Raw genomic sequence first — 57671 nt, forward strand, 5'->3', positions numbered from 1 at the left:
TCATAACAAGTAACACATGGGTAAGCCGTATGCCTTAGTAGGGCACGTACGGTTTGATGAGGGAGTAACCTCGAAAGAGGTTACTCTACTCTATGATGATGTTGCTGTGATGACAATCTTATCTGCTTCTACATCCGCTGTTAAGTGTTTTCTGTCAACTTGATCTAGAATGAAATCAGCAATTTGGTCTTCAAGTTGTTCTTGAATGGCCCGGCGCAATGGACGAGCTCCAAATGATGGATGATATCCTAACTCCGCTAGCTTTTCCTTTGCTGCTTTTGTTACTTTAAGTGTCAACCCTTGTTCTTTTAATGTTGCCTGCAAGTCATTCAACATTAATTCTACGATTTCGAGCAGATGAGCTTTTTCTAATGCTTTAAATTCAATAATGCTATCAAAACGATTAAGAAATTCTGGTTTGAAGAAGCTGCCTAATGAATCGAGAAGGCTAGATTCTTTGAGTGCTTCACTTTTCCCAAAACCGACTTGAATTTGCTTCATTCCTGTACCAGCATTGCTTGTCATGATGATAACTGAATCCTTGAAGCTCACTGTTCGTCCTTGACTATCAGTTAGACGACCATCCTCTAATATTTGTAAAAACATATGCTGAACATCTGGATGTGCCTTTTCAATTTCATCTAGCAATATAATGCTATAAGGTTGACGGCGAATTTTTTCCGTTAATTGTCCTGCCTCTTCATGACCAACGTAGCCAGGAGGAGAGCCGATTAGTTTTGCTACACTATGCTTTTCCATATATTCGCTCATGTCTAGGCGAATCATAGCGTCTTTTGTGCCAAATAAAGTTTCGGCTAATGTTTTTGTTAATTCTGTTTTACCAACTCCAGTGGGACCAACAAAGAGGAAAGAACCAATTGGACGCTGCTTAGATTTTAAGCCAGCCCTAGAGCGTCTAATTGCTTTTGCAACCTTTTGCACTGCTTCTGTTTGTCCAATTACTTTACTTGCTAGCATCGTTTGCAAGTTTTTCATTTTCACTTGCTCGTCTGCTTCAAGCTTGCCAACTGGAATCCCTGTTTGTTTTTCAATAATCGCTTGGATATGAGCAATTTCCACAATTGGACGAGCAGCTGGCATTTCATTGTTAAGCATTTTCTCTAATGACTCTTCTTCATCACGAAGTGCTGCTGCTGTTTCGTAATCTTCTTTTTCTAAAGCAGCTTGTTTTTCTTTCTCTAAGACTGCCAAGCGTTTCTGAATACTTTCCTTATCCTCAACTTTTATCGTTAAATTTAATTTTGATCCAGCTTCGTCCATAAGATCAATTGCTTTATCAGGAAGAAAGCGGTCTTGGATATAGCGTTGTGATAAGGCAACGCATGCCTCCAGCGCTTCATCTGTATAAGTTACTTGATGATATTGCTCATATTTTTCTTTTAATCCATTTAAGATTTGGATTGCTTCTTGTTTATTCGGTTCCCCTACTTGAACTGGCTGAAAACGTCTTTCTAATGCAGCATCTTTTTCAATTTGTCGATATTCCTTTAAAGTAGTAGCTCCGATGAGCTGAAGCTCTCCCCGTGCGAGGGCCGGTTTTAGAATATTGCCTGCATCCATAGAGCCTTCAGCTGAACCTGCTCCAACAATTAGATGGACTTCATCGACAAATAAGAGGATGTTTTTCCGCTGTTGAAGCTCTTGAATCAGCTTTTTCATTCTTTCTTCAAATTGGCCGCGAATGCCTGTATTTGCAACAAGTGAAGCAACATCGAGCAAATATACGATTTTATTTTTTAATTTTGCGGGAACTGCTCCTTCAACAATTTTTGCAGCTAAACCTTCCGCAATGGCTGTTTTTCCGACGCCAGGTTCTCCGATTAAGACAGGATTGTTTTTATTCCTTCTGTTTAAAATTTCAATCACTCGTTCAATTTCTTTTTGTCTGCCGATTACGGGATCTATTAATCCAGCTTTAGCAAGATCATTTAAATTTTTTCCATATTGATCAAGAAAGCCGCCGCGACCTCCTTTTGAAGGGGCTGTTGACTGGACGCCTTGTTGATCATTTATTGCACCAGTAGGCTGTGAAGCGCTAAAATGCTTCAATAAATCATCAATACTGCTAAAGCCGTTGTTAAATGGGAAATCTCCTCCAAAGGAGGCGTTTAATTTGCTTCGTTCTTTTTGATAACAAGAAGTACAAAGCGGCAACGTTTGGCTATTGCCGTTGATATTAAAGTGAAATTGAACGGTTGCTTGATTTTGTTGACATGATGAACAAATCATTGAACATTACCTCCTCAATATATATAAAGTGATTAACTTTGACTAACTTTGACTATTTAATGATAAAAAAACAAATGCATTGCTCTAGTTAGCAAATCATTTGTTCTTCTTGATGTTGCTTATTGGAATGAGATAAATTTCATTCGCTTTTTCTAATAAATAGCGATACTTTCTATTAGCATAGGTTTTCTCTAAATTCCTATAAGCTAAAAAAACGATTTTCCCGAAAAAGAAGAGCACTGTTCTTTTTGCGCTGCTGATGCAAACAGCTTCCTTAATGTGAATCCGAACCAGCTCGATATTCAACTTTCTGTTATTCACTGCCTAATACTGCTGAGTTCTCATACTCTATTTGTTGCAGCTTCATGTACGGTCCTTTTAAACTTTCAAGATAGAATCAACATAGCCTTTTGTTTGACTTTGACTATTGTTGACCTATTAAAAGTATACACTGACTAACTTTGACTTTCAACTATTTTGTTTAAAAAAATATAAAAACTGTTTTTCTATTTAACTGAAAAGGCAACATATCTAACGAATGTGAAGTAAGATGGTTTTTTCTTTCCTTTCCTCTTATCAGCAATCTGAATTAGAAGGTTTCCTATGTTATTAATTTGATTTCAATAAAACGAACATGGAGGGAGTTTCGTGTTTCCCTATTTTAACAATCATTGCCTTGTCCGTTTTATTTTTGAGTGCTTGGACATATAGATGAAAATAGACGAGTTTTGTGAAAGGAGAAGAGGGGTGCAGAAATGGCATGGTGCTTTCCAAATTGCGTTTGTATATACAGGCACAGTGGTAGGGGCGGGATTTGCAACAGGCAAGGAAATTGTTGCTTTTTTTTCACGTTACGGCCTGTTCGGTTTTTTTGGTATTTTATTAGCTGGATACGCGCTTATTGTGTTAGGAGCTAAAATGATGGAGACAGCTATTGAAGTAAAGGCGGCATCCTATGAGGACTTAACAGTATTTTTGTTTGGAAAAAAAGCTGCCATATTGATGAATGTTATTATTTTAATCATGTTAATCGGGGTTTCTGGGGTAATGATTTCCGGAACAGGTGCTTTGTTTGAAGAACACCTTAACATAAACAGGGAGGCAGGTATGATTTTGACGCTTTTTTTGACTTTCCTTGTCATGTTGATTGGAACTAGAGGCATTGTGGCTGTCAATGTCATAGTGGTTCCAATGATGATTTGCTTCAACTTGTTGCTGGCTGTAAAAGCAATAAGCAAACCAGATTTTCTTTCTTTTTTTATAGCGATACCAGACAATTCATTTACACACTGGTGGAAATCTTTCCTCTCACCTTTTTCCTACGCCGCTTTTAACTTGACACTAGCACAAGCAGTTTTAGTCCCATTAGCGGCAGAAGTAAATGATAAGAAAATTGTTCGTCTTGGAGGAATAATTGGCGGTTTTTTTTTAACTGTTATTTTATTGGCTAGTCATGTCGCCATTGTTTCTCTCCCTGATTTTAGTTTATATGATATTCCGATGGCCGTAGTTGTGAAAAGTGGGATGGCAGGACTTTATTTCATTTACCTATTCATGATATACGGAGAAATTTTTACTTCTATTATCGGAAATATCTATGGATTAGAGAAGCAAATAAGCCATTATCTCTCTTTAAGAAAGATATGGCTAGTAAGTGTCATATTAATCGTTATATACATGATTGGCAATGTAGAATACGGGCCACTGCTTTCCTGGTTATATCCTTTTTTTGGATATATCAGTATGTTTTTTTTAATGTTGCTCTGGTGGAAAAAACCTACATGACATTGGTTAAGGATGAAGAGGAGATTAATTATCCCACATCTAGCTGGCAGTAAGATCCCCCAGAGTAAGAGAAATCGAAAGAAGCTAGGTGCGGGATAACTGAAAGTCAAATGTCCGATTGGTTCAGGCTGACAGGATAAGGAAAGCTTCTTGAATCAGTATCGCACAAAGAAAAAGTGCTCTTCTTTTTCGAGGACGCCTGAGATCTTAGCCTTTGTTCTATTTTTTATCAGTGGAGGATGAGAGAAAATCCCCACTGATGGAAGTTTCACTTTATCACCTGATCTCCCTTATGTAGAGCGGAGGCGGAGTCCGCTTTTCTTACGTTCAAAATGTTCTTTTAAAATCGTATTCGTTGCTTGCTGCTTATTTTTTACTTGGTAGCTGAATGACAATTCCTTGTACAACCCGAGTGTTCTCTTCTTTCGCTTCTTTATCTTTTTGCGACCATTGCGACATAAGAAGGAATAATGCAATCCCATAGGCAGTGAGCTGAATCCCTTTTAAAAAACCTCCTCCTAATTGCTGATCAGCTAATGGAGTCAAGGCATTGTTCCAATGTGGATTACCATGGAAGATGTACTGTGGTTCACTGCTAATTAATAAGAAGATGCCAACGGGCATTAAGAGCAAAGAAGTGAGAAATACGTAAGCAACACGAGCAAACTCGGATAGTTTACTAATTTCGGCCAATGGTGAAATGATTGTCCACCACATCAGACATCCAATAATAAACAATACTAGTTCAGTTATTAAAGATAAAAAGCTGCTTTTATTCACAGTATTAAAGATCATTGGGACAAGATAAACGGATAATCCAGCATTAAAAAGAATTGCTGTTACCCAAGGGTGTGTAAAAAGTCTCATTGTATGTCTTTTCCGGTAGGACCAAAAAAATGAACGTAATGACGCTACTGGAATTCCCAATATTAATAATGGGGGGATAGTGAATAACATTATCATCAATCCAAATATATGTGCACTAAAGAAGTTAGCGGCAAGAACAGCAAAGGGTGTTCCTTTCATAAGAAAAAGCAAGGCGATGGCAGTAAAAAAATACCTTATTTGATTACGGTTGATGTCTTTACTAGGAATCACAATTTTTTTCAAATATAAATAAACGATGATCGCTATAGCAATCAAATAACCTGGACTCCATAGTTCATACCATGCATAATCAGAAAAAAGTTTTCCGATCACAATCGTTTTTCCCTCCTCAATCTTTTGTTCTCATTAACATGCGCCATCAGGAAAAAATAATTCACTGTCATTGGAACATGCTGCTAAAACTTATATGAGCAAATATTGCTACAATTTATTATACGCATATCATGTGTTAAAAGATAGGGAAGAGATTGTAGAGGAAGATGAGAAGTAAAAATGAAGAAAAAGCTCCTGCTATTAGTTCCATGTAAAAAGCATCCCAAAAATGTTGGGATGCTTTATCAAAATATTATTTAGCTTCAATTGTCTCAGCCATTTTTATAAATGGATCTGAGTAATCATTATCTTTCTTTGTAAAGATTGTGAGCTTTAGTACGTGATCTCCTTGAGGAATAATGTAGGAAAGCACTTTTTCGTTATCTTTTTCGACACCATGAATTAATGCGTTTGCCAACCAAGATTCACTTGCAGCAGGTTCGATTTTTTCGATATTATCGCGAACTGCTTTTAATTGTTCAATGGCAATTTCTTCTTGACTTGCTTTATCTGTGTTTGTTAAATACTCAATTCTCATAAAGTTGGCATCGTCTTCATTAAGATATAAAACATCTTTTCCTGGTTCTTCCCCAGTAAGCTCATATCCTTCAAGGACGTATAGTGAATAGTCTTGTGTATCACTTTCTTTTAAAGATGCTGTTTCTTGTTTTTCTTCGTTATTTAATGTAAACGTTAGACTTTTTTCGGCTGAACGAACGTTAGACTCGTCCTTTTTTTCTGAGGAAGATTGAGAATCTGTTGTTTTCTTCTCCTCTTCTTTGGCCGTATCTTTTTCTTCTTCATCTTCTTGCTCTATTGTTTTTTCCTTGTCTTGTTCTTTTTCTTTCTCATCTTCTTTTATTTTTTGCTCTTGTTTATTACTGTCAGTTGCATCAGTGCTAGTTTTGTTGCTTTCTGGTGTGCCGCAAGCTGCTAATAAGAAAATACCGATGATAATGGTTACCAACAATTTCGTTGATTTTAACATGTTTTTCCCTCCATTGTTGTCTTCTTGTTTTTTTGAAGTCATTTCATGAGATAGGTACTACAGAATTCTTTACCCATTAATGAAGCGGTAAAATCATAAAAAGCAAAAAATCAAATACAAGATGTGAAATAATTAAAAGCGGAATGCTTTTTTTCCAGGCATAGAGTAATCCCCAGACAACGGATCCAACAAAAGCTGCAAGCATAATTGCTGTATTGTTAGCATAAATGAAAACAGAAGCGCTTAAAAGTGATGTGGCAATAATCGCAATCCATGTATGTGTATACCGCATCAATCTTTTTTGAATGAAGCCGCGCCAAAAAATTTCTTCTCCTGGCACTATTATAAAAATTAACACAAGATAGTGCCAAATAATCGAAGGTGAAAAAAGTTTATATGCTTTCGCAACCTTCGCCTCAAAGGAACCAGGAAGAACAGATAATAGCCAATCCCCTGTCCAAAAGAGAAGGTAAAGCCCTAATCCAGAAACGATGCCATAGGTAAGATATCTCTTCGTCGATGCTTCATCATCAATTTTTTCCATAACAATTGAATAACTGATAAGAAAAAGCATTGAAGCTGTATAGAGGTACCAAAAAACTGCTACTTTGTTTGCGAATGTGATAAACAATAAGATATGCACTAGCAAGATACCTATGAGAAGCGAGAAATCAATTGCGCCTCTTTTCATTGCTTTTTTTTTACCTCCTCTCCATCATTCAAGGTAAATAACGGTAAACTCAAATGTATACTTTAAGGGAAACAAGTAAAGTTGTAAAGGGGGTAATTGGATCATTTCATATAAAAGAAGCAAGCGTAATGCCTGCTCCTTTATCATTTACTTGTTAAATCGATACATCTAGAAAGGGAAAATAACAATGATTTTCTTTTGAAAAAGAACTAAATGATAGAATGGGAAGAAAGTCCTCTTCTATCATGTATCGGAATAAAGCTGTTGTCCTTTAGGCCTCGAGTGCTTTCTTGATAATCGTGTAGTTTTTATGATTGACGACTGTTTTTTCTTCTAGCTCAAGATCACGATAATTTTTCATATATGTTAAATCAACAATAACGGAGTTTTCATTTACCTTTTCCACAATCCCTTGTAAACCATTCTTGAATTCGATTATATTACCAACTTCTGCAATTTTCATAATCTCTCTCCCTTTGGCTTTTTTGTGCTTTGAATAGTAAAGAGCTTCCGTATTTCTATTCATTCTGCACTATTTTAATCATTTGTGCAAGGTATTATAGACACTACCTCATCTTATAAATAGAGCCATAGGAAATTCACTTGTTCGCTGATTTTGTCTAAATTGCATAGAACACAAAAAAACAGGAATTTTTTATAGACAAAAAAACAATGTATCGATTATGATATTTAGTGACACGAAATACTTTGGGGAATCATTAGTGGGCAAAATATAGATGGTTGTACATCTTTTCGCTAGGAAGTTAAATAAGTCTTGCGGGATGGCTCACTGCTCACTATTGCAAGATGAAAAATAAGGAATGACGCTCATGTGGAAAAATCGAAATATTTGGATTTTAATGTTAGGAGAGGGAATTGCAGGACTAGGAATGTGGGTTGGTATTATTGGAAACTTAGAGTTTCTTCAACAGCATGTTCCATCTGATTTTATGAAATCTTTAATATTATTGTCAGGGCTATTTGTTGGAGTTTTATTTGGTCCAATGGCAGGCAAGGTGATTGATAAGTATTCAAAAAAAACAGTGATGATTTATGCTGGCATATTAAGAGCACTTGCTGTTTTTTTTATGTTTGCAGCGATTCAGCAGCAAAGCATCGCTTGGATGATTGTGTACATGCTTGGGATCGGCGTGTCAGCTGCATTTTACTTTCCGGCTTTGCAATCTTCATTGCCCTTAATTGCAAAGGATAACGAACTGCTTGCATTAAATGGCTTACATATGAATGTCGGTACAATTGCAAGGATTGCTGGAACAGCAGTTGGAGGAATGATGCTTGTGTCGTTCAGTTTGTTTTCTGTTTATATGTGGACATTCGTTTCCTATGTCTTGATTCTCGGTTGTACTTTTCTTTTGCGAATAGATGAAAGCAAGGATACTTCTAATGTGAAACCTTTTAAAAAGGGCGGAAGTTTTACAGAGGTTTGGCCAATTATACGACATACACCCGCTGTTTTGCTTGGCCTTGTTTTAATGCTAGTACCAATAGGATTTTTAGGCAGTTTTAATTTAATGGTCTTAAAAATAAGTGAACTGCAGCATAATGTAGCGATTAAAGGTTGGTTGTATACGGCAGAAGGGGTTGCATTTATGTGTGGCGCTTTTATGATTAAAAAAATTTCCGGTAAAACCAATATTGGTCTCAGTCTTCTCATTAGTGCGTTTGGAATCTCTTTATCTCATTTGTCTTTATTTTTTGCTGATCATCCTGTTCCATCGATTATTTCTTTTGCCATTTTTGGTTTTGCAGCTGGAACGTTTTTCCCTTTAATGGCAACGTTATTTCAGCGCCAAGTACCGAAAGAATATCATGGCAGGTTTTTTTCTTTTCGCAACATGATGGATCGTCTTTTATTTCAAGCTGTCCTCGTTAGTACAGGTTTTTTCTTAGATACGATAGGTTTTCATTATATGGTACTCGTTTTTGGCAGCTTTTCTTTGCTCTTAACATTATTGATGTCCATTCATCAGATACGAAGACCTACATCATTTGAACAGAAAAAGGCAGTAGGATAATATAGAGAAGAGAATTGTAAAATGATGAGATTTAATGTGAGGTGGAAAAAAACGATGAAAGAAGAAGAGATAATACAGTTCCTTGATCAATTAAGAAGGGGAGAAAGAAAAGAATTATTAGTTGAAAAAGAAGACTTTCTTTTCTTCCGGAAAATTTTAGTTGAACAGGATGACTTTAAAAATTTTTACGGTACGGCAAAGCGTGGGGGAGATACGCTTTATCGCTACATAGAAAACAATTAGCGCTTTATCCAACCCTGAACTTCATCCGTTTAAGAGTACTCTTTTTTACCAGTCAGTCATTGAAACAAAAATATGGTTCTATATTTTCTAGTCGTCATGATGATGGTAAACAGGAAATCTACATACATGTATCTTTTTGAAATTTACCATTTTATGTGTTAATGTGGATGGAAAGGAGGGGATTGGGTGAAATCTACATTCGAAACATTTAAAACGATGATTTCAAATGTGATTGTAGGAAAAGAAGCAGAGATAGAATTAATGATGATTGCACTACTTCATGGAGGTCATGTGCTGTTGGAGAGTGTCCCTGGGACTGGGAAAACGATGCTGGCAAAAACGTTTGCGAAATGTTTGCATGCTGATTTTCAACGAATTCAGTTCACTCCTGATGTTTTGCCTACAGATGTAACGGGAATGCAATTTTTTAATGCAAAAACACAAGAATTCGAATTGCGTCCAGGACCAATTATGACAAATATTTTGCTTGCAGATGAAATCAATCGAGCGACTCCAAGGACACAATCAAGTTTACTCGAAGTAATGGAAGAACGGCAAGTAACAATTGACCGCGAAACGCATCTCTTGAAAGAGCCTTTCATGGTTATTGCGACACAAAATCCATTAGAATCCCAACAAGGGACATTTCCGCTTCCGGCTGCACAATTAGATCGCTTCTTTATGAAAATCACGATGTCGTACCCGTCTTATGAGGAAGAGCAGGAAATAATTCGACGCTTTCGTATAAAACAACCTTTAGAAGACATTTCCGCTGTGCTGTCGCCAGCAGAAATCATTGAAATGAAAATGCGCGTAAGAGAAGTGTACGTGAGCGAAGACATTGAAAAATATCTTTTATTAATCGTTCGTGAAACAAGAGAGAATCCAGTAATAGAAATCGGTGCAAGTCCAAGGGCAACATTAGCATTACTTAGAGCGAGCCAGGGCCATGCTTTTATTAAAGGGAGAAATTATGTGATACCGGATGATGTTAAAAAGGTGGCGCCATATGTGTTAATCCATCGTCTCTCATTAACAACGGAAGCATCGTTAACGAAAACGATGGAGCAAGTTTTTGAAGCCATTTTTACAGCGATACCAGCTCCGGTGGAGGAAGGCGTTTCTTCATGAAATGGAGCCGAGAAGTGATGAGAGATCGTCACATGCTAAGAACGATGGAAACACTTCTGTTATTTGGATTGCTTGCCTTTCTATTTGATCAGAAATGGCTCTTATTTACATTTATTTCCACATTCCTTTTATTAACTGCTCATCGCCTTTATTTGCAGAATATTGGCAATCGTATCACCCTCGAAAATATAAAAGAAAAAACACATTTATTTACTGGCGAGGAAACAGCTATTGAGCTAACACTTTTAAACAAAGGTTTGCCGGTAATCAACGCGACGATGACAATCATTTTTGATCATTGCTTGGAACCACTGCATCATCCTTTTTCGCGAGACAAAGCAATCATTAAAACGAAGGTGCCATGCACTATTTGGTCGCAGGAAATGTTTCAGCTATCGTTGCCGGTTATCGCTAAAAAAAGAGGATCATGTCGTATTCGAAAAATAACACTTTCGATTCCACAGTTGTTTGGATCAGGAAGTGTATTATTAACGTATGAACCTTCTGTGAGAAAGGAATTTTTGGTTTTTCCGGAAAAAACGCTGGTTCACATTCCAAGACAGCAAAAGCAGCTTTTCCTTGGATCAATGCCTGTTTATACGTCTTTATTTCATGATCCACTACAGCCAATTGGGACGAGAGAATATAGGAATGAAGATCCGCTGCAGTATATTCATTGGAAAGCAAGCGCTCGAACAATGAGCTTGCAAACGAAGATTTTCACTGAGACGACTGCCCATTCCTGGCTATTGACTTTCAACATTGCTCACAATCAGTATTCGCTTTCCCAAAAAATTGAGACATATATTCGTTATGCTGCCTACTTGATAAATGTCGCAGAAAAAAATCATATTCCATATGCATTGGCAATTAATGTACGTACTTTCCGAGCTGATACCAGTTATTATTATTTGCCTGAAGGAGAAGGAGGAAAACACCAACAGCAGGCTTTAGAGCTTTTATCTTATTTATCTTGGAACATGTTAACCGTTCCTTATGAGCAAATGCTCGCTTCTCTAGAAACAGTTCATGTCGCTCCAATCCTTATTCATATTGGTGAAAAAACGGAAAATGCTAATCATATTTTCCGAAGATTCAAACAGCGTGGAAGCAATCTATTTTTTGTTGAAACGGTTGATGAAAAAGGAGTGTTAGAACCATGGAGAACGAAACAAACTTCGTTAGAACAAAATGTATAGGCTGGCGGTCATTAGCCAATATGATAACAAGCATTTGGAGAGAAGCACTTGTAGCAGCTATACCGCTTTTATGTTTGCAGCTTATGGATTTTCCAAAAACAATTATATGGTACTTTTTGTTCATTGTTGCTGTTGGATCGATCCTGCCTATTATAGCAGTGCAGTTATTTCATCTTCATCCTTTGTTAAGCTTTTTTTTATTAGCTGTTCCAAGTACACTATTTATCGGACAAATAAGCGGTATACCTTGGCTACTGCTTACGGTTTTTCTGCTTTTTATTTTTTGGCGTTGGAAATGGCATGTAAGTACAGTGCACATAGAGGGAGAAGATCATACAGAAAGTAAATTATTATTCATGACCATATTACTTTCCGCGGTTGTATATTTTATCTTTGTCTTATATCAATACCCACATAAAGAGATGATTTTTATCATCGTTTTTCTTCAATTTGCATCTTATACGATTGGAACATGGTTCAAACAATATTTTATGGTGAAAGAAAAGAAGAATAAATCTTTTTACTTCTTTAATAGTCTTTTTATCATGACTTTTCTGCCAATTGGCTGTGCATTTTTATTATTGATTATCAGTGAAAAGGTAAAAAAGATACTCTTATTTATTATTAGCGAGCTATTACTACAAGCAGGGATGTTGCTCGGAAGGCCTGTGGAGTGGCTGACAGAAAAGTTTATGCATGCTTTTAATGAACAGAACCTGTTGGAGTTGCCTTCTCCAGATCGCCATTCTCCTATTAATGATGAAGTCAATCCGAATGAAATTTTTGGAGAACCGATGATTATCCAGCTGCTAATGATTATTTTTCTCCTATTGATTGTTTATTTGTTCTTTAAAATCGCAAAAAAGCATTGGGCTAACATTCCTAAAAAAATACAACCAGTCTTTTTTTTCACACAAACCCAACCTATAGAAAAAATGGATCCATATTTTAAGCAAACGTATTATTCTTATTCAAAAGCAGATGACAAGGTGCGTAAACTAGTGGAAAAATTGGAAAGAAATGCAGCCCGCTTATCTTTGCAGCGATTGCAGCATGAATCAATACGGTCATGGTGTAAACGGATTGGTCTTGCACCATCTGAAGAATGGATAGAGATCTACGAATCAGTACGTTATCGCAACGAAAATGTTCATAAAAAAGACATGCTTTTCTTTTTAAAAGAAACAACATCATTAAAACATGACTTAAAATCACTCGCTAAAGAAAAAAAAACGACCACTTTTAAAAAATAAGTCGAATTTTGTCTTCACTTAGTGATTTTATAGTTGCTAAATTTCATAGAGTTGGTTAATTTAATTATATACAGGTTGTTTAAAAAGTTATTTTCACCCTTGCATTTTTTTTACAAACTTGCTTCATCGTGTTTTGAGCTTTCATATAAAGCTTTTTAAACAACTTTAGAGCATGTTCAAAAAGTATGCCAAAATGACAGTGCATCTCTTCAACTGGGCGGTAAGAACATGCGCTCTGTTCAACAACAAAAAACTGCCTTAATAGTTATTTCCAGTTTGAGTTTTGCATAACTGATTCCATGGCTTTTTGAACACTCATTATAAGAAAAAGGAGAAGATAGACATGCAAGAAAAATCATTTAAAGTAGTTGCCGATACAGGAATCCATGCTCGGCCAGCAACATTATTGGTACAACAAGCTAGTAAGTATAGCTCTGATATTCAGATTGAATATAAAGAAAAAAGTGTAAATTTGAAATCCATTATGGGTGTTATGTCGTTAGGAATCGGGAAAGGCGCTGACATCAAAATTACTGCAGAGGGCAGTGATGAGGCAGATGCAATGAAAGGATTAGAAGAATTAATGGTTAAAGAGGGTTTAGTATAATAATGTCAACCATTTTAAAAGGAATCGCTGCTTCCAAAGGTTATGCAATTGCGAAAGCTTATCGTCTCGTTGAGCCAGATCTATCATTCCAAAAAACGTCCATTGCGAATGTTGAGGAAGAGGTAGCACGTTTTCATGAAGCGGTACATATTGCAAAATCCGAACTGGAAAATATCCGCAATCGTGCTGAAGTAGATCTTGGTGCGGAAAAAGCAGCTATCTTTGATGCCCATTTACTAGTCTTAAGCGACCCCGAGCTCCTAACACCGATAGAAGATAAGATGAAAATGGAACAGGTTAATGCTGAATTTGCTTTAAAAGAAACGACGGACATGTTTATTACGATGTTCGAGGAAATGGACAATGAATATATGAGAGAACGGGCAGCCGATATTCGCGATGTTACGAAGCGTGTGCTGTCTCACCTTCTTGGTGTTCAAATTCCAAATCCGAGTACAATTGCTGAAGAAGTAATTATTGTAGCGAATGATTTAACACCGTCAGATACTGCACAATTAAATCGAAAATTTGTTAAAGGATTTACAACAGATATTGGAGGACGAACTTCTCATTCAGCTATTATGGCAAGATCAATGGAGATTCCTGCAGTAGTTGGTACACAACACATTACAAAGGAAGTCGCAAACGGCGATTTGCTGATCATTGATGGTACGAATGGCGATGTCCATGTAAATCCTACACCTGAATTAGTGAAAGAATATGAAGCAGCTCAAGAGAAATATGCTCGTCAAAAAGCAGAATGGGCTAAGCTTTTAAATGAAAAAACTGTCTCTGCTGACGGACATCAAGTAGAGCTTGCCGGTAATATAGGTACTCCTAATGATTTAGAAGGTGTTCATGCAAATGGTGGAGAAGCAGTAGGGCTCTATCGTACTGAGTTCCTTTATATGGATAAAGAGCAATTTCCGACAGAGATGGAGCAATATGAGGCGTATAAAGCAGTGCTTGAAGGAATGAAAGGAAAGCCAGTTGTCGTAAGAACGCTTGATATTGGCGGCGACAAACACCTTCCTTATCTTGATCTGCCAGAAGAAATGAATCCATTTCTAGGACTGCGTGCAATTCGTCTTTGCTTTAAGGAAAAAGAGATGTTTAGAACACAGCTTCGCGCTTTACTTCGTGCTAGTGTACATGGAAATCTAAGAATCATGTTTCCAATGATTGCTACACTGGATGAATTTCGAAAAGCGAAAGCAATTCTTTTGGAAGAAAAAGAAGCATTGCTTTCAGAAGGTGTTAACGTTTCATCTGACATCGAAATTGGCATTATGATTGAGATTCCTGCTGCAGCAATCATGGCGGGGCAATTAGCTAAAGAAGTCGATTTCTTTAGTATCGGCACGAACGATCTCATTCAATATACAATGGCTGCTGACCGTATGAATGAAACTATCTCCTATTTATACCAGCCTTATCACCCTGCGATTTTGAGGCTTGTAAAAATGGTGATTGATGCAGCGCATAAAGAAGGAAAATGGGCTGGGATGTGCGGAGAGATGGCAGGCGAAGAGCTTGCAATTCCAATCCTTCTTGGTCTTGGATTAGATGAATTTTCAATGAGTGCATCTTCCATTTTGCCTGCTCGTTCACTTATTAAAAAATTGAACAAAGCAGAAATGGAAAAACTTGCAGCTGAAGTGATCGAACTGCAATCGATGGAAGAAGTAGCGGAGGCTGTTAAAAAGGTAGTTGCATTTGACGCTTAACGCTAACACTTAACACATGTTTATTTTTAATACTCAGCAAGAATACACACTATTGTATAAGGGCTAATGACACGCCCTTATCTTGGATAACAAAAATAGACTTTTGGATGTTTTGTCATTCAAGAATCCCACTGTTTTACATTGTGGGAGTGTCAACATTGGGAGATGGAGAAACACATTCACGTTAGACAACATTCCTTATGTTTAGATAGCTTTCATAGTTGATGTTACAGGAAGTAATGATTTCGTTTTATTAAAATGGAACGATAAATTTACTTTTAAAAAATCAAAATATGGAGGGAATACATCATGGAATTGGGGTTAGAAGGAAAAAAGGCACTTGTGATTGCTTCCAGTCAAGGACTTGGCAGAGCCATTGCAGAACAGCTTGTTCATGAAGGCGCTCATGTGATGATTACGAGTCGAAGTGAGGAGAAATTAGCAAAAGTTAGTGCTTCGTTGAGGGAAATTGGAAAGGGAACAGTTGCTTCTTTTCCATGTGACATTACAAAAGCGGCGGAAGTGAAAGCATTAGCTGCACACACTGCCAAGTCTTTAGGTGGAATCGATATTTTAATCAATAATGCTGGCGGACCACCAGCAGGCAGCTTTGAAATGCTTGATGATGACGACTGGATTCAAGCTTTTGAACTGAATCTGCTGTCTTACATTCGAATGATTCGCGCCGTGCTGCCTTACCTAAAAGAAAGTGGAGGACGTATTATAAACATTGCATCATCGTCTATAAAGGAACCGATTCCAAACCTCTTGCTTTCCAATACTTTTAGAACAGGCATCGTCGGCCTTTCAAAAACATTATCGCAAGAATTCGCACCTTACAATATTCTTGTAAATACTGTAGCGCCAGGAGTTATTGCTACAGATAGAATAGCATATTTAGATCATGTTGCTGCCGAACGTGCAGGGATTTCTAGAGAAGAAATAGAAACTAAAAGAAAGCAAACGATTCCTTTGCAGCGATATGGGGAACCTGAAGAATTTGCAAAAGTAGTTGCTTTCTTAGTCTCGGAAGCCAATACTTACATGACTGGCAGCAGCTTTCTTGTTGATGGTGGCATGATCAAATCTATTTAAATTATTCAGCAATAAAGAGGTTTAAAAATGGAGAGAAAAAGCTTGTCACTTTACTGAAATGCTTCCAGAAAAATGAAGATAATTTTGAAGGATACTTATTCCCTCTCCTATTTTTTAGGCCTGTATATTTGCAGGCTTTTTTATACTTCTTCAATTTGTAAACAAATTTGTCGAAATATAGTGAAAACTGCGTCCGGTGCAATCAAAAGATAAAAGGGAGTGTAGAAACAGATGCGTGATCAAAAAATTGGTTTTATTGGTCTCGGGGTAATGGGCAAAAGCATTGCCAGTCATTTGTTGACGGCAGGGTATAATGTAGCTGTTTATAACCGAACAAAATCAAAAGCAGATGAGTTGATAGCTGCTGGTGCGAAATGGATGGATTCACCAAAAACAATAGCTGAAAATTCGAACATCATATTCACAATGGTTGGCTATCCAGAGGATGTGAAAGAGGTATATCTTGGGGAACATGGATTACTCAATTATGCGAAACAAGGGAGCTATTTGATTGATTTAACGACTTCTACACCCACTTTAGCAATAAACCTCTTTACTGAAGGAGAAAAAAGAAAGCTGTTTGTTTTAGATGCGCCAGTAACAGGAGGGGATATCGGCGCTCAAAATGGAACGTTAACGATGATGGTTGGCGGAAATAAAGCTATATATGAAAAGCTGCATTCAATTTTTGCTGTTTTTTGTAAAGCGATTGTGTATCAAGGCGCTGCGGGAGCTGGTCAACATGCAAAAATGTGCAATCAGATTGCAATAGCCTCAAACATGATAGGAGTGGCAGAAGCAATTGTCTACGCTAAAAACGCTGGACTTGCACCTGAGAAGGTATTGGATGCAATAAGTGCTGGTGCAGCAGGAAGCTGGTCCTTGTCTCATTTAGCACCTAGAATGCTGCAAGATGATTATTCACCAGGGTTTTTTATTAAGCATTTTATCAAGGACATGGGTATTGCGCTGGAGGAAGCGGACCGAATGAACCTCAAGCTTCCAGGATTACAGCTTGCAAAGCAGCTTTATGATACACTGGCAGACAAAGGCGAAGAAAATAGTGGAACACAAGCAATTATTAAATATTGGAATAAATAAATATAAAATCGTTTATAAGAAAAAGTTGTATAAAAAAGCGATGAAACTGATATAAGGAGCTTGCGTCTGCAGGGCTCTTTTTTTTCATAAATAAACTTGTCACTCGACTAAGTAAAAGCAATGGGTTTATTTTGTTCCCATTTTATATTTTTTCAACATATCTAAAAGAGTTAAAACGAGAACAAGCCAAAAAAAGAAATTGTTAAAAGCGATGCCACAAGTTGCATGATAGTTACGTCTATTGTCATAGTTGCTTCAAGCGCTTGATACCCACGATCCAACATATGTTTTTTTCGGAAAATTTTTAGCCCATCCAAATAATTTAGTAAACGTCCAGTTGGCAAAAACATTGTCTGTAATCTTTTTAAGTATTCTTTTCATAATATATGCAACTAAAACGTCTGCTGCTTCTTTTACAACTTTATTGTCGTAGCTTCTATAAGTTGCTGGTATTTCGATAACGTAACTTCCTCCTGAATCGTGTCCAAATAATTCAGGATCAGAATTAACAACACTTTTATATAAATTTTCTAACTCTTCTTTAGTTAAAGGCACATTACTTCCGAATCTCGATACCTTCGTATTCATACAAAAACTCATTTTCTAGACCAGACATCGTTTCTACTACGCTCTCAATTTTTTGATCAGTAGTGCTAGCAAATGCCGGGACAGATAGACTAAACAACATCATGACAACAAGTGAAGATAAAAAAATTTTTTTCAATAAAATTCTCCTCCTTATTTTTTACTCTAATACTAGAATAAGGTAAATACAACATAAAATTTAATAAATGTAAATATAATACAAAATTCCCAAATTAGCACATTAATTAAATTGGGACTATGTATGTCTTCAAACGTTTCTTTGATAATTTGTTATCAAACTGGTTAAAGTGTTCAAGAGATACTTGTTTTACTAAATTGATATTATATGTTTGGGGAACTTTTTTTCTGTTAAAATTATATTTTCGCTTTACATGAGATTAGTACTATATTTATCCATTTTTCATGATATAGTTATTAGTAGGAAGGTTGAACACGAGAACGTTCTAATAGGCGGCAGCCCCTCTTTTGGGGAGTACGATTTGTTCAACTAATCATTAGTGTGGGAGGTCTTCATCATGACAATAGACAGTGGTATTTTATTAGAAAGTGGTACAAATGAACTAGAAATCATTGAATTTGAAGTAAATCATAATAAATTTGGAATCAATGTTATCAAAGTGAAGGAAATTATTCAACCGATTCCAGTGACGCCAATTCCACATGCTCATCCTAATGTGGAAGGTATTATTCAATTGCGCGGAGAGGTGCTTCCTGTTGTTGATATGGCTAAGGTGCTGCAAATGCCCGCCGGAGACCACGGCAATAACGAGAAATACATTGTTGCCGAGTTTAATAAACAAAAAGTTGTGTTCCATGTTCACAATGTCACACAAATTCATCGCATCTCTTGGAATATTATTGAAAAACCTTCTGATATTTATTCGGGTGATACATCGCAAATAATTGGTGTTATCAAAAGGGACAATGATATGGTTTTGCTTTTAGATTTTGAAAAAATTATTGTCGATATTAATCCAGAATCAGGAATTCATGTAGAGCAAGTGAAAAAACTTGGCAAACGAGAACGCTCTAACAAACGAATTATCGTTGCGGAAGATTCGCCTTTATTAAGAAAACTATTGAACGACACATTGACAGAAGCCGGCTATGGGAATGTAGAGTTTTTTGAAAACGGGAAGGATGCACTAGCTTATTTAGAATCTTTAATAGAAGATGAAACCGATATTGTGGAAAAAGTACAGATGGTCATAACGGATATTGAAATGCCACAGATGGATGGCCATCATTTTACAAAGAGGATCCGAGAAAATAAAGCGTTGTCTAAGCTTCCAGTTATCATTTTTTCCTCTCTTATTACAGATGACTTAAAGCATAAAGGAGAAAGAGTAGGGGCAAATGACCAAATAAGCAAACCAGAAATTGCAGAATTGATACTAAAAATTGATCAATATATTCTTTAGTTTTGAGTATGAAAAGAGACTGATCCAAAGGTGATGTGCAATCCTTTGAATCAGTCTTTTTATATTGTAAAAAGACACTTATTAGAAAGCAGACAAGTATAATCGCACCCTACATGCTTGTACAGACATTATGATCAAGACGAGGAAAATAAGGATCTATTCTTAATCGGAAATACGAAGATAGTAGAGGAAAAGTACAAAAAAGCAATGGAGAATAAAGGAAGTCTCTAACTTAGCATGTTTATTTTATGTTATGCATTTCACAAATAGTTGCAAGGAATTTTAAGAACAAGACGATTAGAAAAAGCTATCGCCTAATTTTTTAAAAACAGGCTGCTGCGGTTTTCTAACACTCTGTTTTGGCCTTCGCGCTTCTTTTATCCCAGTATAAAGCTGTAGCAGCTGTTTTGCTTGATTTAATGATACACGACTTTTGGGATTGCGTGCATATTGGTTAAGTCTTCCTAAATGTGGAAGGGTATCGAAGTCTTTTTTCACAGGAGGGATATGAAACAAATATTCTCCACAACGAACAAGTACATCTGATTGCTGCTGGCTGAATTTAGGGTTTCTTGAAAAGTGAAGCCCCATTTTTTTTGCTTTGCCTTCTGCAATCATTTTTTCCAACGCAGCCTTTTTCAGCTGATACAAATATTTTGGATTTGTAGCTGTTTTTGCATGGCGATTGACTGTAAATATTGCTTGCGAGAGATTTTTAATTGTAGGTGTTAAAGGAGCTGGCATATTGGGATGTGAATTCAAGTTAACGTCTCCTTTCATCATCGAGGTTGTTAAAAGCCTCTAAAAACTACAGCATCGTTCGTGCTGTAATATGAATAACATCGTATAAACGTTTCGCTTTAGTAAGTCATTGGCTTTTTCACTGTAGTGTTCTGCTGCTTTACTTATTTAAGCTGCTCTTTATTCAGTATGCACATCCATTATCCTCTTCATGTGTATACATTAGTTCTTTTTGTATATTTTATTATACTATTAAATAGTGAACTTGAAAAGCGATTATCTTCGATAAAATTGAATATTCTAAAACTTGAGGGGTATTGGTTTTTTGTATAAGACATTACTTTATGCTTTATTATTTTTTAAAGATGAAAAAGCGTATTTATTTATTGACTTTTCTTTTCGATAGGAATAAAGTTGACAGTATTAATAGTTAAGGGGGTGAACAATATGGATGAAAAAAAAATAAAATTACTTATTAAAAGATATGAGGACGTTTATTTATTTGCAACAAAGAGAATTTCAACGATGATTTCTGAGTATGTATTGGAAGATATGTCAATTGAACAATATGCATTGTTAAGAAAGCTTTTTTTTAGTAAATCGCTTCGCTCATCTGAACTTGCTGACATCTTTTACGTGAATAAGAGTGCGATTACTGTAAAAGTAGAAAAGCTTGTAAAGAGAGGACTAGTGAAACGGAATCGAGATCCAAATGATCGACGGAATGTTTATCTCTCACTAACTGAAGAAGGGGTAAAGCTATACGAGCAGTTAGAAAGAAAAATTGAGCAATTCGTCGGCAACTATTTAAGTGATCTTACTCATGAAGAATTAGAATCGTTTCTAGACCTTTATGAAAAAATTACAAAAATCATCGAGAAAAGAAAGGAGAAGGAGGAATGAAGACGGTCATTCGTTTCCGTTGGCTTATTTTATTCAGCTGGTTGATTGCAGCTGTGCTGCTTGTTTGGAAAGCTCCTAGCATGGAAGGTCTTGTTCGTGAAAAAGGCCAGGTTACTGTTCCTGATCAGTATCCATCTGCCATTGCTGAAGAATTAAAGAAGAAGCACAGTAATAAAGGGGATGCGGAACCGTTTATCATTGTTTTTCATGATGATAATATTTTGAAAGAACAACAAATAGAAGATATTAAAGAAACGGTTCAGCAATTAAAGAAAAACAAACAATCACTTGGAATTGCTAATATTACAACACATTTTGATGAGGAAGAATTAAAGGAGCAGCTTGTTTCTATAGATGGGAAAACAATTCTTGCCATTTTGGATATTCAGATCGGCAATCGGGAAATTGCTGATATACGTGATGAGCTTTCCAAAATAATTTCAACTAAAAATGTAGAAACGCTTATGACAGGAAATGAATTAATTACAGAGGATGTGATTATTAGTTCAGAAAAAGGATTAAAGAAAACAGAATTTATTACAGTAGGCTTCATTTTAATTGTCTTAATTTTAGTGTTTCGTTCTTTGATCGCCCCTATTATTCCACTTTTAACGATTGGGATTACATATCTTGTTAGTCAATCAATCGTTGCTTTTTTAGTTGATATACTAAACTTTCCGCTCTCTAATTTTACACAAATATTTCTTGTTGCTGTTTTGTTCGGAATCGGAACAGACTATTGCATTTTACTATTAAGTCGTTTTAAAGAGGAACTGGGAGCAGAAAAAGATATTATCCCAGCTATTGTATCTACTTATCGAACTGCAGGAAAAACAGTGCTTTATAGCGGTTTAGCAGTAATGGTTGGGTTTGCCTCCATCGGATTTGCCCAATTCAAGCTTTATCAATCGGCATCGGCCGTTGCTATCGGAATCGTGATACTCATGTTGGCGTTAATGACGATTGTGCCATTTTTTATGGCAACCTTACAAAGAAAACTGTTTTGGCCAGTCGGAAAAAATATTTCCCATAAACAAAGTCGAGTGTGGGAATGGGCGGGAAATCTTGCCATCGTCAGACCATTCGTTGCTCTTGGCATCGTCGCTATTCTTACTATTCCACTATTATTAAGCTACAAAGGGGATCTTTCTTTTAGCTCTTTAGATGAAATTGACGAAAACTATGATTCTGTCAAAGCTTTTAATATTGTTTCTGATAGCTTTAGTCCTGGAGAAACATTGCCAATACAAGTTGTATTAGAAAACGATGATTCCATTAAAACGAAGGAATACTTAGCATTAATTGAAAAAATCAGCAGTGACTTAACAAACATAGAGCATGTCGAGAAGGTTCGAAGTGCAACGAGACCTGTCGGCAATGTTATAAAGGAGTTATATATTAAAGAACAGGTTGGTGCTATAAGTGATGGAATGGAGGAAGGAAATGAAGGTATTCATACCATTAAAAATGGCTTGGATGATGCCGCAAAAGCGCTGCTTGATTCGAAGCCGCAGTTAGAGGAAGCAACCTCTGGCATTGATTCGCTGCAAACGGGAACACAGGATATACGAGCAGGTATGTCTGAATTACAGGGTGCACTGGAGCAAATAGAACAAGGAATACAGAGGGGTTCATATGGTGCTGGAGAACTAAAAGCGGGTGTCCAAGAAGCGAAAAATAAAGCTACCGAATTAGCAGCAGGTGCTAAAAAGCTTCTCACATCATTACGTGACATGCAAGGGGCGATCTCGCAATTATCTGCTGCCTATGAACAGATACCTAACGGTTTAATTACTGCCAAACAGCTATTGCTAGATCTTGATGGCCCATTAGAAAAGTTAATCGTTGCACATCCGGAATTGGCGCAAGATGAAAATTTTCAAACGGTCCAAGCGATGGTTGGCAAAACAGCTGAACAAATAGCTATTGCCAGCGGTACCATTGACGCCTTAAATGGGCAAATGCAACAAATTGCAAACGGGTTAAGTAGTGTTAATGATAACCTCGGTTTCATGACAACCGGTCTCGATGCTTTTTCGAGCGGATTAAATGCGATTGTCGCAGGACTTAGTGAATTGGAAACAGGTATAGGCAAAGCCGCTAAGGGACAATATGAGATCATTCAACGATTGCCTGAGCTTGATCATGGTCTTGGACAAATAGCTAATGGACAATCACAACTATTATCTGGTTTTGGTTCGATTGACGGACAGTTGGGAGAACTGACAAACGGACTAGAACAAAGTGCAGGAGGACTTGGTGAGATTGAATCTGGCTTAGGGGAAGCAAAAGGTCATTTGGATAGAATTGTCGACGAAAGCAGTTTGGAGGCAAGTGGTCTTTTCATACCTGAAGAAGTGTTTGAAAATGAAGAATTCGAAAAAGCATTGGACGTCTATTTCTCAGACGATGGAAAGCTGACAACACTTGATATTGTCTTATCTATGAATCCATATAAAAATGAAGCGATGGAATTGATTGAACCAATCAATAAAACAATAGAAAGATCAGTAAAAGGCACGAAGCTAGAAAATGCAAAAATAGGTATTGGCGGTGTAACAAGCATAAACCATGACCTTGAGACGATGTCAAATGCTGATTACAATCGAACATTAATGATCATCCTGATTGGCATTGCTTTGATTTTGGTGATACTGCTCCGTTCTCTGATTATGCCAATCTATTTGATTGCATCGTTATTGCTTACTTTTTATTCTTCCATTGCTGTAACTGAATTAGTATTTGTACACATACTCGGATATCCTGGTTTAAGCTGGGCAACACCATTTTTTGGTTTTGTGATTCTTATGGCATTAGGGGTAGACTACTCAATTTTCTTAATGGATCGATTTACTGAGTATCGCAATCTCGATGTCAAAACAGGCTTATTGCTTGCAATGAAAAATATGGGAACCGTTATTATCTCAGCAGCTATTATTTTAGCAGGAACCTTTGCAGCAATGCTCCCTTCAGGAGTGCTATCTTTATTGCAAATTGCTACACTCGTCTTATCAGGTTTATTATTCTATGCTTTTATTGTCCTGCCGTTATTTGTCCCAGTGCTAGTGAAGACGTTTGAAAAAGTGAACTGGTGGCCATTTCGCTATCATAAGAAAAGCTAAAAAAAATCCATGTGAGTTGAACTTGCTTCACTCACATGGATTTTAAAGTAAAAATTGTTATTTCCGGGACAGCAGCAAATCGAAACGGCATCCGAGTAGTGCCTAATCCACGATTTACATATAGAAAAAGGGGTGCTGTCCCATTAATATCATAGGAACCTTCCCAATATTTTTTCGCATAAGGGACTGTTACAAGTGGGCCAAAAAAAGGGATTTTTACTTGTCCACCATGGCTATGTCCACTTAATTGACAATCGACTCCATGGACTGCTGCATAATCGGCTAAATCAGGTGCATGCGACAACAGAATAGTAAAGCGATCATGTGGGACATCTCTTAATGCGCGAGGAATATCTGGTGTGCCTAGCATTGCATCATCAATTCCAGCTATTACTATTTCTTCTCCATCTAAAAGTTTGATGTTCACCGCTTCATTGTTCAGTAGTTGAAATCCGGATGATTGCATAATATGCTCATAAATCCTTGTTCCATTCCCGCCATGATCATGGTTGCCAAATATAGCAAACTTGCCTAGAGGAGCGTGAAGACGATCTAGGATAGGTGCAATGTAATCAATACTCGTATATTGATTTGGTTTGTCCATTAAATCTCCCGTAAAAAAAAGCAAGTCAGGCTCCATTTGATTAATGAGATCAACATGCTTTTCCAATTGTTGAAGGTTGTATTGAAATCCAAGATGTGTATCACTGAATTGTATCATCTTCATACCATTGAAACTAGCAGGAATTTTGTGATGTTCAATATTTACTTTATTTATTTGAAGCCGTTTCGGCTCAAAGTATTTGGCATACACATATCCGCCAGTAGTTAGTCCTAATATACTGAGTATTGTAGTAATACTTTTTTTAAGAAACGATCTGCGAGAAATGCGCTCATTCATTTATTTGTTGTTGCACATGGTTTTTTCCTATTTGTGCATCCTCCTTTCCAAATGGTTAGCAAAATCACGATGCTGGATATAGATTTCATATGAATGTTCCAAAAGAGGATCAAAAGCTCGAGAAGTTGGAGATCCGAGCAAGCTGATCTTCGTTTTTAATAAACGAAGATGTGCAAGGTGAACATTCGGATTAGAGTGATGAGTAAAGAAAATCAACAGCTGTTCTCCAAAATTCTGATCAACCTTTATATATCAATCATTTTCATGAAAAAAGTAAATGCTAAGCAAGAACCATCATTTGGATGAGTGCGTATCACACTATGGAAGTTTCACTTTATTTTAACGTATTTATTTATAAATAGCATTGGTTTTTTCAAAAAAGGAGTATAAGCTAGTATAGGAGGGAGGATTTCTCTCTTTTTTTGTAAATGCCAGTAGTAATCACTTTACCTAAATCTCGATAGCGTGCTATAGTGAAACTTAATAAAAAACATGACATCATGTGAAGGGAGAGTTTATGGTGGAAAAAAAGCAACAAATGGAAGTTTTTTTTCTTCCTTCAACAGCTGGTTTAATAAAAATTTATATCAATGGATTTAAACCATATGACTCCAGGGGTCAAGTGAACGCAATTTTAAATGATGTTACTGTCTCGATAAAAGGACATCATCGAAAGAAAACGATTATTCGTGCTCTTGCTAGTTTACATGAATCTCTATTAAATAAAAAAAGAGACTAGTAGTGAATGCTCTTCCAAATCAGTGAGGGATAAAAACACCCTCATTGATTGGAAGTTTTACAATATCTTTTCCTTCTGCTCCTTGCTTTTTATGGTACAATAATGAATGATCAATCATTCATTATTGGGACAAGGGGGAAATGACATGAAAGGAAAAGTTGTGGTTGTCACTGGCGGTTCTAGTGGAATGGGAAAATATATGGCAAAAAAATTTGCTGAAACCGGAGCAAAAGTTGTGATCACTGGCAGAAATGCAGAACGTTTACAAGCAGCAAAGCAAGAAATAACAACAGCAAATGCAGAAGTTTTCACAGTGCAAATGGATGTCCGCAATCCAGAAGATGTTGAGAGAATGGTGAAGGAAACAGATAAACAATTTGGTGCGATTGATATACTTATTAACAATGCAGCAGGAAACTTTATTACAAAAGCAGAGGATTTATCAATCAATGGCTGGAATGCAGTGATCAATATTGTTTTAAATGGAACATTTTATTGCAGCCGTGCAGTTGGGCAATATTGGATTGAAAAAGGGATCAAGGGTTCAATCATTAATATTGTCGCTACCTATGCTTGGGATGCTGGCCCAGGTGTAGTGCATTCGGCGGCAGCGAAAGCGGGAGTGCTCTCCCTAACAAGAACACTCGCAGTTGAATGGGGAAGAAGCTATGGCATTCGTGTTAACGCAATTGCACCAGGCCCTATTAATCGAACAGGAGGAGCAGAGCGATTATGGGTTTCTAAAGAAGCAGAAAAACGAACGATCAACAGTGTTCCCCTTGGAAGACTCGGAGAACCAGAGGAAATAGCTGAACTTGCTTACTTTCTTTGTTCAGAAAAATCAGCATATATAAATGGAGAATGTATTACAATGGACGGTGGCGCCTGGTTAAACCAATATCCATTTTAGTTCAGGAAACCCACATTTAACTAATAAGAAACTCATAAGTGGAAAATGGGAAGTGGTGAAAAAACGCCTACTTCCCATTTAAGCATTTCACTATAAAGAATCTTCTTTTAAAAAAATTACTTTTTGTCCACCATCTTGATGTCAATGCCTCTGTCAATATTCTTTGCTGCCAAGTAAGCAGTAAGCCATGTTACACCAAATGAAATGCCAACAACACCAACAAAGCCAAGCAAGTACATAAGCGAACCGAGCAATGTTTTTGACTCTAAGAAGATGGCAGTAAGATTAATAAAAAAAGAAGGCACCTCACTTTCCCCGTTTATCATCGAAAAGAACGATTCTAATTGGCTTGGCAATATTAAAAAACCAACTGGAATTGTTGCAATCGATGTATAAAGGAATGATAGAAACATCAATGCTAAGCTAGGTAAAAAGCGAAGTCGCTGTTGTGGATTATTTGGGTTATATATAGAACCGACTGTTCCTATATAGATCCCAATTCCACTCATGCCAAGTGAAATGATTCCTAATGTGGCTATCGCAAGGAACAACCATGAAAGTGACCAGTCTAAAAAGATACTTAGAATGATATTAAGGCAGGAGATCAAGGCGAAAGGAATCAACCAGCTAATCCAAAGTTTCCCTAATACAATTCTCCATCCAGAGAGAGGCATTGTTCTTAATATCCAAAGTCCCCTTCCTTCCCTAGCTATCGTCTGTGCAGCAAAATTGCCACTAAAAAGCGTCAGCATAAAGAAGAACACTGCTTGTGCCACGACAAAGCTTAGCAAGCTATTCTGTAAAAGTTCACTTAGTTGTTGGCCAGAACGAATAAACATGATGAATGGGAAAATAAGAAAAAATGCAAGCGGCAATAAGGTTAACCACTCTCTCATATCACGATAAATAGCGCGCCATTCTTTAAGGCCAATAGCAATAATAGTTGGCTGAAGCTTATTTTGTTTTTGTAAATTCTGCTTCTTCTTTCTTTTCCGACTACCTTCACTTAACCGAATCCATCCTGTTCTGAACCCTTTTTCAACGAGTGTTGAGGATAAAAACATAAGAAAAGCAGCAAATAGAACGAATCCGAGCGCAGGGATAAACGCTTTGATGTCCCCGATCAATAATCCGCCTAAACCGTCGCTTCCCCATTTAAAAGGAAGCCAAGCAGGGACGTCAGGGAGCTGCAAATTGGTCTGCTCATTAGGGGAATGATGAAACCACATATTCGGAAGTTGGAAAATTAAATAAATAACAAAGCCCGCAAGTGCTGTCATCACTGTCATTAATTCTTTAGTTCTTGACGCAGGCAATATTTGTATTAAGATTAGATTAAACAAATAAGCAAATGATAAACCAATCATTACGCTGCTTAAAGAAATCAATAAACTGAAAAGAAAATAAAAAACATTTGCTTTTTCAAAGAATCCATAAATGAGCAATGGAAAAAATGTCAAAAACCAAATGATGAATGGAGAACCGATAAAGCTCTGAATAAATTTGATCCAGAAAATTTTTCGGGTTGCAATCGGGAGTGTAAATAAATATGCAAGATCTTCAGAACCATATAAATGCTTAAAAACATTTGGTATTCCGAATAAAAGAATGAAAGTAAAACCAAAAAGAAATACATATGGAAGTCCTTTTTGTAATAGTGCTGGAGTTAATAAATGAAATAATTGCCAAGCACCTTGAATAAAAACAAGACCGAAAATGAACAGAAAAACAGCAATAATGATAAACACTGGTATATATTGTTTTTTGTTTGTTCGAAATGTGTTTTTCATCATTTGCCAATGAACATTTATGAGTGTTCTTGTCATTTTGTCTCACCTTTTTCTGCTTGCTCTAGTTCTTCAATGAGCTCTTTTGATGATTCACCGCCAGTCAGCTCTAAGAAGATATCTTCCAAACTAGCATCGACATGCCCTTCCTTTTCACGAAGCTCTTTCATCGTTCCTGAAGCAATAACGTCTCCGTTCATAATAATCCCAACACGGTCACACATTTGTTCGGCTATTTCCAAAATATGAGTGGATAAAAAGACTGTTGTTCCTTGATCACACATCCGTCTAAGGGTTGTTTTTAAAGTTCGCGCACTTTTAGGATCGAGGCCAACGGTTGGCTCGTCTAAGAAAATAATTTGTGGTTCATGAATAAAGGCAGCACATAAAGCAATTTTTTGTTTCATTCCATGAGAATAATTTTCTATTAAATCAGTTGCACGTGCTGTTAATCCAAACATATCCAAAAGTTCTACGGATTTTTGTTCAAACTTTTTTGTTGGCATCTGAAATACGGAACTAATAAAGCTTAAAAATTCGATGCCAGAAAGCTTTGGATACAAATTCGGCTGATCAGGAACGTAAGCAATCTTTCTTTTTGCTTCAATAGGTGCATCCCAAATGTTGGTTCCCATTAACTCAATTGAACCAGTTGTCGGCTCTAGAAGACCTGTCATCATTTTAATGGTTGTTGTTTTACCTGCACCATTAGGGCCGAGAAAGCCAAATAATTCACCCTTTTTAACGGTAAGATCCAAATGATTTACAGCGTTATAGCTCCCATAAATTTTGGAAAGGTTTGTAGCTTTGATAGCGATTGTCATCTAAAACACCTCTTTTTGAATAATGATTAGAGAGGAAAAGCAATTTTCTACTTCTTAGAATAATGTTTTTAGCAGCACATTGAGGAGGTATTCATTATTTACGGACGAAGTATTAGAAAAGATTCAATTCTTTTATTTCACCCTTATTCGATAGCCAAAAAACAAGGTTTTTAGCATCTTTTTTTAATTAGAAGAGGATAGCTTACTTTATTTGTATTTGCAATTTTTCTTTATTAGCTTTTATAATATTTTTATCCCATAGTGATTGTTGATTGTCTTTTCACTTCATTATAAATGAAAAACAATCGTCATGAAAGATATGTTGTAGGATTCACATCAGATGGCACTATATGTTCCGTCTACTACTTTTAGGGCAGTATTAAGATTAGGGCTCCAGTAAAAAAGGATCTACAGCAGATAAACATCGTACATTTTTCAGCCTGCAGGCTATTTCACCCTTTGTTGCTTCCGCAGTAAAGGAGGACACATGTATACCTTTCTCAAGAAAGATTCTTCAGGATTAATGATTGGGAAGGTATGACAAGATCATGGGCAAATGTATTGCCCATTGCAAGTAGTGAAAAAGTATAGTCAATTTTGAAAATGAATGCGTATCTTTTCATAAATAGGTGAACTATAAAAATACGCAGGCACGAGCATGAAAGGAGTTTTTTAATTGTCTCAATTACTAGGCATTATCCAGAGATTAAAAACAATGCAGGAAGCAACGGATCAAACAGAAGCCCCGCAAAGACGCTTTGAGGTGAATGGAAAGGCACTTTGTCAAGTAAAATATTTCCTTCATACAGACACATTCGAACTTGAAGTTTTTGGAGATGATCATAAATATCAATTTGATGATCTGGATATTACTGCAATTGAAATTTTTGATCTTGTTCAAGAGGAAAAGCAGATTAATACATGATTACTTTTTTAGCTGCTATTTTTTAACTGGGTTTCCGAAAAGAATTCTCTCACTTCTAAATGTGAAGGGCGTAGCACAATGAAAGTGGGAGATGAATTTTCGGTTGGTATAAGCCAAAATATTGTTGTTGGTATTTTCTCTAGGGGCAGGGACTGCCCTTATAGCTTGGTAAATATAGATAGCTAACAAAAGCATCTAGTTCCCAAGAAACTCCCACTTCAATCAGACCGTAAGGTCAATAAGTGGTGAGTAGTTCACAGAAGATGATCAATGGGGCAAGCAATTTTTTATGACAAAAAAAGAGCATGGAGACTGATGAGCAGCATCTGTCCACCATGCTTTTTTGGATAAAAAACTGCCAGGCGGGAAGACCTCTTTGATTCTTATTTTGGCGATCTATGATAAGATGGATAGAGAGATAAATTATTGGTAAGGGAGTTTTAATATGGTCTCCGTACAAATACAAGCGTTTCTTGAATCTAAATTAAATGAATTTATTATCCCATCTGAAAAGGTTGCTCATGTGCAACTGGGAAATAGTCTAGAACATGCGCTGCTTGTTTTAACAAAAAGCGGCTACTCCTCAGTGCCAGTTCTAGATGCACAATTTAAATTACATGGCCTTATTAGTTCCGCCATGATTACAGAATCCATTCTAGGACTTGAAAGAATTGAATTTGAAAAGTTAAGTGATAAAAAAGTGGAAGACGTCATGACAAGCGAAATTCCTAGGCTCCTGCCTAATTTTCAATTGGAAAAAATGGTTGATTTACTCGTTAATCATCCTTTTATTTGTGTTGAAGACCATGATGGATTTTTTGAAGGAATCGTAACAAGAAGAGCTTTATTAAAACAACTAAATCGTCAGATTCATAAGCTGATTCATTTGAAACAATAAAGAATCAAGATGCTTGTTAAATGATAATGAAAGCGCGTCCATTTTTAGAATGAAAGCTGCTCTGCATGATAATGAAGGCTTCAAGGTTGCAATGAGAACATAATGAAGATAACGATGCATTAAAGGGTCTCTATAAAAACTAACTTAGAACTAGGGAGGGTTTCTTCCTAGTTTTTTATCATCTTCTTATAAATGGACGAGTAAAAATTAGCCATTTGACTAATCTTTTCAAGCTTGATTTATGTTAGGATACCATATTAACCAATATATTCAAAATAATCAGAATTATACAGTCTTTTTCAAATAAGCAGGAATGATAACCGCTCATTATTAGCAGATTAAGGCATGATCAACTGTATCCCACATCTAACTGGCGAGTCAAGACTCCCACCTCGGGGAGTAAGAGGAATCAGAAGCGCTAGGTGGGGAAAACTGCCAGCAAATGTCCGATTGGTTCAGGTCGACAGGATAAGGAAAACTTCTTGAATCAACATCGCACGAAGAAAAGCGGGTTTCCTTTTCGAGGACGTTGCGATCTTAGCCTTTGTTCTACTTCTTATGAGTGGGGAAAAGACCCCACTCATGAAAGTTTCACTTTATATATAAGTGGTGGAAACTATTTATACTTCGATATTAAATCCAAGCTCAAATCATGACGGCTTCATAGGCAAGCTGTAGGATAAGCAAGACCGTCACCCCATTTAACAGCCATTTGACATGGCGCAAAGATAATCGATTGGCAAAACGAACAGATAATTGTGCCCCAATAACAGAGCCGAGAGCATGAGCTGCTCCAATTTTCCAATCAAATGCTCCATAGAAAGCAAAAATGATAAAAGCTGATAAACAGCTGATAAAAGTTTGGAAACGACTAATGGCAAGAGATTTTAAATAATGAAAACCATTGTAAAGGTAAGTATAAATCAGCAATGTTGTAGATCCAGGTCCAAACATACCGTCATACAAACTGATGCTAAAAAGTACTGGATATATTTTTGCATTGATTGATTCATCAGAAGCGGTTCGTTCTTTCGGTACCTTTTTTATAACATTTAACATGAGTGCTGAAGCTAGAAGAATGATAGCGATCATCGTCAACTTTTCCTGGGAAATATAATTTGCAATCATTGCACCAACCAACCCGCCTATTGCAGCAAATGGTACAATTTTCAAAGCTGTACGAATAGAAACTTGTTTTCTTTTGAATAAATAGTAAAAACTAGAAAAAGAGCTGATGATATTAGAAAATTTTGCTGTTCCAATTGCAGTATGAACGGGAATACCAATAAATAGAAGTAAAGGCATTCCTATTAGACCTCCACTACCAGCAAGGGTTCCAACAAAAGTAGCACAAAAGCCAATTAAGGCGATAAGTAAAAAAGTCACATTCTCACTTCCATTCTTTATTCTCTCGTTGCTGTCTATGATTCAGCATAATGTCTTCTACTATTATCATAGGGGAAAAAAGAAAATAATGATATTTCTTGTTATTTAAGATAAGCTATAAGAAAAACTTATCGAGGGATCATAAATGTCATTAACAGAATATCATTTGTTGTCAGTTTTAGCGGAAGAAATGAATATGAGAAAAGCTGCTGAACGATTATTTGTCTCTCAGCCTGCATTGTCGCAGCGCCTGCAAAATATTGAAAAGCAGTGGGGAATTGCTTTGTTTATTCGTACGCAGAAAGGTTTGACATTAACTCCTGCCGGAGAGTTAGTTGTCAAATTCGCAAACGAAGTATTAGCTAAAAGCGAACAAGTTCGCGAACAGCTTCAGTCTCTTGAATCAAAAGTGTATGGAACGTTGAAAATTGCGTGTGCTTCTATTGTCGGCCAAAATTGGCTGCCACAAGTACTAAAAAGGTTTGTTTCCAAGTATCCTCATGCAAAGATTTCCTTAATTACAGGCTGGAGCAGTGAGATATTAAAATCTTTGTATGATGGAGAAGTGCATATCGGGATTATTCGTGGTACAACAGATTGGAGAAGTAAAAGAATCCATTTATTTAAAGATAGTTTGTATTTAGTAGATAAAGAAATCCAACAGATGGAAGATGTTTTAGAAACGGATCGCCCTTTCATCCAATTTAAAAGTGATTCCAATTATTATCAAGAAATTCAAGACTGGTGGCAGCAGCAATTTCAAACTGCACCTAAAAGGACGATCGTTGTAGACCAAATTGAAACATGTAAACAGATGACGATCAACGGGATTGGCTATGCAATTTTGCCTGCTATAACATTAACAGGGATGGAAGAAGACGTATATAAAATTCCGTTATTGGATAGTGAAGGTGTTGCAATTAAGCGAGATACGTGGCTGTTGGGGTATGATGCTGCTTTTAAATTACGTCAAGTAGAAGCTTTTGTTGAGATTGTTCATGAATATCTTGAGTCGACTCCTAATGCATTTTTATAATCATTTTCCGCTTATGTTAATTTTGGGTCTAAAAATTGTGCTTTAATTAACAAAAAAAGTGTAGTGATTTCTCACAAAAAAACATTTATGATATGGAAGAAAATAATTTTAGACAATGAACAGCTTCTTAGCTGAATATGTTTTAATACATATCGGATAGAAAAGATCATATCTTTCTTTGTATGACTTGGTTTTTGGAGGAAGGAGGAAAGTGGATGATAGATTTTAAAAAAGCATTAAGCCAATTATTGGCCATTTTCATTATTGCTGCTGTGCTTTGTCCAGTGATGCCAGCAGCTGCCGAGGCGAATATTGATATCGAAGTTGAGGCTGGATTTCAAGGGAAAGTGAAGAGTGGAAAAGGTTTTCCTGTAAAAATGACATTGGAAAATCATGGTGCAAAAGTAAGCGGCGATATGCTTGTAAGTTTTGCACCGTATTACCAAGCTGGTGGGGCAAAAGCCATTCGAGTAGAATTACCTGCCAATAGTAAAAAAACATATACTATCTCTTTGCCAGGTTTATCTCAGGACGATAGCTCCCAGTTCCAAAGGAATCCCGCTATCACTTTATACGACGGTAATTGGCAACAAGGGAATGTGATCGCAGTCAACGGAGATAAAACAATTTATCCTAGCTTTATTGAAGAGGGAAAAGCCGTTATTGGTGTGTTAAGTATGGATGCGAATCAACTACAGCAGTTAAAGCTGATGAAAATCAATGGAAAAGATATCGAATGGATCGTTTTAACAGAAAAAAATCTTCCAGAGGATCCAACAGGACTTGCACTCTTCGATTATATTATCGTTGATGATTTTCCACTCCAACAATTGCAGGCACAACAGCAATTGGCACTGGTTCATTGGCTGGGTGACGGCGGAATCATCATAGCAGGAGGAACATCTAAAGGAGAGCAAAGTTTTGGACGACTTGCAGAAACGTTGCCGATGGCGATGACTGGAGAAGCGTTCGTTCATGATCTTTCAACTTTCAACGTTGATCAAGAGGAAGCACCTCTTCCTGTTGTTCCGCTCCGATTGTACAATGGCAAAATAGCTGAAAATGCTAATGTGATCGTGATGGCAAATCAGCAGCCTATCGTAGTGGCAAGTCCCTATAAAAATGGCCAGGTGTTGCAAACAGCTTTTTCATTAGGGGAGGAGCCGCTTGTTACATGGAATGGTTATAGTCATTGGTTTGGAAAATTAATAGAAAACGATCTTCATACTAATATGGATGATAATCACAACCATTATTTTCATGCAATCTATCAAGGGTTAGCGGAAACAAGTGAAAGATTTAAAAGTTCAGCGGTTTCTGTTTCCTATTTGTTTATTGTATTTGTTGTTTATTTGATTATTATTGGACCTATCATGTATTGGTTCTTGCGTAAACGTGATAAGCGTGAACATAGTTGGTGGCTGATTCCAGTAATTGCAGTTTTGGTATCAGTCGGTATTTTTGCTGTTGGTGCGAAAGATCGTATGTTCCAACCACATTTGTCCCAGGTAGGTCTTTTTAAAGCAGGAGAACAAGGGAATTTAAAAGGAGTTCAAGCAATTAGTTTTCTATCTAACGGTGGTGGAATGTATCAATTGAGTGTTCCGAAGGTTGAATTTCAAGGTGTGCCAATCGTTACTCCATTTGGCCGCACGCCAGCGGATCTAGCTCATCATGCGGTGATAGAAGAGAAGAATGATCACCATGCATTTACTTTTCCAAACGTCGAATACTGGTCTGCTAATACTGTGATCGGTCAGGCTGCTAAAAATGGTGTGGGCAGCTTTAAAACGAATCTTTCAGTTCATAATAAACAATTAACAGGACAAATAGAAAACCATTTTGCCTTTAATTTTGAGGAGTTGTATCTTTGGTCTGGCTCTGATATCAATCCTCTCGGAGCATTAGCAAAAGGTGAAAAAATCACCATTCAACAACCGTTAGAAACAGATTTTTTATATGCACCAAGCAAGGACGACATACCTAAAAAGAATGCTTCTGAATTAGAAAAAGAAAAAATGAACCGTCTTCAAGAGGTGCTTATGAGCAAGGGTAGATTTGAAGACTCGCCGATTATTTTTGGCTATACGAAAAATCATATTATTGATTCAAAATTGTCCAATAAAAATGCGAAGGAGTCAGCAATCAATTTAATTTATCAACCATTTACTGTTGAAGACAAGATGGTCGGAGCGTTTACGATTGATGAAAAAGTGATGTCATATGATATGCGAGTATTTGATGGAGAAATCATTGATATGACTCCATTATATGACTATCTAGGTGAGGTTGCCCTCGAAGATGGCAGCTATGAATTTTCAGTTGTTCTTCCTAAACAGATTGATCGGAAAAAAGCAATCTTTCACAAATTAATGCTCACGTATGAAGAAAAGACTGGCATCCATTATGCCCTGTATAACAATGAGACGAAAGAATACGAAGAGATAGATACACATGATTCCTTTATTGAGATAAAAGAACATGTTTCACGTTATATTTCTAACCAAGGAGAAATAAAAATCAAAATTGAAAAAGCATCCAAATATGATCCATATGTCAATCTTCCTCATGTCTTAGTAGAAGGAGAAGTGCAGCCAAATTGAAAAGTTGAAAGGAGGAAAAACGAATGATTGAGATAATCGATTTGACAAAAAAATATGGTTCTTTTACAGCACTTGATTCTCTTCATTTAAAAGTTACTAGAGGAACCGTATTCGGATTTGTAGGGCAAAATGGCGCTGGGAAGTCAACGGCATTTTCAATTCTAGCAACGCTGCTTGCTCCAACGTCGGGAACTGCCTATATAAATGGCTGCAACATTTCCACAGAACCTAAAAAAGTTCGCAGTCAGATTGGCTATATGCCTGATTTTTTTGGTGTGTATGATCAGTTGCGTGTTGAAGAGTATCTCGATTTTTATGGAGCAACCTATCATTTGTCTGCTAAACAGCGTGAAGAATTGATTCCACAGCTGCTAGAACTCGTAAACTTGTCTCATAAGCGGGATACTTACGTTGATTTATTATCGAGAGGAATGAAACAGCGATTATGTTTAGCAAGAGCGCTTATTCATGATCCTGAAGTGTTAATTCTAGATGAACCGGCATCAGGATTAGACCCTCGTGCGCGGGTTGAGATGCGTGAAATATTGAGAGAACTAAAGAATAAGGGGAAAACAATTCTTATCTCATCTCATATTTTGCCAGAGCTTGCAGAAATGTGTGACGAAATTGGTGTTATTGATAATGGAAAACTCGTAGCACATGGTTCGGTTGCTGAAATCCAAGCGCAGATACACTCTGAGAAAATCATTGTTGCTAAAGTGTATGACGGTTTGGATAAGGCGATACGTTTTTTTGAAGAGGATCCGAATATATCCGAAATACGAACATTAGGAGATGGACAATCGCTTCAGTTTATTTATAAAGGAGATGACCTTTCTCAAGTTCAGCTTTTGAAAGCAGCGCTTCGCCATGATATTCCGATTGTCAGTTTTAAAGAGAGTGAGACTGATTTAGAGGATGTCTTTATGGAAATAACGAAGGGAGTGGAACTTTCTTGAGAATGATGAATCCAGTGCTGCAGAAGGAGTTTAAATTACGTTTTCGTTCTAAAAAACCCATTATTAGCCTGCTAGCTTACTTGAGTGCGATTGGTATTTTAATCCTTGGATTTATTTATTTGCAGACACTATCAAATCCATCTGGCTATTTTCACCCATCTGAAAGCAAAACGATGTTTATGCTGCTGTCTTTTTTACAAGCTATACTAGTATTATTTATTACCCCAGGCTTGACAGCAGGAGTAATCAGCAGCGAACGAGAGCGGCAAACATTAAACATTTTATTGACAACGAATCAAAGCTCCACGAGCATTATCATAGGTAAATTAGTTTCGTCCTTGTCTTATTTGCTTTTGTTAATCTTGGCGAGTCTCCCACTTTATAGTTTTGTGTTTTTATTTGGCGGCGTCTCTCCCGTAACAATCATACAGGTATTTGGATTTTATATTTTTACAATGTTCGCTTTTGGCAGTATTGGTGTATTTTTATCTACGGTTATTAGAAGAACGATTATTTCAATGGTAACGACGTATGCAACAACCTTGTTTTTAGCAGGTGGAACGGCTTTTCTGCTCGTCATTTTAATAGGCTTAAGCGAGAGCCAACAAATACTAACTTTGAATGTGCTAGCCTATTTCATCGCTTCACTTAACCCAATAATCGTATTTGCCTCCATTTTTGATTATTCTTTTCTAGAAGGATTGTATGAAATGACGAATATATCTATTCCCATTTGGGCTAGCTACATCTTTCTATATACACTTGCAGCGATCACAGCGCTTTTCTTTAGCGTGAAAAAGCTGAGACCAAGTATGAAATCGCTAAGTTCACAAAAAAAGCCTGATGCTTGATAGCGAAAGGTAGGCACTATGAACCTGAAGTGGCTGATGATTGGAGAGTGGTAGCTGTCTGATTCAAATCATGTCCACGATAAATTAGGTGTTCTCTATTGTAAGCGAACCAGGTTTAAGCTGTGCTCGAAATCATAAACGGAGAAATGAGTGCGATAAACTGGTCGCCAAATAATAAAGTCAAAACATAGGTTGATTTGCACTTATTAATATATGAAATAAAGGGCGTTTTATTTTCATCCCATTTTATTAAATGGTAAACTGAGAATAGACGCCCTCTTTTTGGTGATGCCGCATATTTTTATGTAAAAATGTGCAAACCAATAGAATAGAGCCGACAGCTTAATTGAAATGATTTTTTATTTAAAACTATTTCAATTAAGCGTTGACGAAAAAAATTATTTAGACTATAATTCAATGTGTGAGAAAGAAAGTAATTGAGAATGGACTCATTGCTTTCTCAGTTATCATTACATTATAAAACGGAGGGATTTATTCATGGCAGAACGCATGGTAGGTAAACAAGCTCCTCGCTTTGAAATGGATGCAGTAATGGCGAACAAGGAATTCGGGAAGGTCAGTCTAGAAGAAAATATGAAAAATGACAAATGGACAGTGCTTTTCTTCTATCCAATGGATTTTACTTTCGTGTGTCCAACAGAAATTACTTCTCTTTCTGATCGCTATGATGAGTTCGAAGATTTGGATGCAGAAGTAATTGGCGTTTCAACAGATACAATTCATACACATTTAGCTTGGATCAAAACTGATCGTAAAGATAATGGTCTTGGAGATTTAAATTACCCGCTTGCTGCTGATACTAACCATGTTGTATCCCGCGACTACGGTGTACTGATTGAAGAACAAGGAGTTGCACTTCGCGGATTATTCATTATTAATCCAGAAGGCGAATTAATGTATCAAGTAGTAAACCATAACAACATTGGTCGTGATGTCGATGAGACGCTTCGTGTTCTTCAAGCACTGCAAACAGGTGGATTGTGCCCAGCAAACTGGAAACCTGGACAAGCTACTCTATAATCATTTCTCCACGTTGAGGAATCATGATACTTGTTTCTAAGTGTATGTTCCAAAGCTCTTTGTTGAACAATCACTTACATTACACGATTTATATTGATATATGAATAGGGACCTAACAACGTTGTTAGGTCTTTTTCTAACATACATTGCGAATCAATAGGCCATCCGAAAGTGATCTTTCAGCTTTACTAAATAATAGCAGAGCATAAATCCACTAACTGTTTATGAAAAAGGAGAACATCACATATTATTAATGAAGCAATGAATGAAAGGGAGGAAAGAAAAATGAAATTACGTACACCTATGCCAGAGTTAGAAGGAGCCACTGAATGGCTAAATGGAGAATTAACAAAAGCAGAACTGATCGGTGAAAAACCAACACTGATTCATTTCTGGTCTATTAGCTGCCATTTGTGTAAAGAAGCGATGCCGCAAGTGAATCAATTCCGAGATGAATATAAAGATAAATTAAATGTAGTAGCCGTCCACATGCCTCGTTCTGAAGAAGACACGGATTTAGAAGCGATTAAAAAGACAGCAGAAGAGCACCAAATTACGCAGCCGATATTTGTTGATAGCGAACATAAGTTAACAGACGCGTTCGAAAATGAATATGTCCCTGCTTATTATGTTTTTGATAAAGACGGGCAGCTTCGCCATTTTCAAGCTGGAGGCAGCGGTATGAAAATGCTGGAAAAACGTGTAAACCGTGTATTAAGTGAAAATGAAAAAAAAGAATAATAAATAGTAAGAATGAATAAAGGAGCTTGTTCAAAGAGAGTGTGCAAAAATATAAAAAGGATGAAAAAATAAACGCCACATGTGCAGTTTTTAACAAAGCTGTAATTTTTTCGAGACAACATGATTGCGATGCGCTGTAAATTTCTTTGGACAATCCTAAAAAACAGAGACGTTGCCGCTGATGGTTTTACAGAAGCGAACGTCTTTTTTAAATTTATTTATCCCACATCTAACTGGCAGTAAGACCCCCACCTTAAGAGTAGATGAATCGAAGAAGTCTAGGTGGGGGATGAGAGAAAACCCCCACTCATGGAAGTTTCACTTTATAAGTCACTCAGAATGCTTACTTCATATACCAGATCATGTTGATTTAATTTCTAATGTTGCTTTGTGTACCCCTCTTTCAGTTACGTCCTTAGCAAGCCTAATTTCAAGTTTTAAAAACAAGATATGATGCATAATATGATTTGTAGAGGATGAATTTTCATTATTTTTCTAAATAGGATATAATAGAAGTAGTACCTTTAAGGGGGTCATGATCATGGCGTATAATCGAGGACCGAAAGAACCGATTCCAGAAGTTGAGACAACTGTATGGTCCTGTACTAGCGACAGTTGTAAAGGTTGGATGAGAGACGCCTTTTCTTTCAGCAAAAATCCTGAATGTCCTTTGTGTCATTCAGAAATGGTGCAAGAGACAAGGATTTTGCCAGTAATACAGTAAGTTTTATTCATACACGGTTTGAATATACGAACTGGATATATTTTTCCATTTCGGTATAGCCTTTAAAGTAAAAAAGGCTGTATGCATGAACGACATTCCAATGGAATGTCGTTTGCTTGTTTTGGCTTGACATTTCAAAACAGATGAATAAACGTTCCATTCTAATGCTGCATGAAGCAGGCATTTGATGGGATATTGGAAAATGTTCGAGCATCTGGCAGTCCGTCTGCTTTCATCTGTATGCTCCAAGTCCTTAAATCGGCCTCGTCATTTATTATCATTTGCTCTGTAAAGACAAATGACCATGGCTGAGAGGCATTTGCTTTTATGCGCAGCTGGGGGTGAAATTGGCCTTTTGCAATGATCGTATTGTTCCCATCAAACACCTCAATTGAAGCTTCCCCTATCTTCAATGTCTCATTGAATCCGTTTCGCAATAGAATAGTTGCAACAAAACCACCGTTTTTTTTATATTTCCCAAGCAATCCAACAACTGCAAATTCATTTATTATAGTAGGCAACGATTGAACGACTTCTTTCAGCTGCATCTTTTGTTTTACAGAAAGCGTTTTATTCCAGGAAGCTTCTAAATGCAATGTATGTTCTTTCATTAATTGATTCACCGCCCTTGTTTTTTAAGGTAACTGCTACACATATAGATGTCAAGCTAGACATGATAAGCTGATCAAGATTTTACGATTGCTCAGCTAGAAAAGAAACCAAAGAATTCGAAAACAACTCACAATCTAAAATAGAAGATAAAGTGAAACTTCCATCAGTGGGGGTTTTCTCTTATCCCCCACTGATGAGAAGTAGAACAAAGGCTAAGATCGCAGCGTCCTCGAAAAGGAAACCGCTTTTCTTCGTGCGATGTATCACTGCCGAAGCTTTCCTTGTCCTGTTGCAACGCCTTTGTGACCGACATCCTCGAAAAAGGAGAGCACTTTTTCTTCGTGCGATGCTGATTCAAGAAGCTTTCCTTATCCTGTCGGCATGAACCAATCGGACATTTGACTTTCAGTTATCCCCCACCTAGACTTCTTCATTCCCCCTCTTACTCTTGAGGTGGGGGTCTTACTGCCAGTTAGATGTGGGATAAAGTATTCTACTAGATTTTCACAAACGCTTCATCTATGATCAAGATAAAAGGAATAGTCTATAAAAGAAGGTGATATGATGAAACCTACAATCTATGTTACACGTAAAGTTCCTGAACCGATTTATGCAAAACTTTCCAAGTCATGTCATGTGAACATATGGAATGAACCGGATATTCCTGTTCCGCGTGAGGTCTTGTTAGAAGAAGTAAAAGAAATTGATGGACTTTTTTGCTTAATAACAGAGACAATCGATCAAGAGGTAATCAAAGCGGCTCCTCATTTGAAAGTCATTAGTAATATGGCCGTTGGCTATAATAATATTGATGTTGAAGCTGCTGCTGAATCTGGTATTATCGTTGCCAATACACCAGGTGTTTTAACAGAGACGACGTCTGACTTAACGTTTGCCCTGCTTATGGCGACCGCAAGAAGATTAGTAGAGGCGAACGATTATCTGAAAAAAGGACAATGGAAAACTTGGTCGCCGCTGCAAATGACCGGACAGGATATCTATGGTTCAACACTTGGGATTATTGGATTTGGCCGCATTGGCCAAGCAGTTGCAAAACGGGCCAGCGGCTTCCATATGGATGTTCTTTACTACAATCGGACTCGTAAACAAGAGATGGAAAAGACGCTCGGTGTTCGTTTTACAGATATGGAGACACTATTAAAAGAATCTGATTTCATTTGTTTATTAGTTCCATATAATAAACACACGCATCATCTTATCGGAGAAAAAGAATTAAAGTTGATGAAAAGCACAGCAGTATTAATTAATACTGCCCGTGGCGGTGTTGTTGATGAACAGGCACTTTATCAAGCGCTTATAAATGAAGAAATTTGGGGAGCAGGGTTGGACGTATTTAAGAGAGAGCCTGTTGACCCTGCTTTGCCATTGCTGATGCTGCCTAATGTCGTTGCGCTGCCACATATAGGGAGTGCGAGTATTGCGACAAGAATGAGAATGGCCAATTTAGCAGCTGATAACCTTATTAATGCTTTAGAGAATAAAGAACCGGTAATGAGGGTAACACTATAAAAAAAAGCGGAAAGAATGCAACTTGCGTCCTTTCCGTTTTTCTTTAATATTCGACATCACTACGACTATGCGTCTTGTTAAACTCAGCTGGATTAGGGTCAAAATATTTTTCACTATAGTAAGCGACAAACACATCGCCATCAGTATAGCCAGCACCCCAAGTTGGGTCCATAATAAGCCATTCACCATCTACTTTCGTTTCCACCCAGGCATGTCTATCACGATTAAAACCCGTACCGGCATACCCAGCTACATATCTAGCCTCCATTTCACTAGCGCGAAGCAAAGCAATCGCAAGGTAAGCATAATCTTGGCAAACACCACTTTTTAACTCAAGTGTTTTTAACGCACTATCATCCCATGAAAATTCATCATTTTTGTATTTAGTTACATTGTAGGCAATATTTTTAGCTGTATATTCATAAATTGCTTTTGCCTTTTCCCTTTCAGTCTGCTTGTCTTTTGTTAGTTCATTTGCTAAAGCAATGATTTCTGGAGCTTCTGATTGAACACCGCGAGATGGCAACAAGTCACGTCGATCTTCTGAATCCGTATTTTCCACTGAAAATGCGGCAACGCCAAAAAACCTAAATTTACTGCTGTTTTCTTCAATAATTTCGGGGACGCTAACAATAACGTCATATTTGCCAGGCCCAAATCGTAAATAAAATTCATCATCAAAGTTAAAATCATTTACTGGAATGACATCTAATGCTTCTTCACCATCTTTTTTTGTTGTGATATAGAGGTGGGTTGTCTCTTTTGCAAATGGTGCCTGCTTATCAATTTTGCCTTTAATAGAATAGGTCAAACTTGTCTTATCTCCTCCAAATTTAGGAAACTCTAAATTTATGCCTCTTTCATCATATTCACTATAATATTCAATTGGCTCCATTATCTGATCAGATTGATTATCAATAAAAATGATTGTTCCTTCTTGAAAGTAGTTATCGCGGTTTTGATCAGGGACATATACGGTCAATTGATGAATGCCTTTGCCATAAAAAAGCGGGATATCGTATGAAAATGTACCGTTTTTTACAGGAATAACATGCTTCCAAGAGTCGGAATCTTTTCTGATTTCGAGCATCACTTCTTGCTGCTGGATTTGTTCATTCATTTTTCCCTTCAATGAGAAGGTTTCTGTTTCCTGAAAATATCCTACTTTTGGATGTTGAATAACCATGCTAGCATCTTGAGCAAATGGACTATATGTAATATCGCGATGATTTTTTGGGTTAACATTTACCACTTCAAAATTTGCTATGTCGTAATAATAATTCTCTTTATCATTGCTTGGAAGCAGCACTTTTACGGTATATTCTCCTTCACCGTTGAAAAATCGGATTTTTTGTTTAAAGCGGCCATCTTTAATTTGAGTGTAGTATTCGAGAGTATTACCTGCAGGACCAGTTTCTTGTGTATCAATCTTTATCCACACATATGATCCTTTTAATTGTTCGAAATGCTCAATGTTACCTGTTATTGTGATAGATTTATTGGCTGCAAATTTTTTATACTTAGGGCTGGATAAGGTAGCCCCAACTTGTTCGCTATAGCTTGTTAGCTCTAATGGCTTGAGATCAAGTGCGGCATTTGTTTCTTCTACAAGCTTTTTATATTTATCAATTTTTTGTTTTTCTTTTTGCTCTTGTTTCGTTGTTTCTTGATGCTCATTTTTGGTTGCAAGGCTGCTGCTGCATGAAGAAAGCAGCAATACACAAACGATCATCAACGTTGTCGATAGTTGTCTAATTTTAAGATCCTCCTCATGTGGTGCTTGTCTTATTTTACCACAAACACCAGTAGAAAAAGATTAAGTTATTCCTTGTTTCCTATAATAGTAATTTAGACTTACTAAAAGATACATTTAATAAATCTTGTTTAGACTATACTAAAGAATTTTCATAGAGAAATGAATTTATTGATATTGTGAAGGAGTATGAACCATGAAAGGGGACACATTACTGAATACTTCGATAACACTTGATGATAACGGATTATTTTCAGTCTGCAAAAAATGTATGGAGAAAAAAGAAAAGACATACAATAATACTGTCTTTCAATGTTAGTTATAAGTAAATGCTTAAAAAGTCCAAGAGAGATCAAAGGTGTAAGTTAGTTCTTTGAAGTCATAGAAAGTAATGTTTTTTCATTGAATATCTTTTTTATAATAGTCAAAACTTTTTACTGTTCCTTCTAATTCTTATTTTTCTGCTAAAGTCGTTTACGTGCTTAGAAAACTTGCATTGTCATTTGAAAAATCTTGAAATTTTATCCCACATCTAACTGGCAAGTCAAACCCCTTCCCTCAGGAAGTAAGAGTAATCAGAAGCGCTAGGTGGGGGGGAACAGAAATCAAATTTCGGGTCGACAGGATAAGGAAAGCTTCTTGAATCAGCACCGCACGACGAAAAAGTGCCCTTCTTTTTCGAGGATGCTTTCGATCTTAGCCTTTGTTCTACTTCTTATCAGTGGGGGATGAGAGAAAACCCTCATTGATGGAAGTTTCACTTTATTTTCAACAAATGGAGGTAGTAGGAAATGGTCACTAAAAGTGAATTTAACATGCCATCAATTAACTTATTTGGTCAAGGAGTCCTACATGAAGTAGGCAAAAGATTAAAAGAACTTGATTGTAAAAAATCATTAATTGTAACCGATGAAGGGCTGCATAAAATGGGTGTTTCTCAAGAAGTTGCAAACATTATTTCTGAAGCAGGGCTTGAAGCAGTAGTGTTTTCAAAGGCAGAGCCTAACCCGACAGATAAGAATGTTGAAGCAGGCTTAGAAACGTTTTATGCAGAAAATTGTGATTCTCTCGTATCTTTAGGTGGGGGAAGTGCCCACGATGCTGCAAAAGCGATCGGTTTAGTAGCTGCAAATGGTGGGAAAATTCATGATTATGAAGGAGTGGATCGTTCCAAAAAACCAAGTGTCCCTCTTATTGCGGTGAATACAACAGCAGGGACTGCTAGTGAAATGACAAAATTCACGATTATTACTGATACAAGCCGCAAAGTGAAAATGGCGATTGTCGATAAACATGTAACTCCACTTTTATCTATTAATGATCCGGTCTTAATGTTAAAAAAACCTGCACCATTAACAGCAGCAACTGGACTGGATGCATTAACCCATGCGGTAGAAGCATTTGTTTCGACAGCAGCTACACCAATTACAGATGCCTGTGCGAAAGAAGCAATCCGAATTATTCCAAATTATTTACCACGTGCAGTTGCTAATGGTGAAGATATGGAGGCGCGTGAGCAAATGGTTTATGCGCAGTTTCTAGCAGGGATGGCCTTTAATACTGCTTCTTTAGGATATGTTCATGCGATTGCTCATCAGTTTGGAGGGTTTTATAATTTTCCGCACGGAGTTTGTAATGCAATTTTATTGCCACATGTATGCCGCTTTAACTTAATTGCACGTAGAGAAAGATTTGCAGAAATTGCAGCGCTTTTAGGAGAAAATATTGTTGGTTTGACTACATCAGAAGCTGCTGATTTTGCAATTCAAGCAATTGAACGGCTAGGAAAAGATCTTAACATTCCGAAAGGATTTAAAGAAATGGGAGCGAAAGAAAAAGATATTGAAATATTGGCGAAAAACGCAATGAAAGATGCGACCGCTCTCACAAATCCACGAAAAGCAACCTTAGAAGAAATAATGCAAATTATTCACAATGCCATGTAGAATGAAACATTGTTAATACTAATAGACCCTTTACTTACTCTAATAGAAGTAAAGGGTTTTTTAACGAAAAATAGAGCGTAATAAGACATTTGAACGCATTAAAAATACTTGCAGAGAAAGAAAAATCTAAAATAATGAGAAACGGAAAAAGAATTGATAGTATATATTAACAACTAGATCAAATTAGCGTATAATTTATCTGGAAGCAATGGTGAACATTGGAGAGCTTGCTAATAAAACGAAATAGTTGCCAATATCATGAAACCATTCATCGGGTTTAATCGTCTAAAGAGGTAGACGAGTCAAATAAATAGAAGGAGCTTATATATGAAAAAACAAGCAAAAAAACCATTGGTGCTTGCTTCAGCATTAGTGTTAGGCATGACTGCTTTTGTACCTTTACAGGCGAGCGCTGCCAATGAAGCAAAGGAACCAATTTACTCTGTTCAAATTGAACAGCAGTTGAAAGGCAAAATCATTTACGATTTTGGCCATGAATTGCTTATAAAAACAGAAGAAGGGAAAAAATACCATATCGGTCTCTATGCTTTTACAGATGAGCAAATTGAACAGATGAACCTATCAGAAGGCGCTGATATTTTTATTGAAGGTCAAGTACTAGAGAGCACAGACGAATTTAACTCTTTTGACGTATATAAGCGCTTTTTGCCTGAAGGCATCTCAAAGGAAGATTTAGCGAAACTTGAAAAATTGCACAAAGAAATGAGAGAGTTGGAAAAAACATTGTTTGCTGATGAAACTGAAGACAATGAGGCTCAATGGGACGCACTGTCTGCTCTCTATGATGAAATGTATGAAATTGAGAAGCCTTACCGTTTAGCTGAATGGGAACCAGAAACATTTGAAGAATATATGGCTTTCTTTAAGGAAGACCTTAAGAGAGAAGTAGCAGCTGAAGACCTTGAAAAACTCGAAGCACTGTACACTGATTATGTAAAGTTTGCTAAGGATGGCAATGACAAGCAAGCTGAGGAAAAAATAGATGCATTTTTTACGATTTTAAATGATTACTTGGATATGGATGAATATACGGAGCCAGAAACATTAGAAGATTATTTAAAAGAAATGGAGCTGGAAATCTCCGAAGCAGATAAAACAAAACTAAAACCATTATATGAAGAGATGGTTGCTGCTAGAAAAGATGCCGTAGCTTTTGAGAAAGATGCGAAAGAAGCTGATGAGGCGTTAGTTGAAGAAAAATGGGAATCAGTTTGGGCGAAAATGGATCAAATTTGGGATGTACTGGATCCCTATATGAAAGAAGCAATGGTATCAAAGCCATTTGCTGATTATATCGCAAATATAGCGGATGATGAGCTATCTGAGATTTCAAAGGACGATCTAGCAGCTTTAGAAGCTATTTATGAAGAATTAAAAGAACTGGCAAAAAATAAAGACTACGATGCAATGGACGAAAAATGGGACGACTTTTATAAAATTTTAGATCCATATTTTAATGTGGAAGAAATTCCATTTAAAGCATCAAAAGTCGTGATTAACGGACATTCAATTAGTGGAACTTATGAATATAAAGCTGCTAATTCGGATAAATAATTCTATACTATCGATTTAACTGGATTTCAACTATCATACTATTTATTTAAAAGGGGAGTTTTAACCATGAAAGAACAAGTGAAAAAGACAACAAAAAAACCATTAGTACTTGCTTCTGCACTTATTTTAGGTATGACAGCTTTTGCACCATTACAAGCAGGTGCAGCGGAAAAAGTCGAAAAGCCTGCCTATGAAATTCAAATCGAAGATCAATTGAAAGGCCAGATCCTTTTTAATCACGGTTATGAAGTGTATGTAAAAGGGGAAGACGGCAAGCAATATCGTATTGGTTTGTACGACTTTACAAAAGAACAAATTGAGCAAATGAATTTGTCTGAAGGCGCAGACATCATTGTCGAAGGGAAACTTTTAGAAAGCGATGAGTACTTCGATAGTTTTGAAGTATATAAAAAACAGTTGCCGGAAGAAATTTCCGATGAAGACCTTGCCAAGCTAGAAGTATTGTTAAAGGAAGCAAATGAGATTAAAAAGGTTTTATTTAGTGAAGAGGAAGTAGCAGTAGAAGAAAAGGCCGAAGAAGGGGAAAATACTACTAAAGTAGTAGTAGACCTCAATGAAGAAAAATGGGATAGATTAAGTGAGATTTGGGAAGAAATGTATGAAATTGAAAAAGTATATTATCCTGAAGAAGAACCAGAAACATTTGAAGAATATATGGCATATTACGATGAAATATTAGAAAAAAATATTTCATCTGAAGATCTAGTCAAGCTTGAAGCGCTCTACGGAGACTATTTGAAGTTTTTGGAAAATGATGAAGATGAGCAAGCCTGGGAGAAAATCGATGAGTTTCATGAAGTGTTAAAACCGTATCTAGATATTCCAGGTCAACAAACATTAAAAGAATTTATTGAAATGATGGAGCTTGAAGTATCTGATGAAGATTTGGAGACATTAAAGCCGCTTTATGAAGATGCTGTAGCAGCCGAAGAAGCAGCTTCAAGAGATAGTGATGAAGATTGGGAATTAGTAAATGAAAAATGGGGGCTAGTCTTTGAATTTTTACATCCTCATATGATGGAAGCAAGGGTGTCTAAACCATTCGCTGAGTTTATTGCTGACTTTGAATTTGAAATTAAGGAAGAAGATTTAGCAACATTAGAAACGATATATGGTGAAATCAACAAACTAACTGCCGATAAAGATTATGAAGGTGCTGAAGACAAGTGGGACGCATTTTATGAAGCGCTTGATCCATACTTCGAATATTTCCGCGATCTTCCATTTAGAGCGTATCAAGTAGAAATCAATGGAAAAGCTTTTAAAGTTGGAGATGAAATAAAAACAGAAGTAAAAGAAGAACAAAAAGAAGTAGCAAAAGAAGCTAAAGAAGAACAGAAAGAAGAGAAAGAAGAAGCACCGAAAAAGGAAGATAACGAAGCAGCAGCTGAAAAAAAGTAAGCGTCTGATACATTCAGTGAATCATTCTATTTAGATAGTAATTCTCATTCAATACATTAGATTTTAGCGTATGAATCTTTTTTACACCTTCTCGATCTTGTGCATTATGCACAATGATTGAGAAGGCTCTGATTAAAAGTGCATGTGCTTTTCTCAAAATGCTGTTTGGAGGATGGGAGTTTTATTTAATAAGAATTACCAAAATATGCGAAAAAAGAGGTATAAGTAATGAAGAAAAAACAAGTTAGAAAGCCAATGGTACTTGCTTCGGCCCTTATTTTGGGCATGACAGCATTTGCTCCTTTACAAACAAATGCTGCAGAGGCAGTAAAGAAACCAACTGTTGAGCAGCAAATGGAACAACAATTAAAAGGTGAAATTATATACCATCATGATTATGAAATGTTAATAAAAGGGGAAGACGGCAAGCCATATCGTGTTGGTTTGTATGACTTCTCTGAAGAACAAATCGCGCAGATGAAATTAACAGAAGGCGCTGAAATCATTGTAAAAGGAGAAGTCCTAGAAAACAATGAATACTTCGATAGTTTTGAGGTATACAAAAAACGTTTGCCTGAAGGTGTGTCTGAGGAAGATCTAGCAAAGATTGAAGTACTATTCAATGAATCTAGAGAACTTGAAAAATCTTTATTTACTGAAGTGATTAATAACGAGGAAACTGGGGAAGCTGCAGCTAAAGCTGATCAAGCTAAATTGGATCGCCATGATGAAATTTGGGATGAAATAAGTGACATTTTAGATCCATATTATCCAAAAGAGGATCCTGTAGAATTTGATGAGTATATCACTTCCTGGACAGATTTATCTATGGAAGAATTAAAAGAAGAAATTTCTGCTGAAGATTTGGAGAAGCTTCAAGCTCTTTATGAAGAGTACTTAAAACTATTAGAAAAAGATGAAGAAGATCTAGCGTGGGAAAAACTAGATGAATTTCATGATGTTCTAAATCCATTTTTCAATCACTATGAAATGGAATCATTTGAGGAATTTTTAGCATTATTTGAGTTCGAAATTACTGATGAAGATAAAGGCATCTTAGAACCGCTTTATGAAGATGCAAAAGCAGCACAAGAAGCGGCAGAGACAGAAGAAGAATGGGAAGCTATCTGGGAAAAATGGGACTTAGCTTATGAAGTATTGAACCCTTATTTCATGGAAGCAAGGGTTTCTGGGACATTTGAGGAATATATGGCAGATTTTGAATATGAAATTTCAGAAGAGGATTTAGCAACATTGGAACCTCTATATGAAGAAATCAAAGAATTAACGATGAATAAAGACTATGATGCTGCTGATAAAAAGTGGGAAGAATTTTACGAAATTCTAGAGCCTTACTTTGAAGAATATGCAATCGTTCCATTTAGAGTATACGAAGTAGAAATCAATGGAAAAGAGTATAAAGCAGGAGCAGAAGAAAAGGTTGTAGAGGAAAAGAAAGAAGAGTCTAAAGAAGCAAACAAGGAAGAAAACAAAGAAGATAAAACAACGGAAGAGAAGGACGCATCAAAGGATAAAAGTGAATCAACAGCTAAAGATGCTTAATCCGTTATATTTTTAAGCATGTGGTCCCCGATAGAGGGGGCCGCATCATTCTATAGCATTAAGTACAGAAATGTGCAACCCTTCAACATGAGATGGGACAAGCAGCATGAGTGCCATCCCCTCAATGTCAACCCCATCCTACACTAAAGATGCTATTCTATAAGCTACAAAAAAATGTATAACAATAGGAGGATTATGTAATGAAAAAACAAACGAGAAAACCAATGGTGCTTGCGTCTGCATTAATATTAGGGATGACAGTCTTCGCACCTATACAAGCTGGAGCTGCCGAGGCGATCAAGGAAGAAGTGCAGGAAATACAATTGGAACAGCAGCAAATAAAAGGGAAAGTGCTATTTTACTTCGATTATGAATTGTTTGTGAAAGGAGAAGATGGCAAACGATATCGCATTGGTTTACATGACTTCACAGATGAACAAATCGAACAGATGGGCTTGAAAGAAGATACTGGTATTGTTGTAAAAGGAACAGTATTAGATAGCGAAGCGTTCTTTGATAGCTTTGAAGCATATAAAAGACAATTGCCAGAAGAAATTACTGAAGATGATTTAGCGAAGATTGAAGTATTGCATAAAGAATTAAAAGCGTTAGAAAAGAGTCTATTTAAAGAAGAAGCTGAAAATAAAGATGGCAAGGCTTCAGACATTGATGAAGAAAAATTGAATCAATATTTTGAAATTCAGCATGAAATAGGTGAAATTCTTGTTTCTTACTATCCTGAAGCAGATCCAGAAACGTTTGAGGAGTTTATCACATCCTATGCAGATTTGTCTATGGATCAATTGAAAGAAGAACTTTCTTCTGAGGATTTCGAAAAGCTTCAAGCTCTTTATGAAGATTATTTAAAACTATTAGAAAAAGATAAAGATGATCTTGCATATGAAAAGCTAGATGAATTTTATGAGATTTTAAATTCATATCAGAATATTCCTTATCGCCAATCTTTTGAGGAGTTTCTAGAGGCAATGAAGCTTGATATTTCTGATGAAGATAAAGCAACATTAGAAACACTCTTTAACGATGCAAGAGCAGCAGAAAAATCATCTAAAGACAATTGGGATATGATCGATGAAAAATGGAATAAAGTCTATGAATTTTTAAATCCTTATTTCAGAGAAGCAGGTGTTTCCCAGTCGTTTGTTAAATATATAACAAGCTTTGAATTTGAGATTAAAGAAGAGGATCTAGCAACATTGGAACCTCTTTATGAAGAAATTAAAGAATTAACGATGAAAAAAGACTATGAGGCTGCTGATAAAAAGTGGGAAGAATTTTTCGATGTTCTTGATCCTTACTTTGTAGAATATCATACAAATAATCCTTTTAAAGCGAAGCAAATAGAAATCAATGGAAAAGAATTTAAAGTAGAAGCAACAGAAACGGTTGTAGAAAAAAAGAAAGAAGAGTCTAAAGCAGAAAGCAAAGAAGAAAAAGCAACGGCAGAAAAGGACGCATCTAAAGATAAAAGCGAATCAACATCTAAAGATGCTTAGTATTAAATATGTGGTCTCTCGATAAGGGGGCCACATTATTGTATAGCATAAATATTGATGAACGTTTATGAAGAAACTTCAAGCATGATGCAAAGAATTATGCAACCCTTCAGCATTAGATGGGATAAACAGTAAAGCAGTACCTTCTATGCCCCCCATCCTACACAAAGATGCTATTCTATGAGCTATTAAAATAATATGTATAAAAATTGGAGGTTTTATGAAATGAAAAAGCAAACGAGAAAACCAATGGTGCTTGCATCGGCACTTCTATTAGGCATGACCGTCTTTGCACCGATACAAGCTGGAGCTGCCGAGGCGATCAAGGAAGAAGTGCAGGAAATACAATTGGAACAGCAGCAAATAAAAGGGAAAGTGCTATTTTACTCCAATTATGAATTGCATATGTCCGGAGAAGACGGAAAGTGGTATCGCATTAGTTTACATGACTTCACGGATGAGCAAATCGAACAGATGGGCTTGAAAGAAGACGCTAATATCGTTGTAAAAGGAACAGTGTTAGATAGTGAAGCGTTTTTCGATAGCTTTGAAGCGTATAAACGACAATTACCTGAAGACATTACGGAAGAAGATCTAACGAAGATTGAAGGCTTGTATAAAAAATTAAAAGAGGTTGAAAAGGATTTTAATTCTAAAATTAACGAAAAAGTAGGTTCTGGAGAGGAAGATGGTGAGGCAAAAAACCTTGATGAAGAAAAATGGTCGTGCGTGCTGGGTATTGGCATGATGAGTTGTCACGGAAACCTTAATAAAGAAGAAGAGGATGAATATGAGAAGATTAGGGATGAATATTCGAAGATTATGGGTGAAATTTCGAATGAAGTACATGATATTCTGGCCCCTTATCTTCCTGAAGAAGACCCAGAAACGTTCGAGGAATATATGTCTTTCTTTGGAGATGAATTACAAGAAGAAGTCTCTGCAGAAGTGTTGGAGGAGCTTCAAGCTATTTATAAAGAGTACTTAAATCTATTAGAAAAAGATGAAGAAGATCTAGCGTGGGAAAAACTAGATGAATTTCACGAAATTCTGAATCCATTTTTAAAGCACTATGAAATGGAATCATTCGAGGAATGGTTAGCATTATATGAGCTTGAAATTACCGATGAAGATAAAGAAAAGTTAAAACCGCTTTATGAAGATGTAAAAGCAGCGCAAGAAGCTGCAGAGTCAGAAGAAGATTGGGAAGCTGTCTGGGAAAAATGGGACTTAGTTTATGAAGTACTAGACCCTTATTTTTTGGAAGCAAGGGTTTCTGGGACATTTGAAGAATATATGACAGATTATAAGTTTGAAATCTCAGAAGAGGATCTAGCAGCCTTGGAACCTCTTTATGAAGAAATCAAAGAATTGACGATGAATAAAGACTACGATGCTGCCGATGACAAATGGGGCGAATTTTACGAGATTCTAGAGCCTTATTTTGAAGAATATGCAACGAAACCAATTAAAGCATACGAAGTAGAAATCAATGGAGAAGAGTATAAAGCAGGAGCAGAAGAAAAGGTAGAAAAAGAGAAAGAACAGCCTAAAGAAGGAAATAAGGAAGAAAAGAAAGAAGAAAAAACAACGGAAGAGAAGGACGCATCTAACGATAAAAATGAATCAACAGCTAAAGATGCTTAATCCGTTATATTTTTAAGCATGTGGTCCCTGATAAGGGGCCACATCATTCTATAAATTTGTTTCGGCCATAAACATTCTTAAAAAATGTAAAAACAATCATAAAACATTTTGTTCAGAGCTGTGCCATCCTTTAGCATGAGATGGGACAAGCAGCATGAGTGCCATCCCTTCAGTAGTAAACCCCATCCTACACCAAAGATCCTATTCTATAAGCTATTAAATATATCTATTACAATAATAAAAATAGGAGGTTTTATGAAATGAAAAAGCAAACGAGAAAACCAATGGTGCTTGCGGCGGCCTTAATTTTAGGTATGACCGTCTTCGCACCGATACAAGCGGGAGCTGCCGAGGCGGTCAAAGAAGAAGTATATGAAATGGAATTGGAACAGCAGCAAATAAAAGGGAAAGTGATGTTCCACTTCGATTATGAATTACATATGATCGGAGAAGATGGCAAACAATATCGCATTAGTTTACATGACTTCACGGATGAACAAATCGAGGGGATGGGCTTAGAAGAAGACGCTGATATTGTTGTAAAGGGAACAATATTAGAAAGTGAAGCGTTCTTCAATAGCTTTGAAGCGTATAAACGACTATTGCCTGAAGACATTACGGAAGAAGATTTAGCGAAGATTGAAGGCTTGTATAAAGAATTAAAAGAGGTTGAAAAGGGTTTTAATCCTGAAGTTGACGAAGAAGCAGAGGCTGGAGAGGAAGGTCGTGAGGCAAAAAAACTTGATGAAGAAAAATGGACATGCATGCTGGGTATTGGCACCATATCATGTGTGACAAGTAACCTTGATGAAGAAGATAGGGATGAATATGAGAAGATTTGGGATGCATATGTGAAGATTGGGGATGAAATATATGATATTCTGGAACCTTACCTTCCTGAAGAAGACCCAGCAACGTTCGAGGAATACATGTCTTTCTTTGGAGATGCATTACAAGAAGAAGTTTCTGCAGAAGAGTTGGAGGAGCTTCAAGCTCTTTATGAAGAATATTTAAAGTTGAGAGAAAAGAATGAGGATGACCTTGCGTTTGAAAAGTTGGATGAATTTCATGACATTTTAAATCCATATATGAATAACCATAGTGTGCAGTCGTTTGAGGAATTTCTAGAGATGATAGAGCTTGACATCTCTGATGAAGATAAAAAGACTTTAGAAAAACTTTATGAAGATGTAAGAGCAGCTGAAGAAGCAGCTGAAAATGAAGAAGATTGGGATCTAGTACATGAAAAATGGCAACTGGTCTATGAAATGCTTGATCCTTATTATTTGGAAGAATTCGTTTCCAGACCATTTAGTGAAGTAGTTGCAGACTTTGAATTTGAGATTTCTGAAGAAGATCTAACAGACTTAGCATCTATATTTGAGGAAATCAAAGAATTAGTTGTCAATAAAAATTATGATGCTGCTGATGAGATAAGGAGTGATTTTTACGATATTCTCAGTCCATACTTTGAAGATTCTGACCAAAAAACCCCTTTTAAAGCGCAGCACATTGAAATCAATGGCAAAGAGTTTAAAGTAGGAGCCGAGCAGATGAAAAGAAGAAAGAGGCTGAAGAAATAGACAAAGATAAAAACGCAGAGGAAGAACGGGACACCTCGAAATCCGAAGATAAAAACGAATCTGCCTCTAAAGAAGCCTAACACGAAAAAGCTCCTTAGCATTTCCTGCTAAAGGAGCTTTTACTTATGAAATATGCTGATGCTCTTTAAAGGCATGCGCAATTTTTTCTCGTCCCGTTTCAATGCCGGGATGGAACTGAATCGTTGCATTGCTGCGAACTTGTTTAACATAGGCCATAGCTTCATTTAGCCTTTCTTCAATGTCGGTGCTTTTTTTCATCTTTTTCACGATGGAAAGTCCGGCTAGGCTTCCTTGTGCTCTAGCAACTTTTGCACTTTCAATACCAGTTATGTTGCCGGCAACAAATAGTCCTTCAAGTGGAGTTTCCATTTGTTCATTATGAACAGGGACATGACCGCCGAGTTCTTCGATAAATTGAAATGGACATCCAGCTACTGCTGCTAATTCAGCAAGTGGATAAAGTCCGCCTGCAATACAGACGAAGTCAACTTCAACCGTTTCTTCGCTTCCTTTTATTCGTTCTCCGTCTGGCGTCACTTTACACATCGTTACTGATTCAACTTGGTCTTTCCCATTAATTCGAATCACTGCTTTCCGAAGATGGATAGGCATATCCCACATTTTCACACCATTCTTTGGGTAACATTTCAGTGCCATGTTTCTAATCCAATCATTTTTAGCTAATTTGCTTCCGAAACGAATAAGAGCTGATGGTGCTAGATGTGCAATTCGTAATAGCGCTTCCATCACTTTTCGCGGGTGGCCAGCATCTTTCGTCACCGTATTGATAGCGGGCAAAGCCATACTATGAATAGCAATACCTGCCAGCTGCAATTCTCTCGCAATTGCTGCTGAAAGTACGTTGACACCAACGATCACACCTTTTTTTCCGACGCGTACTCTATGGACATTTGTCATGACCTGGGCAGCGCCAATTGACATGACTCCAGGCAGCGTCCAGCCTGGGATTGGTGCTGGCACTTCGGCAGCTCCTGTCGCTACAAGCAGATTGTGCGAAGTGAATGTTGTTTCATTTGTATGTACTTTCCAACCTTGTTCGATTTTTTCAATATGGTGAACAGATACACCGCATAAGATATCGACACCGAGCTTATAAGCATTTGTTGTTAATTGCTTTGTTTCTTCAATTCCGTTCCACCATACGCCATCAGGTTCTTGATGAAGCTGGCCGAGCAATCTTCCGCCAGGTTTCATAAATTCATCAATGACTACAACGGATAAATCCGCTTCTCGACAGGCGATTGCTGCCGCTAGTCCAGCTGGGCCTGCTCCGATAATGACAACGTCAAGCATGATCATGCGCCCCCTTTGTTTCGCCTGTCTTTTCTATAAACTCAGCATATGTTTTTGGCAAAGCATCATCTTGGTGCTGTTTCTTTAATGGACTTGGCTGTAACTTCCCGCTCTCGACAACCATGTCATTTTCAATTTCCACTAAACAGGAACGGATTCCTGGCTTCTGATTAACGGTGACACGACATTCAAAGCAGTGTCCAATATTGCAATAGATCCCTCGCGGTGTATTTGCTTCTTCCTGTACACGAAGCTTACGAATGCCATTTGCAAGCAAAGCAGCAGCAATTGTTTCTCCTTCAAAGCCTTGATAAGTATTGCCATCAAATGTGAAGTGAATTGTTTTGCGCCTTTCTAATTTACCTAAAATTGGATGATCTACAATTCGGTTATTCTTCATGACTCGATTTCGCCCCCCAATGCTGATAAAGATACTGGACGAACTGGCGGTTGTACCTTTAGCGGAAGATCATGAGCAATCCCATTTCCTTTCACTTCTTTTAGGACAGCATCTATTGCTGTTCTGCACGTCCGTCCTCCACAATAGCCCATTCCTGCTCTTGTCCGTAATTTGACTTCACGAGCTGAGCATTGATAAGTTTCAGCAGTATGTTTGATGTTCTCGAGCGTAACCTCTTCACATCTACAAATGATCATTGTTGATTTCTCCATCTCCCACTTTCCCCTTTTTCCTTCAATTTCATAGATTATTACAGTGATTTCTTTCAATCAATATTTAACACATTATGTTTGAAAATACAACATAT

General features: G+C 36.9%; 49 protein-coding genes and 1 pseudogene. 32 read left to right on the forward strand and 18 right to left on the reverse strand.

Annotated elements, in window-relative coordinates:
• Positions 1-90 precede the first annotated feature (90 nt).
• Positions 91-2250, reverse strand: coding sequence for an ATP-dependent Clp protease ATP-binding subunit (locus J2S08_RS13970; protein ID WP_307230488.1), 2160 nt, complete (start codon positions 2248-2250; stop codon positions 91-93).
• Positions 2251-2346: 96 nt separating this feature from the next.
• The gene (locus J2S08_RS13975; RefSeq protein ID WP_307230491.1) at positions 2347-2571 is read right to left on the reverse strand and encodes a hypothetical protein; all 225 of its coding nucleotides are present in this window, start codon (positions 2569-2571) and stop codon (positions 2347-2349) included.
• Positions 2572-2997: 426 nt separating this feature from the next.
• On the opposite strand from J2S08_RS13975, the gene J2S08_RS13980 reads away from it, so the two are divergent.
• The gene (locus J2S08_RS13980) at positions 2998-4035 is read left to right on the forward strand and encodes a YkvI family membrane protein (protein WP_307230492.1); all 1038 of its coding nucleotides are present in this window, start codon (positions 2998-3000) and stop codon (positions 4033-4035) included.
• A gap of 366 nt (positions 4036-4401) precedes the next feature.
• Here J2S08_RS13980 and J2S08_RS13985 read toward each other — a convergent pair whose 3' ends face one another.
• The 4 genes from J2S08_RS13985 to J2S08_RS14000 form a co-directional block, all read right to left on the reverse strand.
• Positions 4402-5235, reverse strand: a complete 834-nt coding sequence (locus J2S08_RS13985; RefSeq protein WP_307230493.1) for a cytochrome c oxidase assembly protein — start codon at positions 5233-5235, stop codon at positions 4402-4404.
• A 253-nt stretch (positions 5236-5488) separates the two neighbouring features.
• Complete coding sequence (locus J2S08_RS13990) at positions 5489-6223, reverse strand: hypothetical protein (protein WP_307230494.1); 735 nt, start codon at positions 6221-6223, stop codon at positions 5489-5491.
• 76 nt (positions 6224-6299) lie between these two features.
• Positions 6300-6914: a CPBP family intramembrane glutamic endopeptidase gene (locus tag J2S08_RS13995; RefSeq protein WP_307230496.1), complete on the reverse strand. Its 615-nt coding sequence runs from the start codon at positions 6912-6914 to the stop codon at positions 6300-6302.
• A gap of 271 nt (positions 6915-7185) precedes the next feature.
• On the reverse strand, positions 7186-7377 hold the full coding sequence (locus J2S08_RS14000) for a YkvS family protein (protein ID WP_307230498.1): 192 nt from the start codon (positions 7375-7377) through the stop codon (positions 7186-7188).
• Between the two features lie 367 nt (positions 7378-7744).
• Between J2S08_RS14000 and J2S08_RS14005 the strand changes: the two genes are divergently transcribed.
• The 9 genes from J2S08_RS14005 to J2S08_RS14045 all read left to right on the forward strand — a co-directional run bounded on the left by J2S08_RS14005 (position 7745) and on the right by J2S08_RS14045 (position 17306).
• Positions 7745-8950, forward strand: a complete 1206-nt coding sequence (locus tag J2S08_RS14005) for an MFS transporter (protein WP_307230500.1) — start codon at positions 7745-7747, stop codon at positions 8948-8950.
• A 54-nt stretch (positions 8951-9004) separates the two neighbouring features.
• Positions 9005-9193, forward strand: coding sequence for a hypothetical protein (locus J2S08_RS14010; protein WP_307230503.1), 189 nt, complete (start codon positions 9005-9007; stop codon positions 9191-9193).
• A gap of 216 nt (positions 9194-9409) precedes the next feature.
• Positions 9410-10324, forward strand: a complete 915-nt coding sequence (locus J2S08_RS14015; protein ID WP_307230677.1) for an AAA family ATPase — start codon at positions 9410-9412, stop codon at positions 10322-10324.
• Complete coding sequence (locus J2S08_RS14020) at positions 10321-11523, forward strand: DUF58 domain-containing protein (RefSeq protein WP_307230505.1); 1203 nt, start codon at positions 10321-10323, stop codon at positions 11521-11523. The genes J2S08_RS14015 and J2S08_RS14020 overlap by 4 nt, the downstream gene beginning before the upstream one ends.
• Positions 11484-12776: a hypothetical protein gene (locus J2S08_RS14025; protein WP_307230507.1), complete on the forward strand. Its 1293-nt coding sequence runs from the start codon at positions 11484-11486 to the stop codon at positions 12774-12776. Before J2S08_RS14020 ends, J2S08_RS14025 begins: the two co-directional genes overlap by 40 nt.
• 343 nt (positions 12777-13119) lie before the next feature.
• Entirely contained in the window at positions 13120-13383 is a 264-nt protein-coding gene (locus J2S08_RS14030; RefSeq protein ID WP_307230509.1) for a phosphocarrier protein HPr, read from the forward strand.
• Positions 13384-13385: 2 nt separating this feature from the next.
• Positions 13386-15110 carry a phosphoenolpyruvate--protein phosphotransferase gene (gene ptsP, locus J2S08_RS14035; protein WP_307230511.1) on the forward strand — a complete coding sequence of 575 codons (1725 nt, stop codon included), beginning with the start codon at positions 13386-13388 and terminating at the stop codon, positions 15108-15110.
• A 309-nt stretch (positions 15111-15419) separates the two neighbouring features.
• Complete coding sequence (locus J2S08_RS14040) at positions 15420-16205, forward strand: SDR family oxidoreductase (RefSeq protein WP_307230513.1); 786 nt, start codon at positions 15420-15422, stop codon at positions 16203-16205.
• A gap of 231 nt (positions 16206-16436) precedes the next feature.
• Positions 16437-17306, forward strand: coding sequence for an NAD(P)-dependent oxidoreductase (locus J2S08_RS14045; RefSeq protein ID WP_307230515.1), 870 nt, complete (start codon positions 16437-16439; stop codon positions 17304-17306).
• Between the two features lie 255 nt (positions 17307-17561).
• Here the strand turns inward: J2S08_RS14045 and J2S08_RS14050 are convergent, their stop codons facing one another.
• Entirely contained in the window at positions 17562-17894 is a 333-nt protein-coding gene (locus J2S08_RS14050; protein ID WP_307230517.1) for a hypothetical protein, read from the reverse strand.
• Positions 17863-18030 carry a hypothetical protein gene (locus J2S08_RS14055; protein WP_307230519.1) on the reverse strand — a complete coding sequence of 56 codons (168 nt, stop codon included), beginning with the start codon at positions 18028-18030 and terminating at the stop codon, positions 17863-17865. Before J2S08_RS14055 ends, J2S08_RS14050 begins: the two co-directional genes overlap by 32 nt.
• Before the next feature lie 397 nt (positions 18031-18427).
• Between J2S08_RS14055 and J2S08_RS14060 the strand changes: the two genes are divergently transcribed.
• Complete coding sequence (locus J2S08_RS14060) at positions 18428-19333, forward strand: chemotaxis protein (RefSeq protein ID WP_307230521.1); 906 nt, start codon at positions 18428-18430, stop codon at positions 19331-19333.
• A 297-nt stretch (positions 19334-19630) separates the two neighbouring features.
• Here the strand turns inward: J2S08_RS14060 and J2S08_RS14065 are convergent, their stop codons facing one another.
• On the reverse strand, positions 19631-20113 hold the full coding sequence (locus J2S08_RS14065; protein ID WP_370875692.1) for a YkyB family protein: 483 nt from the start codon (positions 20111-20113) through the stop codon (positions 19631-19633).
• Positions 20114-20521: 408 nt separating this feature from the next.
• Between J2S08_RS14065 and J2S08_RS14070 the strand changes: the two genes are divergently transcribed.
• Both J2S08_RS14070 and J2S08_RS14075 read left to right on the forward strand, forming a co-directional pair.
• A complete protein-coding gene (locus J2S08_RS14070) occupies positions 20522-20977 on the forward strand; it encodes a MarR family winged helix-turn-helix transcriptional regulator (protein WP_307230523.1) in 456 nt (151 codons plus the stop codon).
• Complete coding sequence (locus J2S08_RS14075; RefSeq protein ID WP_307230525.1) at positions 20974-24099, forward strand: MMPL family transporter; 3126 nt, start codon at positions 20974-20976, stop codon at positions 24097-24099. The genes J2S08_RS14070 and J2S08_RS14075 overlap by 4 nt, the downstream gene beginning before the upstream one ends.
• A gap of 31 nt (positions 24100-24130) precedes the next feature.
• Here J2S08_RS14075 and J2S08_RS14080 read toward each other — a convergent pair whose 3' ends face one another.
• Positions 24131-25000, reverse strand: coding sequence for a metallophosphoesterase (locus J2S08_RS14080; protein ID WP_307230527.1), 870 nt, complete (start codon positions 24998-25000; stop codon positions 24131-24133).
• A 520-nt stretch (positions 25001-25520) separates the two neighbouring features.
• Here J2S08_RS14080 and J2S08_RS14085 point away from each other — a divergent pair.
• Both J2S08_RS14085 and fadH read left to right on the forward strand, forming a co-directional pair.
• A complete protein-coding gene (locus J2S08_RS14085; protein ID WP_307230530.1) occupies positions 25521-25739 on the forward strand; it encodes a hypothetical protein in 219 nt (72 codons plus the stop codon).
• Between the two features lie 145 nt (positions 25740-25884).
• The gene (gene fadH, locus J2S08_RS14090) at positions 25885-26649 is read left to right on the forward strand and encodes a 2,4-dienoyl-CoA reductase (RefSeq protein WP_307230532.1); all 765 of its coding nucleotides are present in this window, start codon (positions 25885-25887) and stop codon (positions 26647-26649) included.
• Between the two features lie 116 nt (positions 26650-26765).
• On the opposite strand, the gene J2S08_RS14095 is transcribed toward fadH, so the two are convergent.
• Together J2S08_RS14095 and J2S08_RS14100 are read right to left on the reverse strand one after the other, a co-directional pair.
• Positions 26766-28475 (reverse strand): putative ABC transporter permease subunit, encoded by a 1710-nt coding sequence (locus J2S08_RS14095; RefSeq protein WP_307230534.1) that lies wholly within the window; start codon positions 28473-28475, stop codon positions 26766-26768.
• On the reverse strand, positions 28472-29260 hold the full coding sequence (locus tag J2S08_RS14100) for an ABC transporter ATP-binding protein (RefSeq protein WP_307230536.1): 789 nt from the start codon (positions 29258-29260) through the stop codon (positions 28472-28474). Before J2S08_RS14100 ends, J2S08_RS14095 begins: the two co-directional genes overlap by 4 nt.
• 676 nt (positions 29261-29936) lie before the next feature.
• On the opposite strand from J2S08_RS14100, the gene J2S08_RS14105 reads away from it, so the two are divergent.
• Together J2S08_RS14105 and cbpB are read left to right on the forward strand one after the other, a co-directional pair.
• Positions 29937-30185, forward strand: coding sequence for a YkuJ family protein (locus tag J2S08_RS14105; RefSeq protein WP_307230538.1), 249 nt, complete (start codon positions 29937-29939; stop codon positions 30183-30185).
• A gap of 445 nt (positions 30186-30630) precedes the next feature.
• A complete protein-coding gene (cbpB, locus tag J2S08_RS14110) occupies positions 30631-31083 on the forward strand; it encodes a cyclic-di-AMP-binding protein CbpB (protein ID WP_307230540.1) in 453 nt (150 codons plus the stop codon).
• 645 nt (positions 31084-31728) lie between these two features.
• Here the strand turns inward: cbpB and J2S08_RS14115 are convergent.
• Complete coding sequence (locus tag J2S08_RS14115) at positions 31729-32469, reverse strand: sulfite exporter TauE/SafE family protein (protein WP_307230542.1); 741 nt, start codon at positions 32467-32469, stop codon at positions 31729-31731.
• Between the two features lie 145 nt (positions 32470-32614).
• Here J2S08_RS14115 and J2S08_RS14120 point away from each other — a divergent pair, with 145 nt between their 5' ends.
• The 7 genes from J2S08_RS14120 (at position 32615) to J2S08_RS14150 (ending at position 40424) form a co-directional block, all read left to right on the forward strand.
• Entirely contained in the window at positions 32615-33505 is an 891-nt protein-coding gene (locus J2S08_RS14120; protein ID WP_307230544.1) for a LysR family transcriptional regulator, read from the forward strand.
• Between the two features lie 215 nt (positions 33506-33720).
• Positions 33721-36108 (forward strand): hypothetical protein, encoded by a 2388-nt coding sequence (locus J2S08_RS14125; protein ID WP_307230548.1) that lies wholly within the window; start codon positions 33721-33723, stop codon positions 36106-36108.
• A gap of 23 nt (positions 36109-36131) precedes the next feature.
• Positions 36132-37067: an ABC transporter ATP-binding protein gene (locus tag J2S08_RS14130; RefSeq protein ID WP_307230551.1), complete on the forward strand. Its 936-nt coding sequence runs from the start codon at positions 36132-36134 to the stop codon at positions 37065-37067.
• Between the two features lie 2 nt (positions 37068-37069).
• On the forward strand, positions 37070-37918 hold the full coding sequence (locus J2S08_RS14135; protein ID WP_307230681.1) for an ABC transporter permease: 849 nt from the start codon (positions 37070-37072) through the stop codon (positions 37916-37918).
• A gap of 498 nt (positions 37919-38416) precedes the next feature.
• Positions 38417-38959 carry a peroxiredoxin gene (locus J2S08_RS14140; RefSeq protein ID WP_307230553.1) on the forward strand — a complete coding sequence of 181 codons (543 nt, stop codon included), beginning with the start codon at positions 38417-38419 and terminating at the stop codon, positions 38957-38959.
• Positions 38960-39244: 285 nt separating this feature from the next.
• Entirely contained in the window at positions 39245-39700 is a 456-nt protein-coding gene (locus tag J2S08_RS14145; protein ID WP_307230555.1) for a TlpA family protein disulfide reductase, read from the forward strand.
• A 541-nt stretch (positions 39701-40241) separates the two neighbouring features.
• Positions 40242-40424, forward strand: coding sequence for a cold-shock protein (locus tag J2S08_RS14150; RefSeq protein ID WP_307230557.1), 183 nt, complete (start codon positions 40242-40244; stop codon positions 40422-40424).
• A gap of 161 nt (positions 40425-40585) precedes the next feature.
• Here the strand turns inward: J2S08_RS14150 and J2S08_RS14155 are convergent, their stop codons facing one another.
• Positions 40586-41035 carry an SLAP domain-containing protein gene (locus tag J2S08_RS14155; RefSeq protein WP_307230560.1) on the reverse strand — a complete coding sequence of 150 codons (450 nt, stop codon included), beginning with the start codon at positions 41033-41035 and terminating at the stop codon, positions 40586-40588.
• Between the two features lie 565 nt (positions 41036-41600).
• Between J2S08_RS14155 and J2S08_RS14160 the strand changes: the two genes are divergently transcribed.
• Positions 41601-42566 carry a 2-hydroxyacid dehydrogenase gene (locus J2S08_RS14160; RefSeq protein WP_307230561.1) on the forward strand — a complete coding sequence of 322 codons (966 nt, stop codon included), beginning with the start codon at positions 41601-41603 and terminating at the stop codon, positions 42564-42566.
• 43 nt (positions 42567-42609) lie between these two features.
• Here J2S08_RS14160 and J2S08_RS14165 read toward each other — a convergent pair whose 3' ends face one another.
• Positions 42610-44298 (reverse strand): transglutaminase-like domain-containing protein, encoded by a 1689-nt coding sequence (locus J2S08_RS14165; RefSeq protein WP_307230563.1) that lies wholly within the window; start codon positions 44296-44298, stop codon positions 42610-42612.
• Between the two features lie 812 nt (positions 44299-45110).
• Here J2S08_RS14165 and J2S08_RS14170 point away from each other — a divergent pair.
• The 7 genes from J2S08_RS14170 (at position 45111) to J2S08_RS14200 (ending at position 55569) form a co-directional block, all read left to right on the forward strand.
• Positions 45111-46265: an iron-containing alcohol dehydrogenase gene (locus tag J2S08_RS14170; RefSeq protein WP_307230565.1), complete on the forward strand. Its 1155-nt coding sequence runs from the start codon at positions 45111-45113 to the stop codon at positions 46263-46265.
• Positions 46266-46592: 327 nt separating this feature from the next.
• The gene (locus J2S08_RS14175) at positions 46593-47840 is read left to right on the forward strand and encodes a hypothetical protein (RefSeq protein WP_307230567.1); all 1248 of its coding nucleotides are present in this window, start codon (positions 46593-46595) and stop codon (positions 47838-47840) included.
• A gap of 66 nt (positions 47841-47906) precedes the next feature.
• Complete coding sequence (locus J2S08_RS14180; protein WP_307230569.1) at positions 47907-49262, forward strand: hypothetical protein; 1356 nt, start codon at positions 47907-47909, stop codon at positions 49260-49262.
• 228 nt (positions 49263-49490) lie between these two features.
• A complete protein-coding gene (locus tag J2S08_RS14185; protein WP_307230571.1) occupies positions 49491-50825 on the forward strand; it encodes a hypothetical protein in 1335 nt (444 codons plus the stop codon).
• Positions 50826-51025: 200 nt separating this feature from the next.
• Complete coding sequence (locus J2S08_RS14190; RefSeq protein WP_307230573.1) at positions 51026-52339, forward strand: hypothetical protein; 1314 nt, start codon at positions 51026-51028, stop codon at positions 52337-52339.
• A gap of 225 nt (positions 52340-52564) precedes the next feature.
• The gene (locus J2S08_RS14195; RefSeq protein ID WP_307230575.1) at positions 52565-53986 is read left to right on the forward strand and encodes a hypothetical protein; all 1422 of its coding nucleotides are present in this window, start codon (positions 52565-52567) and stop codon (positions 53984-53986) included.
• A 260-nt stretch (positions 53987-54246) separates the two neighbouring features.
• A complete protein-coding gene (locus J2S08_RS14200; protein ID WP_307230577.1) occupies positions 54247-55569 on the forward strand; it encodes a hypothetical protein in 1323 nt (440 codons plus the stop codon).
• A gap of 123 nt (positions 55570-55692) precedes the next feature.
• Here the strand turns inward: J2S08_RS14200 and J2S08_RS14205 are convergent, their stop codons facing one another.
• The 3 genes and pseudogenes from J2S08_RS14205 to J2S08_RS14215 form a co-directional block, all read right to left on the reverse strand.
• The gene (locus J2S08_RS14205; protein ID WP_307230579.1) at positions 55693-56904 is read right to left on the reverse strand and encodes an NAD(P)/FAD-dependent oxidoreductase; all 1212 of its coding nucleotides are present in this window, start codon (positions 56902-56904) and stop codon (positions 55693-55695) included.
• 79 nt (positions 56905-56983) lie between these two features.
• Positions 56984-57304, reverse strand: a pseudogene (locus J2S08_RS14210) ((2Fe-2S)-binding protein); the annotation flags it as partial.
• Complete coding sequence (locus tag J2S08_RS14215) at positions 57301-57576, reverse strand: (2Fe-2S)-binding protein (protein WP_307230581.1); 276 nt, start codon at positions 57574-57576, stop codon at positions 57301-57303. The gene J2S08_RS14215 and the pseudogene J2S08_RS14210, both read right to left, overlap by 4 nt.
• Positions 57577-57671 lie beyond the last annotated feature (95 nt).

It is taken from the genome of Bacillus chungangensis (assembly GCF_030812995.1).
In the GTDB taxonomy this organism is placed as follows: Bacteria; Bacillota; Bacilli; order Bacillales; family Bacillaceae_C; genus Bacillus_CF; species Bacillus_CF chungangensis.

Excerpts from the sequence above, each read along its gene's own strand:
- J2S08_RS13990 (WP_307230494.1), bottom strand. The coding sequence starts at position 6,223 with ATGTTAAAATCAACGAAATTGTTGGTAACCATTATCATCGGTATTTTC.
- J2S08_RS14010 (WP_307230503.1), top strand. The coding sequence starts at position 9,005 with ATGAAAGAAGAAGAGATAATACAGTTCCTTGATCAATTAAGAAGGGGA.
- J2S08_RS14045 (WP_307230515.1), top strand. The coding sequence starts at position 16,437 with ATGCGTGATCAAAAAATTGGTTTTATTGGTCTCGGGGTAATGGGCAAA.
- J2S08_RS14175 (WP_307230567.1), top strand. The coding sequence starts at position 46,593 with ATGAAAAAACAAGCAAAAAAACCATTGGTGCTTGCTTCAGCATTAGTG.
- J2S08_RS14050 (WP_307230517.1), bottom strand. The coding sequence starts at position 17,894 with ATGAATACGAAGGTATCGAGATTCGGAAGTAATGTGCCTTTAACTAAA.
- J2S08_RS14080 (WP_307230527.1), bottom strand. The coding sequence starts at position 25,000 with ATGAATGAGCGCATTTCTCGCAGATCGTTTCTTAAAAAAAGTATTACT.
- J2S08_RS14125 (WP_307230548.1), top strand. The coding sequence starts at position 33,721 with ATGATAGATTTTAAAAAAGCATTAAGCCAATTATTGGCCATTTTCATT.
- J2S08_RS14120 (WP_307230544.1), top strand. The coding sequence starts at position 32,615 with ATGTCATTAACAGAATATCATTTGTTGTCAGTTTTAGCGGAAGAAATG.
- J2S08_RS14160 (WP_307230561.1), top strand. The coding sequence starts at position 41,601 with ATGAAACCTACAATCTATGTTACACGTAAAGTTCCTGAACCGATTTAT.
- J2S08_RS14095 (WP_307230534.1), bottom strand. The coding sequence starts at position 28,475 with ATGACAAGAACACTCATAAATGTTCATTGGCAAATGATGAAAAACACA.
- J2S08_RS14030 (WP_307230509.1), top strand. The coding sequence starts at position 13,120 with ATGCAAGAAAAATCATTTAAAGTAGTTGCCGATACAGGAATCCATGCT.
- J2S08_RS14015 (WP_307230677.1), top strand. The coding sequence starts at position 9,410 with ATGATTTCAAATGTGATTGTAGGAAAAGAAGCAGAGATAGAATTAATG.
- J2S08_RS14180 (WP_307230569.1), top strand. The coding sequence starts at position 47,907 with ATGAAAGAACAAGTGAAAAAGACAACAAAAAAACCATTAGTACTTGCT.
- fadH (WP_307230532.1), top strand. The coding sequence starts at position 25,885 with ATGAAAGGAAAAGTTGTGGTTGTCACTGGCGGTTCTAGTGGAATGGGA.
- J2S08_RS14020 (WP_307230505.1), top strand. The coding sequence starts at position 10,321 with ATGAAATGGAGCCGAGAAGTGATGAGAGATCGTCACATGCTAAGAACG.
- J2S08_RS14130 (WP_307230551.1), top strand. The coding sequence starts at position 36,132 with ATGATTGAGATAATCGATTTGACAAAAAAATATGGTTCTTTTACAGCA.
- J2S08_RS14165 (WP_307230563.1), bottom strand. The coding sequence starts at position 44,298 with ATGATCGTTTGTGTATTGCTGCTTTCTTCATGCAGCAGCAGCCTTGCA.
- J2S08_RS14150 (WP_307230557.1), top strand. The coding sequence starts at position 40,242 with ATGGCGTATAATCGAGGACCGAAAGAACCGATTCCAGAAGTTGAGACA.
- J2S08_RS14185 (WP_307230571.1), top strand. The coding sequence starts at position 49,491 with ATGAAGAAAAAACAAGTTAGAAAGCCAATGGTACTTGCTTCGGCCCTT.
- J2S08_RS14140 (WP_307230553.1), top strand. The coding sequence starts at position 38,417 with ATGGCAGAACGCATGGTAGGTAAACAAGCTCCTCGCTTTGAAATGGAT.
- cbpB (WP_307230540.1), top strand. The coding sequence starts at position 30,631 with ATGGTCTCCGTACAAATACAAGCGTTTCTTGAATCTAAATTAAATGAA.
- J2S08_RS13970 (WP_307230488.1), bottom strand. The coding sequence starts at position 2,250 with ATGATTTGTTCATCATGTCAACAAAATCAAGCAACCGTTCAATTTCAC.
- J2S08_RS14190 (WP_307230573.1), top strand. The coding sequence starts at position 51,026 with ATGAAAAAACAAACGAGAAAACCAATGGTGCTTGCGTCTGCATTAATA.
- J2S08_RS14025 (WP_307230507.1), top strand. The coding sequence starts at position 11,484 with ATGGAGAACGAAACAAACTTCGTTAGAACAAAATGTATAGGCTGGCGG.
- J2S08_RS14135 (WP_307230681.1), top strand. The coding sequence starts at position 37,070 with ATGATGAATCCAGTGCTGCAGAAGGAGTTTAAATTACGTTTTCGTTCT.
- J2S08_RS14100 (WP_307230536.1), bottom strand. The coding sequence starts at position 29,260 with ATGACAATCGCTATCAAAGCTACAAACCTTTCCAAAATTTATGGGAGC.
- J2S08_RS14215 (WP_307230581.1), bottom strand. The coding sequence starts at position 57,576 with ATGGAGAAATCAACAATGATCATTTGTAGATGTGAAGAGGTTACGCTC.
- J2S08_RS14070 (WP_307230523.1), top strand. The coding sequence starts at position 20,522 with ATGGATGAAAAAAAAATAAAATTACTTATTAAAAGATATGAGGACGTT.
- J2S08_RS14000 (WP_307230498.1), bottom strand. The coding sequence starts at position 7,377 with ATGAAAATTGCAGAAGTTGGTAATATAATCGAATTCAAGAATGGTTTA.
- J2S08_RS14060 (WP_307230521.1), top strand. The coding sequence starts at position 18,428 with ATGACAATAGACAGTGGTATTTTATTAGAAAGTGGTACAAATGAACTA.
- J2S08_RS14195 (WP_307230575.1), top strand. The coding sequence starts at position 52,565 with ATGAAAAAGCAAACGAGAAAACCAATGGTGCTTGCATCGGCACTTCTA.
- J2S08_RS14145 (WP_307230555.1), top strand. The coding sequence starts at position 39,245 with ATGAAATTACGTACACCTATGCCAGAGTTAGAAGGAGCCACTGAATGG.
- J2S08_RS14155 (WP_307230560.1), bottom strand. The coding sequence starts at position 41,035 with ATGAAAGAACATACATTGCATTTAGAAGCTTCCTGGAATAAAACGCTT.
- J2S08_RS14200 (WP_307230577.1), top strand. The coding sequence starts at position 54,247 with ATGAAAAAGCAAACGAGAAAACCAATGGTGCTTGCGGCGGCCTTAATT.
- J2S08_RS14075 (WP_307230525.1), top strand. The coding sequence starts at position 20,974 with ATGAAGACGGTCATTCGTTTCCGTTGGCTTATTTTATTCAGCTGGTTG.
- J2S08_RS14205 (WP_307230579.1), bottom strand. The coding sequence starts at position 56,904 with ATGCTTGACGTTGTCATTATCGGAGCAGGCCCAGCTGGACTAGCGGCA.
- J2S08_RS14040 (WP_307230513.1), top strand. The coding sequence starts at position 15,420 with ATGGAATTGGGGTTAGAAGGAAAAAAGGCACTTGTGATTGCTTCCAGT.
- J2S08_RS14170 (WP_307230565.1), top strand. The coding sequence starts at position 45,111 with ATGGTCACTAAAAGTGAATTTAACATGCCATCAATTAACTTATTTGGT.
- J2S08_RS14005 (WP_307230500.1), top strand. The coding sequence starts at position 7,745 with ATGTGGAAAAATCGAAATATTTGGATTTTAATGTTAGGAGAGGGAATT.
- J2S08_RS14065 (WP_370875692.1), bottom strand. The coding sequence starts at position 20,113 with ATGAAAGGAGACGTTAACTTGAATTCACATCCCAATATGCCAGCTCCT.
- ptsP (WP_307230511.1), top strand. The coding sequence starts at position 13,386 with ATGTCAACCATTTTAAAAGGAATCGCTGCTTCCAAAGGTTATGCAATT.
- J2S08_RS13995 (WP_307230496.1), bottom strand. The coding sequence starts at position 6,914 with ATGAAAAGAGGCGCAATTGATTTCTCGCTTCTCATAGGTATCTTGCTA.